Source organism: Lactobacillus sp. UMNPBX15 (genome assembly GCF_002553785.1).
In the GTDB taxonomy this organism is placed as follows: Bacteria; Bacillota; Bacilli; order Lactobacillales; family Lactobacillaceae; genus Lactobacillus; species Lactobacillus crispatus.
The window spans coordinates 1-57,671 of sequence record NZ_PCYV01000005.1 but is presented as its reverse complement, the minus strand read 5'-3'; the positions used below and the strand labels follow the sequence as shown (position 1 = coordinate 57,671).

Genomic DNA, 57,671 nt, shown 5'->3' with positions numbered 1-57,671 from the left:
TTATCAATTAGGACGAGACTTTAGTGTTTTACTTGATAATCAAATTGTTTATCAAGATCACAAAAGAAAGCTAGTTTTTGCTTTACGACCACAAGTTGAAGCCTATGATATTGCCGTTGCCTGCCAGGCGTTCTTTTTGTTGAAACTGCCTTTATCAAATGAAGAAGTTGAAACAGCGATTAATCAAACGATTATTCCAGGGCGCTATCAAATTTTACGAGAAAATCCGCTAATCATTTTAGATGGAGCACATAATATTCAGGCAATGAGTAATTTGCTGGCAGTCGTTCATCGTATGACCCAGCAAAAGCATGGCAAGCTTTATGCTTTAGTGACTATGATGAAAGATAAGGATCTTGAGCAGGTATTTAGCTTGTTTGATGATAAAGATGAAGTTTTACTGACAACTTTATCTTATCCGCGAGTAGCTAAAAAAGATGATTTTCCAATTGATGTACAAAAAAGATATAATTATGAAAAAGATTATCGAGCTGCTTTTACCCAGCTGCGAGATCACTTGGGAGCTAATGATATTTTAATTGTTAGTGGATCCTTTTATTTGGTTAGTGCTATTTTAAATTGGAAAGGAAAACGTGATGCGCGTACAAGGGCTAGATGATGATATTCAAGGCATTATCTTTGATATGGACGGTTTGCTAGTTAATTCAGAGAAGCTGTATTGGGATGCTAATATTCAGGCGGCAGAAGAAGAGAATTTGGGTACGCCGCGGGATGCTTATCTCAAGTTAACTGGTGCTACAGTTAAAGAGATGCAGGATTTTTATCATAAATATTTTAAAACTGAAGCAGACCGTGATCGTTTTATTAAGCGAACTGATGACTTGGTGTGGCAATGGACTGATGAGGGAAAGTTAAAGCTGCAACCTGGTGTTCAAGAAGCATTAGACGAATTTGAAAAGCGTGGTTTGAAGATGGCGATTGCTTCAAGTAATTATGAAAATGTAGTTCAGCATGCTATGTGGGCGACTGGAATCAGAAATTATTTTGATTTTCATCTTAGTTATCTTGATGTACAAAGAGGTCACATTAAGGCTAAGCCGGCACCAGATATTTATCTAGAAGCAGCTAAGAAAATGAATTTACCTAAAGAAAATATTTTAGTTTTTGAAGATTCATCAACCGGTGTTCAAGCAGCTGCTAATGCAGGGTTAAAATGTGTGATGGTACCAGATTTGAAAGCACCATCTGTTAAAGATAAGCAGAATGCAACGATGATTTGTCAAAACTTTTTTGAATTTCTGAAAAAAATTTAGCTCTTTTTTGCGTAATAAGTAATGAGGGGGATTTTATGTTAAAAAGAAAACCAAATCATTACTTTGTCAAAACAGATTTAGAGCTATTGACACAATTATTTGAACAACTAGAAAATAAAGGAATTCATACGTTGCAGGACTTAAATGTTTTTCTGAAAAACGCAGGGTTAAATTCGTTTAATGATCTATTAAAGTTTATTACCAGTTCAGAATGCTCGGATGAACTTGCTATTACGGCTGAGGCAGTACTAGATCGTTTGCGCTGCGCTTCACCTAAGAGAAAGACAATTTTGACATCTAGCATTGAAGTAGGTACGTATTTAGCTGATAAGCTGATAGGGCACAAGCAGGAAGAATTGTGGGCATTGTATATTGACAATAGCAACCACATTATTGCTGAGAAGAAACTATTTCAAGGGACTTTGAATAGATCAATTGCTCATCCGCGGGAAATTTTTCGGTGGGCAGTTATTTATGGCTGCTCTGGAATTTTTATTGCTCATAATCATCCTAGTGGTAAATTAACGCCATCTGCAAGTGACTTGGAATTAACTGAAAGTTTACGTCAAGCTGCAAAAATGATGAAAATTGATTTCTTAGACCATTTTATCGTGGGAGAAGGTCAATATTTAAGTTTGCGTGAGAAAAATTGTTTTAAAGTTCTTTAAAATTTGTGTGAAAGGCGCCTTTAAAGTTATAGTATGCTATAATTATTCAAGATTTAGAGACCGCAACAATTAAGGAGAGATTTTTGTGTTTGGATTAGGTACAAAGAATATTGGTATCGATTTAGGTACAGCCAATACACTTGTTTACATGGAAGGAAAAGGAATTGTCTTAAGAGAACCTTCTGTAGTAGCAAAGAATACACAAACAGGCGAAGTAATCGCTGTTGGTTCAGAAGCTAAAGAAATGATTGGTAGAACGCCAGGTAGTATCGTAGCTATCCGTCCAATGAAGGATGGTGTGATTGCTGATTATGATACTACAGCAGCAATGCTTAAGTACTTTATGGAAAAAACTGTTGGTAATTCTAAGCCATCAGTAATGGTATGTGTTCCTTCAGGTGTTACTGAAGTTGAAAAACGTGCTGTAATTGATGCAGCTAGAGTTGCAGGTGCGCGTGAAGCATTTGTAATTGAAGAACCGTTCGCAGCTGCAATTGGTGCTGGCTTGCCAGTTATGGATCCTACTGGTTCAATGGTTGTTGATATCGGTGGTGGTACTACTGATGTTGCTACAATTTCATTAGGTGGAATCGTTTCATCAACTTCAATTCGTCAAGCCGGTGATAAGTTTAATAATGCGATTATTAACTATGTTCACTCAAACTTTAACTTATTAATCGGTGAAAGAACTGCAGAAGACATTAAAATTCAAATTGGTTCAGCTTCAGTTGAAAAGGCTAAAGAAATTGAATCAATGAATATTCGTGGTCGTGATTTAGTAACTGGTTTACCAAAATCTGTTGATATTGAAGCAGTTGATGTTGCCAAGGCTATTCAAGATGTAGTTCAAGACATTATCGTAGCTATTAAGGAGACTTTGGAACAAACTTCACCAGAAATTGCTGCCGATGTTATTGATCATGGTATTGTTTTAACTGGTGGTGGTGCACTCTTGAAGAATTTGCCAGAAGTTATTTCTGAAGCAACTAAGGTTCCTGTGTTTATTGCTCAAGATCCACTTGATTGTGTAGCAATTGGTACTGGTGAATCACTCAAGAATATTGAAGTAATGCGTAGAAGTCGCAAATAATAAAAAAGCCGGCTGTTGCCGGTTTTTCTATAGGATCAATTCTTAATGAAAAAATTTCTGCAAAATAAAAAGTTATTATCAGCATTTATTATAGTAGTTGTTATTTTAGCCGTTTTGGGTGGTAGTGTTAGCTTGCGCAATAGGCGCAATACACCTTTACTGATTCAAAGCTTGGGTAACGATGTCGTTGCTTTAGGTACTAGAATTGTTGATGTACCAGTAGGGCTCGTGTCAGGCGGATTAAATAGTGTTCATGATATTTTAAATACGCAAGAAGAAAACAATCATCTAAAGCGAGAAGTTACTAATTTAGGCCAGACGAAGGCTCGCAATTCAGCTCTTGAAAAAGAAAATAGGCAATTGAAGTCTGCATTGAAATTAAAAGATACGTTAAGTGGCTATACCATGGTCAACGCCTCTGTTATTTCTCGGTCGCCTGATACATGGTCAGATTTATTAGTGATTAATAAAGGAAGTTCAGCTGGAATTAAAAAGAATATGGCTGTCATGTGCGATGGCGGTGTTATTGGTCGAATTGTAGAAGCAAATGCTGCTTCTTCCAAGGTGGAATTACTTACTACTACTGATGAGTCGGCTAATCGCTTCTCTGTTCAAGCGGATGCTGCGAATGGAAAAACAGTACATGGTATTATTACAGTTACTTCCAATAATTATCTTGCCTTTACACAGGTGGTTGATGGTCGCAAACTGAAGGCCGGCACGAGAGTTTATACTAGTGGTATGGGCGGTAACTCACCAAAAGGCTTGTTAATTGGGACAGTTACTACGACAACTCGTGATTCATTTGGTCTATCTGATCAGATTAGAATTAAACCAGCAGGTGATATTAGTGATCCATCTGTTGTAACTGTAATTGAAAGACAGGTGGCTAATTAATGTCTACGTTTCGAAAATGGGTTTTGGCAATTGGCTTATTTATTGCATTGGTAGTAGACGGTGTATGTGCACTTTACTTACATCAGTTTATGACTTATGACAACTTTGCAGCGTCAAGCGTCATTTTGCCAATCAGTGTAATGTTGATTGGTCTGTTTGATGATACTAATGATAATGAAATTTGGTTAGCATTAGGTGCAGGAATTGTTGCTGATATCTATTTTTATGGCATTATCGGTGTTTATACAGTTTTCCTACCTGCAAGTTGCTGGATCTGTCAAAAAACAGCTCGTTTTTTACCGGAAATGTTATGGGCTAGATTAATTGTCGTTTTATTAGGAACTGCAGTTTTTGTTGCGTATAGTTGGCTCATTTTTAATATGGTGGGTATTAGTGCTGCATCAGCACACGTATTATTAATGAGCATTTTAGTCAGTTTAGGTTGGGCAGTTGTCTTCTTTTTTCTCTTGTATTGGATTTGGGGCAATTTAGCTCAGGATTATCCATTCTTAATTGATTTAAACGCTTATCGAGTTTAAAAAAGACGCGGAAGATTTTTTCTTTCGCGTCTTTTTAATCCTTAAAAACTTTGAAGTGAGATAGCAGCTTGAGCAATAACAGCTGCTAAAGTAATAATTGCCATGATCCAAGCCATTGCAATAGTTAATTTTTGAAAACCTGATTTCTTTTTCTTTTTTCGTGCCATAAACAGCCCTCCTATTTGAACAATATTTTATGCTTATTAACGGTTTTTTTCAAATCAATTATAGTTTAGAATAAAAAGAATGGAGGAATGCTTATGCTTTATATTTTCCTAATTCCAATTATTGGCTTAGTAGTTGCTTTTTTTATCAATAAAATTTTCCCTAAAGCACAGTTTAGAGGGTACGATGTTATGCCATTTTTCTTTCTTTCAGCTTGTGGATTAATTACTTTACATATGAATAAACCTTCTTTTTTACCTTATGGTTTTTTATGCTATTTTGTATTAGTGATTGTTGTGTCGCTGAACGATGCGATTAGAAATAAAAATATTTCTTTAGGAAAAACAGTTAGAAAATTATGGGATTATTTGACTGCCTGTACTGTTTTCTGGTATATCGGACTTTTATTGATGCTAGTGTTATAAAATAAAATTATTTGTATATGCTTAAGTCGCAAAATTTCAACATTTTGTGACTTTTTTTTATTTTGAAAAATCACAATAAAAAAGAAATTTAAAAATCTGTATTTTTTTCTTATGAATGTGGTAGAGAGTGGGGAATTGTGGTAAATTATTTAGTGGAAGGGGGCTAGACCATGTTCATGGGTGAATATCACCACAATCTTGATAGCAAGGGTCGCCTGATTATACCAGCGAAACTTCGCGATCAGATTGGCGACAAGATGATATTCACGCGAGGAATGGAAGGCTGCATTTTTGGCTACTCGATGGAGGAGTGGTCGAAGATTGAAGCTAAATTAGCAAAACTTCCGTTGACTAAGAGGAATACACGTAAATTTATGCGTTTATTCTACTCTGGTGCGATGGAATGTGAGTTTGATAAGCAAGGTCGCGTTAATCTGACAACAACGTTGAAAATGCATGCCAAACTCATTAAAGAATGTGTCATCATTGGTGTCTCTGATCGAATTGAAATTTGGTCAAAAGAACGTTGGACTAGTTTTGAAGAAGAAGCTAACGAAGACTATGATGATATTGCTGAAAATTTGGACGACATTGAACTATAAAAAATATGAAATTCAAACACACCAGTGTACTCTTACACGAAACTATCGACAATTTGAAACCAAAAAACGGTGGTCTTTATGTAGATGCAACTTTTGGCGGTGGTGGACACGCTAGATATTTGCTCAGCAAAATTGACACCGGTACGCTTGTAGGTTTTGACCAAGATGAATATGCGATAAAATCGGCGAAGTTGAACTTTGCGAATTTATTACAACCGGATAGTGAGCCAAGGTTAGAATTGGTACATGACAACTTTAGTAATCTGGAAAAGGACCTGGTAAAACTGGGTTACTCAGATGGAATAGATGGCATTTACTATGACCTAGGTGTATCTTCCCCTCAATTTGATCAAGCAGATCGCGGTTTTTCATATCGTTATGATGCGCGATTAGATATGAGGATGGATCAAAGTCAGGACTTAGATGCTTATCAGTTAGTTAATACTTTAAGTCAAAAAGAACTGGCAGATATTTTGTATCAATATGGCGATGAAAAGTTTTCTCGTCAAATTGCTCACAGAATCGTAGAAAGACGACGGGAAAAGCCAATTGCAACAACTTTTGAATTAGTTGATGTGATTAAAGATGCGATTCCTGCGTATGCACGAAGGACTGGAGGGCACCCGGCAAAGAAGAGTTTTCAAGCTTTGCGGGTCGCTGTTAATCACGAACTTGATGTTTTACAAGCTTCGCTAGAGGAAGCAATTAAGATATTGCGTCCAGGTGGTCGAATCAGTGTAATTACGTTTCAGTCTCATGAAGACAAGATCGTTAAAAGGATTTTTAAGAAGTATTCAGAAGTTGAAGTGCCAAGAGGAATGCCATTTATACCGGACGGTATGAAGCCAACGCTACGTTTGGTAAATCACAAACCAATTGTAGCCTCTACTTCTGAGTTAGAGAACAACAACCGCTCACACAGTGCAAAACTACGGGTTGCAGAGAAGTTATAAAGAGGAAAATGTTATGGCTGATAGCTCAGCAAGAAAAATTGAATATGAACCAAGTAGTAGAAATGGTTCGCAAAGACGACAACGAATTATCCTTGATCCGCGTAAAGTTCCTTATAGTGGCATAGAAAAAGCTTTGATGATTATTGGAAGCGTCATTACGTTGGGCATGATGATCTTTCTAGTTTCTTCTAGTATTTCTGCAACTTCGGCTCAACATGATTTGACTAGAACTCAACAAACAGTTGCTAAGGAACAGAATAAGATTACCGATTTACGTCAAGAGATTGGGGAGTTGACCTCTACTTCACGTTTAAATAAAATTGCACGTGAAAAAGGATTAACTCTAATTAACAAAAATATTAGGACGATTCGTTAATGAAAAAAAACAGTAATTTAAAATTACAAAAATCCAAAGCCCACGGCTACCGCTTTACGGTGGGGAGATTTCTCCAAATGGCCGTGGCTTTGGTTTTTCTTGTATTTACGGCTAGATTTTTATATATCGGAATATCCAAGACAGTTAATGGTCAAAATTTATCACAGCGTACCAAGCAGCTTTATAAGCGCAATCAGGTAATTAAGGCCACGCGAGGGACTATCTATGATCGAAATGGATTAACAATTGCGGAAGATTCGCATTTGTATACGGTTTATGCGATTTTAGATAAGACTTCGATCAACTATAAGAATAAACCTGAGTATGTAGTGAATAAAACCAAGACAGCTGAAAAGCTGGCACAGGTTTTACCATTGTCTGCGGAAAAAATTTACCAATATTTAACCCCAAAAAAGAAGGTCTTTCAGGTACAATTTGGGACAGGTGGTAGTGGACTGACATTGCGGCAAAAGAAAAAGATTGAAGCAATGAAATTACCAGGAATTAAGTTCTTGGAAACACCATCTAGATTGTATCCCAATGGTGTTTTTGCATCACATACTGTTGGATTGGCTCAACCAATTTGGAATAAAAAGACTAATGCACAAAACTTAGTCGGAACTATGGGAATTGAAGCCTATTTCAATAAGACTTTGACTGGGACAGATGGTTACCGGATTTCTTCGGTAGATGCATCTGAATATCAGCTTCCAAATAGTAATCAGGTTTATAAGCCTGCTAAAAATGGAAACAACTTGTATTTAACACTAGATTCTCAGTTGCAGAGTTTGCTTGAGACTCGCTTAAGTGAAGTACAGAAAACTTACCGACCAACATCAATTACTGCTACAGTTGAAGACATGAAGACTGGGAAAATTTTGGCAGCTTCTCAACGCCCTACTTTTAATCCTCAAACTATGAAGGGATTAACTAAGTCGTATCGGGATATCTTGGTGCAAGATACTTATGAACCAGGATCAGTTTTCAAGATTTTGTCATTCGCTGCAGTAGTCAACAGTGGCAATTACAACCCTAATGAGTATTACCGGTCTGGTTCTGTTAATATTGCTGGTTCGACTATCCATGACTGGCTGACTTCAGGTTGGGGCACAATTCCATTTTCTCAAGCTTTTGAACGTTCAAGTAACACTGGTTTTGTTAAGTTAGAACAAAAGATGGGTGCTAAGACTTGGAAGAAGTACTTGAAGAAGTTCAGAATTGGTGAAAAGACGGGAGTCAGTCTTCCAGGTGAGCAGCCGGGGATGATTTCGTTTAAAACACCAGTTGACCAAGCAATTACTGCTTTTGGTCAAGGCATTACTGTGAATGTAATGCAAATGATGCAAGCTTATAGTTCTTTGGCTAATAATGGTCAAATGGTAAAGCCACAGTTGGTTAATAAAATTACTGACTCTGATGGCAATACAATTCAAGGCTATCAGATTAAAAAGGTTGGTACTCCAGTATATAGTGCTAAAACCAGAAAAGTAATTGTGGCTAACATGAGAAAGGTACTTAATAAGCAATCAGGAACTGGTTCTGCTTATAAGATGGGAAACGCCGATATTGCTGTTAAGACGGGGACTGCGCAGATTGCTAACCCTAAAGGTGGAGGTTATCTAAAGGGTGATAGTAATTATATTTTCTCTGTTGTTGGTATTTATCCAGCAAGTAAACCACGTTACTGTATTTATTTGACAATTAAGCAACCACACTTAATTGGAGGCGGAGCTGAAAAGATTTTGGCTTCAATTTTCAAACCGATGATGCAGAGAATCATTTCGATTGCTAAAAATGATGATGTATCAACTACTGTAAAAGTACCAAACTTAAAAGCTAAAACCGTTGCACAAGCTGAAAGTCAAACTAAGCAATTAGGACTTAATTTGGTTAAAATTGGTAGCGGTGATCGGATTAGCAATCAAGGAGTTAAGAGTGGCGAAAAGTTAGAGTCTGGGTCTAAGATTTTTGTCAATACTTCAGGAAAAATCATTTGTCCTGATATGACGGGATGGACTTATAGTGATTTACACCAATTTGCTAGTTTGACAGATATTAAGTTAAGCATAAAAGGTACCGGCACTGTTGCGAGTCAAAGCGTGGCTAAAGGAACAGAATTAAAAGCTGGAAGAAAATTAAACATTAAGTTAAAGGAGTAACTCAGAATGAATATGATGTTGGCAAGTTGTATTGCCCTAGTTAGTTCACTGGTTTTGACAGTGATCTTTATTCCATTGTTGATTAAATTTATGCGGTCACATCACGAAGGACAAGAAATTCGTGATGAAGGTCCTAAATGGCATCAAAAAAAGTCTGGCACACCTACAATGGGTGGGACCGTTTTTGTAATTGCAGCAGTTATTTCTGTTATTTGGGTAGCTGCTATGCAGCACAGCTTGAATAAAGTTGTTTGGATTTTGGTAATCAGTCTCTTAGGCTACGGTATTATCGGTTTCCTTGATGATGGTATTAAGCTTTACTTCAAACGTAATTTAGGCTTGCGTGCATGGCAAAAATTAGCATTACAGATTATAATTGCAATTTTAATTGTCTTGATTGCTACAAGTGATCATTTTCAATTTGGGTTATATATTCCTTTTGCTGGGGTCGTCCATAGCTTAGTTTTATTTGTGGCATTTATTATTTTTTGGCTGGTTGGTTTTTCAAATGCTGTTAACTTGTCCGATGGTCTTGATGGTTTAGCAACAGGTTTATCAGTTGTAGCATATGGTACATATGCCTATATCGCATTCAAACAAAAGAATTTTGCTGTTTTGGCCTTTTGTATGAGTGTAATTGGTGGTTTAATTGCCTTCTTTATTTTTAACCATAAGCCGGCTAAAATTTTCATGGGTGATGCTGGTTCACTTGCTTTAGGTGGCGGTTTAGCAACAATCAGTATTATGCTTAACCGTCCCTGGTCATTATTGTTAGTTGGGATTGTTTTTGTTTGTGAAACTGCTAGTGTAATTTTACAAGTAATTTCTTTCCAAACTACGGGTAAGCGTATTTTTAAGATGACACCTATCCATCACCACTTTGAAATGTTGGGTTGGTCAGAATGGAAAGTAGATATTGTCTTCTGGTTAGTTGGATTAATTGGCAGTATTTTGTATTTAGTAATTTGGGGATAATCATAAAATGAAGGATATTAAAACTTATAATAATAAAAACATTTTGGTTCTAGGCTTGGGTAAAAGTGGTTTTGCTGTTAGCGAACTCCTTTTGCAATTAGGAGCAAATTTAACTTTAAATGATAAAGCTGATTTGGAGAAAAATGCTAAGGCACAAGAATTGAAAAGTCGCGGCGTACGCGTAATTGGCGGTCATCATCCAGTTGATTTGCTTGAAAAAGAACATTTTGATTATTTAGTTAAAAATCCAGGTATTCCCTATGAAAATCCGATGGTTCAAAAAGCTGAGGAGTTGAATATCCCGATTATTACTGAACCAGAAGTTGCCTTAAGTTGTAGTGATGCTCCCTATGTTTGTGTGACTGGTTCAAATGGAAAAACTACTACGGTAATGCTGACACAAAGAATTTTGGACCATCATTTGCAAAAATCTGGTCATCATGCTTATGCAGTTGGTAATATTGGCGTACCGATTTCTGAAGTTGTACCTAAGGCAACTAAGGATGATATTTTAGTAGTTGAAATTTCTAGTTTCCAGCTTTTGGGTGTAACTGATATTGATCCTAAAGTTGCAGCGATTGTTGATATTTACAACAACGTCCACTTAGATTATCACAAGACTTTTGAAAATTATGTCAATGCAAAGTTGAATGTAACTAGAACGCAAAACAGTAATGATTACTTTATTGCTAATTATGATCAAAAAGATATTTTGGCTAAGGAAAAAGAAGTTTCACTAGCTAAAATGCAAACTTTTTCTGAGACAGATCATAATGCTGATTATTTCATTGGCGATGAATATCTTGAAAGTCAAAACGAAAAGATTATGAAGATTTCTGATATTAAATTACCAGGTATTCATAATTTGCAAAATAGTTTAGTCGCTATTGCAATTTCTAAAATTATGGGCGCTGATAATGATGATATCGCCGCAGTATTGAGCACCTTTACTGGCGCTAAGCATCGTTTGCAATACGTAACAACACTTGATGGCTGCAAGGTTTATAATGATTCTAAGTCAACTAATATTGAAGCAGCAACTGTAGCTATTCCATCATTTAAGCAACCGGAAGTATTGATTGCTGGTGGGTTAGACCGTGGCTTCACTTTTGATGATTTGGTACCATTATTTAAAAAACATGTTAAGTCAATTGTTCTTTATGGTGAAACTAGATATTTGTTAGCTGACGCAGCTAGAAAAGCAGGAATTAAGGACATTGTAATTGTTAATACACTACAAGAGGCCGTTCCTCGTGCTTGGGAATTAGTTGAACCAGGCGATGTACTATTGTTCTCACCAGCATGTGCTTCTTGGGATCAATTTAGAACATTTGAAGAACGTGGCGATTACTTTGTTAGATTTGTTGAGGAATTAAAGACTAAATAAAATGAGAGTTATTTTTACAGGTGGCGGTACAGGCGGTCACATTTACCCAATTATGGCAATTATTGAACGTTTGAAAGAACGCGGTATTAGTAAAAACGATGAAATCTTATTTGTAGGTACACAAAAAGGATTGGAATCAAAAATTGTTCCAGCAGCCGGTGTTAACTTTAAAACAATTAAGATTCAAGGCTTTAACCGTAAACATCCGTTAAAAAACTTTGAGACTATCAAGCTATTTTTACAAGCTACTAAAAGCGCACGCCAAATTTTACGGGACTTTAAACCAGATGTCGTTTTAGGTACAGGTGGTTACGTTAGCGGTGCTATGGTTTATGAAGCAGCTAAAATGCATATTCCAACAATGATTCATGAATCTAATTCAGTGGTTGGATTAGCTAATAAATTTTTGGGTCATTATGTGGATAAAATTTGTTATACATTTGATGATGCTGCAAAGGAATTCTCAGAAAAGAAGAAACTAGTTAAGACAGGTAATCCACGGTCACAACAAGTTTTAAGCTTGCACGAAGAAAAAATTGATCTTGAAAAAACATGGGGATTAAATCCAAAAATGCCAACTGTTTTAGTATTTGGTGGGTCCCGTGGAGCATTAGCAATTAACAGAATTATGCTTAAGTCATTAATGACGCTAAAGCAAAAGCCATATCAAATTATTTGGGCAACAGGTACTTTTTATTTTGATAAGGTACAAGAAAAAATTAAGAACGTTGATATTGGTAATAATATTAAAGTTTTGCCATACATTAAAAACATGCCAGGTCTATTGCCAGAAATGACTTGTGTTGTTTCAAGATCTGGTGCAACAAGTATTGCAGAATTTACTGCATTAGGTGTACCCGTTATTTTGATTCCAAGCCCTAATGTAACTCATAATCATCAAATGAAGAATGCGCTTGATTTAGAAAAAGCTGGTGCAGCATTGGTTATTCCAGAAGATGATTTAAATCCAAATAATTTTGTCTCTTCAATTGACCATATTTTGCTCGATGAAAAGTATGCTACTGAAATGAGCAAAGCTTCTAAGGCATTAGGCGTACCTGATGCATCTGATCAAGTGATTAAGGTGATGGAAGAAATTTCACGCTAGGAGGTAGGTGAGGCAGATGGCCAAAAAGCCAGTAACTAAGATTGATCCAAGGAAAGAATTGTCTCCGTACTTGAATCATGAATTTAACCAACAAAGGAATAGTCGAAAATCGCAGACCAAGATTTCTGCCTCACTCTCAAATTTACAGGCAGAAAGACGACGATCATTACGACGTAGGCTAGGTCTGATAATGACGGTTTCAGTTTTGGCGATAGCTGGTTTAGGATACTATATTTCACCTTTAGCGAATATCAGTACTGTTAAAATAATTGGTGCAGAGCATTTACCTGCTAAAGAAATTGTTAAGGTATCCAAGATCAAGGCTAGCGATAAAGTTTTTGATTACTTGTTTCAACAAAAAGATTTGAGTCAAAGATTATCCCAAAAATATCCAGAAATTCAAAGTGCACAAGTTCATTTAGGTCATATTAATCAATTGATTTTACAAATTAATGAACGTAAAACCGTGGGCTACTTAAAAGATGGTGATTCTTACCGAAAGATTTTGGATAATGGAAAAATAGGTACGAGAGCTCTACCTTGGACAAAAGTGAACCAAGATAAACCTATTTTTGTTGGCTATAATAAATCAGATGAATTAAAAAATGATTTAAAGTTATTTAACAGTTTACCTAATTCATTTAAAAATCATGTAAAATTATTAAGTGGGAATACCAGACGAAATTCACAAATTATTTTAGTAATGAAGGACGGTAATGTAGTGATTGGCAATACTGCTACTTTGAATAGCAAACTAAAATATTATGATACTATTAGAATTAAAGCTGGTAAACATAGCCTTATTGATTTAGAAATAGGTGCATTTAGTAGACCATTAACTTCTAGTGAAAAGAAAGCTTATGGCATATCGTAGCTGTTTTGCAAGTTTATTTATGTTAGAATTTTTTCAAGGCAAATATTAATGGGGGCTTAATTTTGGAGAATTCAAATCTTTTAGTGGGTTTAGATATAGGAACCACAAGTGTAAAAGCCGTTGTTGCAGATTCTGGTAAGGTTATCGGTGCAGTTACAACGCCAAATTCAGGAATGCGACACGGTCAAATAGTAGATATTGATCAAACTGCTAGTGCAATTAGTCGTGCATTAAAAGGTGTAGCAGAAAAAACAAACGCCAAGATTTATAGTGTAGTTACAGGAATTCCGGTAGGGATGTTACAACTGGAAACTGCAACTGGTTTTGCTAATGTTGGTGAACAAGGGCAAGAAGTAAATAATGATGATGTAAAAAGAACGATTAGATCTGCGATTCATTCAGCAGCTAAGGATGATCGTGAAGCAATTACATTTTTGCCGAGTCGCTTTTTGATTGATGGTAAAACTGAAGTTGATGATCCAAGAAAAATGATTGCACGTTCCTTGGGTGTTAGTGGAATTTTATTAACTGCACCTACTAGTCCTTTGCACAATATCAAGAAGGCTATTGAAAGAGCCGGTTATCATAATAATTTCTTTGTGCCAACGCCTTTAGCAATTTCAAGTGTAGCATTGAATGAAAGTGAAAAAACTTTTGGTTCGGTAATTATCGATCTTGGTGGTGGCGTAAGTACGGCAACTGTTATTAAAAATGGCCAAATTAAGTATGCCAACATCGATTTAGAAGGCGGAAGCGATATTACTAATGATATCTCTGCTGTTTTAAGTATTTCGAAAAAGGACGCTGAACAAATTAAGTTGGACTATGGATTTGCGGATCCACAATTTGCCTCAAAAAACGATAAATTTGCTATTAATAGTGTTGGTGCAAATAGTCAGCAAATGGTTGACGAAGTATATCTTAGTGAAATTATTAATGCACGCTTAGAACAAATTTTGACTCGTTTAGGAAAAGGTTTAGTTAAGCATAATGCATTGAAGCAACCAGGTGGTATTGTGATTACAGGTGGTAGTAGCCTATTACAAGGAATTGATAGTCTGACTGCTAATGGGTTAAATGTTAAGGCCCGAATTTATGAACCAGATCAAATTGGTATGCGTAATCCGATTTATACAGCTGCTTATGGTATCGTCCACTATTCATATAAGATGTCTGAAGTTGACTATCTTGTTAATGGCGTAATCTATGGTTTTGGTGAACCCGCTATGGAAGACCCCGTTTCTCAGCCAAAAAGTACCAAGATTTCTAAAAGTACGACTTCTAATAGTGAAAGTGAAGCCAAAGAAGCTTATAATAGAAGCAAAATGTCTGCCAGAACAGAATCTGCGCCAGACGATGAAAATAATACTAAGCAAGAAAAAACTAATAGCTTGAAGAGTTTCTTTAAGAAATTCTTTGATTAAAGGTGGTTAATTTAATGGATTTTACATTCGATTCAGACGACAATAAGAATGCTGTCATCAAAGTAATTGGTGTTGGTGGTGCCGGCGGCAATGCTGTTAACCGAATGATTGACGATGGCGTACAAGGTGTTTCTTTTATTGCAGCAAACACTGATGTTCAGGCTTTGAACAGCAACAAAGCTGAAAACAAGATTCAACTAGGGCCTAAGTTGACCCGTGGGTTGGGTGCTGGTTCACATCCTGAAGTAGGACAAAAAGCTGCAGAAGAGAGTGAACAAACGATTGAAGATGCACTTAAGGGTGCAGATATGATCTTTATTACTGCTGGTATGGGTGGCGGTACCGGTACTGGTGCGGCTCCTGTAGTGGCAAAAATTGCGCGTGAGACGGGCGCATTAACTGTAGGCGTAGTTACACGTCCATTCAGTTTTGAAGGCCCTAAGCGCTCTAAAAACGCTGCAGAAGGTATTACTCAGCTAAAGCAATATGTTGATACTTTGGTTATTATAGCTAACAATCGTTTGCTTGAAATGGTTGACAAGAAGACTCCTATGATGGATGCCTTCAAGGAAGCTGATAATGTCTTGAAGCAAGGTGTTCAAGGTATTTCTGATTTGATTACTTCAACTGACTACGTAAACTTGGACTTTGCTGATGTGAAGACTGTAATGGAAAATCAAGGTGCAGCTTTAATGGGAATTGGCCGTGCTAGTGGTGAAAATAGAACAGTTGAAGCTACTAAGCTGGCGATTTCTTCACCATTATTAGAAGTTTCTATTGATGGTGCTAAGCAAGTGTTACTTAACATTACTGGTGGACCTGACCTTACATTATTTGAGGCTCAAGATGCTTCAGAGATTGTTTCTAAGGCTGCTGGTGACGATGTAAACATTATTTTCGGTACTTCAATTAATCCTAACTTGGGCGATGAGGTGGTAGTAACTGTAATCGCTACTGGAATTGATTCTAAGGTTGAAGAAGCTGCTTCTAAGCAATTACCAGGTCGTAGCCACCAAATTAAGGCTCAACCAGTTAAAGAAAAAGAAGAAGCTCCTAAGGCTGAAGAACCTAAGCAACTAGTTGATCGACCACAAACAGTTCAGCCCGCTGCTGAAAAACAAGAACCTGAGCAGCCTAAGCAAACGATGGTTGATCCAACCAGTGTTTGGGGACTAAATGATAGCGAAGACAATCAAAGAAGAAATACCCAACCTACTGAGCCTAAGAAAGATTATGAGGGTTTTGATACTTTTAGTGATGAAGACCAGGATAGTATTTCTCAAATTGAAACTAGCGCTCAGGACGATAGTGACGATAACAGTGATATTCCATTTTTTAAACATCGTAGTGAAAACTAGTTTTGGAGGTAGTATAAATGGCTTTTGATAAATTAGGAAGATTTTTCGGAATTTCTAATGATGATGAATTAGAAAATGACGAAGAATATGCCTCACAGACTAAAAATGAAAATGAAGACTTGCCTCTGAACTCAGTTAATCGCGATAATGTGGTTTCAATTAAATCAGGCTTGAATTCGGCTAAAAGCAAGATTGTTTTATATGAACCACGGGTATATTCCGATGCTAAGGATGTTGCACAAAATTTATTAAATAATAAAGCAGTAGTGATTAATTTTAGCAGAATGGAAGACAGTTCAGCACGTCGGATTGTTGATTTCATCACGGGTACTGTATATGCATTAAATGGTGAAATCCAACGTATTGGTGATAAAATCTTTTTAGCAACTCCACCAAAGTTTGTTACTGATGGCAAAATTAGTGATTTAGTGGATAAGAAAGACAATTTAAGCTAATGGTTAATATATTAAATTTAATCTACTTGGCACTTACGTGGATTTTATGGCTTTATAGTCTGCTGATCGTGATTGATGCAATTATGAGTTGGCTACCAATGCTAAGTAATTCTGTTGTTGGTCGCTTTTTAGACAAGGTTGTAAATCCATATTTAAATTTGTTTCGAAAAGGTCCATTTGCGAGATTAGCTTATTCAACTGGAATTGATGTCTCGCCAATTATTGCTTTATTTATCTTATATTTCATTCAAAACTATGTTTTAAGATGGATATTTGATATTTTATTGAGGATGATGGTGTAATGGAACGCAGACAGGCAAGTAAGTTTTACCCACATTTTAATCAAGAGGAAAGACCAGTAATTGACTATTTTACTGGTCTTTTTAATCAGCTGATTTTTAAGCATGAGCCAATTTTGACTGATTTTTTGGATCCGGGAAAACGAGCAATTTTAAGAACAATTGTTGGTAATGATGCATTTGTTCAAGAGTATGGTGGCTATTCTAATGCAGAGAAAAAGCGAGTTTATTTAAGTGAAGAATGGCTTAATCTGCGACCGAGTGATTATCAGATTCAGCCGTATGAAATTGAATATCCGCAAAAATTTACTAAAATAAATCATAGTGTTATTTTAGGTACCTTGGCGAATTCGGGTATTGATACAAGTATTTTTGGCGATATTATTACTGATAATCAAGGAAAATGGCAGTTTTTCACTAAAAAAGAAATGACGGAATTTTTTGAAGAGCAAATTGACCGCATTGGCAGAGCAAAAGTAAAGCTGAGACCGATTAGCTTCAAAGAAGTTTTGGTTCCTGAGGATGATTCGATTGAAAAAACGGAAATAGTTGCCTCAATGCGAATTGATGCTGTATTATCGGGTATTAGCAGACAAAGCCGCGGTCAAATTCAAAAGATGATTAATAGTCAGCTGGTTAAATTAAATTGGCATGAAATAGCAGATTCTAATATAATGATTAAAGAAGACGATGTCTTGAGTTTAAGACACTTTGGTCGGATTTTGATTGAGGATGTTTCGACTACAAGAAAAGGTAAATATAAGGTGGTGCTCAGACTTTGGCAGACAAAGAAACACAATTGACCCCGATGGATATTCACAACAAGGAATTTAAACGGCGTGGTCGTAATGGATATGATCGTCTTGAAGTAGATAGCTTCTTAGATCAGATTGTTGATGATTATGGTGATACACTTGATCGAGTGGTTGACTTGAAGAATGAAGTAGTTTCTTTAAATAAAAAGTTAACTGATTTACAAGAAAAAGTAGATGATTATCAAGATCAAGTTAATGAATATAACGAAAAAAAGCGTTCTTTAAATAAATCATTAATTTCGGCACAACAAACTGCTGATGAAATGAGAGAGAAAGCAGAAGCAGAGGCTAAGCAGATTATTGCGGATGCCAAAAAGCAAGCGGAAGATAATATTAACTTCCAAAAGCATCAACAAGATACTATTTCTACGGATTATATGCGTGTAAAAGAGCAAGTTAGTGAATTTCGTAGTAATATTCAAGAAATGCTACAGACTGAAATCGATAATTTGAATGATGAAAAGTGGCAACATGCATTGGATGATTACTTCAACTTAGAGCGTTATTATCCAGATGATGGTTCGGAGCCAGTAAGTGCTGATGATGAAGACGTTGAAGATGAAGATGTTGACAATGATGATGAAAATGACGTAAACTCTTCTCAAGGCCCTGATGATTTGGAGTTGGATCAACCGGATGATTCTGACGATGCAGATAATGAAGAAAATGCTGCACCTAAACCAATGACCGGGGACAGTCCAAGTCATGAAACAATTAATGTTAAGCCTGAAATGAAATCAGATCCTTTAGGCCCAACAATTGTTTTTCCTGACGACTATAAAAAATAAGCATATTAGATTGACAGTAAAGCTTGAAGGCAATTCAGCGAGCTAGTGATGGTGGAAGACTAGCATAAGAGCCTAAGAGCTGATCAGCTGCCTAATTAATCTAAACGGTATTTGCACGTTACGCAAAGTTAAGTGGAACTTATAATAAGTTCAATTTAGGTGGTACCACGGTTAGCCTCGTCCTAATTTTAGGATGAGGCTTTCTTTTTTAGAAAGGAATTTTGTTAATGAGAATCAAAGATACTCTTAATTTAGGTAAAACTAAATTTAAGATGCGCGGTAATCTACCTGTTCGTGAAGCTGAATGGCAAAAAGAATGGGAAGATAACAAGTTATATGAACAAAGATTAAAGTTAAACGAAGGTAAGCCTCGTTTTGATTTACATGATGGCCCTCCATTTGCTAATGGTAATATTCATATGGGACATGCGTTGAACAAGATTTCTAAAGACATCATTGTTCGCTACAAGAATATGAACGGTTATTATGCACCATACGTACCAGGTTGGGATACTCATGGTCTTCCAGTTGAACAACAATTAGCTAAGCAAGGCGTTGACCGTAAGACAATGGATCGTGCTAAGTATCGCGAGCTTTGTCGACAATATGCTGAAGAACAAGTTCAAAAGCAAATGGCCGATTTTAAGCGTCTAGGCGTTATGGCAGATTGGGATAATCCATATATTACCTTGCAACATGACTTTGAAGCACAAGAAATTCGCGTCTTTGGAGAAATGTATAAAAAAGGTTATATTTATAAGGGCTTGAAGCCAGTTTACTGGTCATGGTCAAGTGAATCCACTTTAGCTGAAGCTGAAGTAGAATACCATGATATTAAATCACCTAGAATTTATGTTGCTTTTCCAATTAAAGATGGTAAAGGTATCTTAGATTCAGATGTTTCATTAGTAATTTGGACTACTACTCCTTGGACTATTCCAAGTAACGTGGGTATTACCGTTAATCCAAGATTTGACTACTCCTTAGTAGAAGTTGACGGTAAGAAGTATGTAATTGGTTCAGATCGTTTGCCAGTCGTTGCAGAAGACTTAGGCTGGAAGGACTACAAAGTACTTAAACAATTAAAAGGTACTGATTTTGATGGGATGACTTATAAGCATCCCCTTTATGGTAAGACCGGTGTAGGCCAATATGGTTTGGTAATGAATGACACCTATGTTACTGATGATGACGGTACCGGCTTAGTTCACAACGCTACTGGTTTTGGTGAAGATGACTACCGTGTTGGTCAAAAGTATGGTATCCCGGTCTTCAGTCCAATGGACGCACAAGGTCGCTTTACTAAAGATATTCCAGATCCAGATCTTGTAGGAATGTTCTATGATGATGCTAACAAGGTGGTAGCAGATAAGCTTAAAAAGGCTGGCGCTTTGCTCAAGTTAAGCTTCTTTACTCACTCATACCCACATGATTGGCGTACTAAGAAGCCCGTTGTCTTCAGAGCAACTACTCAATGGTTTGCTTCAATTTCTAAGTTTAGAGATCAAATTCTGGATCAAATTGAACAAGCTAACTTTATTCCTTCATGGGGGAAGACTCGTCTTTACAACATGATTAAAGATCGTGGCGACTGGGTAATTTCTCGTCAGCGTGCTTGGGGTGTACCATTGCCGATCTTCTATGCAGAAGACGGTACCCCAATTGTTACTCCAGAAACGATTGACCATATTGCCAAGATCTTTGAAAAAGAAGGTTCAAATGCTTGGTACACTCATACAGCTAAGGAACTGTTGCCAGAAGGCTTTACTTCAGAACATTCACCAAATGGCGAGTTTACTAAAGAAAAAGATATTCTTGATGTTTGGTTCGACTCTGGTTCATCTTGGTCAGGCGTAATGGAAAAACGTGATGGTTTACACTATCCAGCTGATCTTTATCTTGAAGGTAGTGACCAATACCGTGGTTGGTTCAATTCGAGTTTGATTACGTCTGTTGCAGTAACTGGTAAGGCACCTTATAAAGAAGTATTATCACAAGGCTTTGTGCTTGATGATAAGGGACACAAGATGTCTAAGTCACTTGGCAATGTAATTTCACCAAACGATGTAATTAAGAAGATGGGTGCTGAAATTATTCGTCTTTGGGTAGCTCAAGCTGATACTACTTCTGATGTTGCAGTCTCAATGGGAATTTTGCAGCAGTCTGCAGAAAGTTACCGTAAGATCAGAAATACCTTCCGTTACATGTTGGCCAACACTAGTGATTTTGATCCAAAAGAAAATCGCGTTGCTTATGTTGATCTTCGTTCAGTTGATCAATACATGGAAGTGAAATTAAATGACTTAGTTAAAGACTGTCTTGCTGCTTACGACAAGTTTGATTTTACTACTGTCTTCAAGAAGGTCTTCAACTTTGTTTCTAATGATCTTTCTGCATTTTATCTTGATTTTGCTAAGGATGTACTTTACATTGATGGTGAAAACAGCCATGATCGTCGCTCAATGCAAACTGTTATTTACGACGCTGCTGTTAAATTGGCTAAGATCTTAACACCAATTTTGCCACACACTATGGAAGAAATCTGGGGCTTCTTGAAAGAACCTGAAGATTACGTTCAACTTGCTAATATGCCAGAAGTTGAAGAATATGCTAACCATGATGATTTGCTTGAAAATTGGGGTAAATTCATGAAGTTGCGTGATGACGTCTTGAAGGCTCTAGAAGATGCAAGAAATAAGAAGTTAATTGGTAAATCGTTTGAAGCAACAGTAACTATTTACCCAGATAAGGAAACTAAGGCAATGCTCCAAGACTTGGATGCTGATTTCAGACAAATTCTAATTGTATCTAAGTTAACTATTGCTGATGGTGAAGCACCTGATAATGCAGAGCAATTGAATAATGCTAGTGTAGTAGTTGAACATGCTGAAGGCGAAGTATGTCCTCGTTGTCGGATGATTAGAACTGATATTGGCGTAGATCCAAAGTTGCCAATGCTTTGTGGTCGTTGTGCTAAAATCGTTGAAGCAGATTACCCAGAAGCTGTTCAAGAAGGATTTGAAAACTAATGCGGTTAGGTACTGTAAAACAATTTGATGAAGGCAGTAGCTATGGCTTTATTGAAGATGATCGTAATCATAAGTCATATTTTGTCTTCTATAAAGCAATTAAAGAGGAAGGCTATAAAACTTTGCAAGTAGGTCAAAGAGTTAAATATCAGTTAGCTCAAGGTAAAAATGGTCTGCAATGTGTAAATGTTTATTTAGCCTAAAAAGGAGCTGGGATTTTGGATTTAAAGGAAACAGAAATCTCGTCACAGCAGATTTTTCAAGGACGTATTTTAGATCTGGCTGTTCGCACAATTAAGCTTCCTAATGGTGAAACTGCAACTAGAGAAGTTATTAAGCATAAGCCTGCATCGGCTGTTATTGCAATTAATGATGAACAAAAGATGTTGTTAGTAAAGCAATGGCGGGAACCAATTAAGCAGATTACTTTGGAAATTCCAGCTGGTTTGGTTGATTCCACTGATGCAAGTCCGCTTGATGCAATGAAGCGTGAGCTGAATGAAGAAGGTGGCTATCGCGCAGATTACTGGGAAAAGGTCAGTGAATTCTATTCTTCTCCTGGTTTTTGTGATGAAAAGATGTATCTTTTCTATTGTGATACCTTAACTAAATTGACTGATAAGCGGGCACTGGATGCAGATGAATTTTTAACTTCTAGTTGGTATAGCTTAGATGAATTAAAAACTTTATTGGCTGAAGGAAAAATTGTTGATGCAAAGACAATTTATGCAATTACTGTTTGGGAAAATATGATGTTGCGTAATGCTCAGACCGATAATAAGGATTAGTTATGGTAGAAAAACGCTCTGATTATCGTAAAAGGCAGAAAAAAAGCCTACTTAGTAAGCTAAAATCTTCCTTTTCTGATAATGATTCAGAAGAAGTAGATGTAAATCCTGACTTTAAGCGGGATGGCTCTGAAGAAGAACCTAGAAGACGCCCTCTGGCTGGGGATGGACAAGAATTTTATCAGCATAATCAATCGAGTGATAAGGAAACGATTCGCCAAGAGAAGTCTTTAAGACTGAAAAAAAGATTGAATCGTGCTATCCTGATAGTGATTGTTTTAATTATATTGGTGCTATTAGCACTATTTCATTTATAGTGGAACTGAGGAAATAAATTGAAGATTGCGATTATCGTCCCAATGGCGGAAGAAGCTGAATTTTATCGTGATCATTTCCATGCAGAAACAAAAGAAATGTTCGGATCAACAGAATTCGAACATTTTTCTGTTAATGGCAATGATGTATATTTAGGTTTAAGTGGTATCGGAAAGGTACAAGCTGCAATGAACTTAGCCAGTTTGTTGAGTTGTGTTGATATTGATGTCATTTTTATGACTGGTTCAGCAGGTACTCTGGCACCAGATGTTCATCAAGAAGATCTAGTTCTGCCAAATACATTTGCTTATTATGATGCACATAATACTGCAGCTGGAGATTACGTTGAAGGTCAAATCCCTCAACAACCAGCCCAATTTGTACTTGATTCACCACAAAGAACTGCCTTTGCAGAATATTTGAAAGAGGCAGGTGTTTCTTTCCGTGAAGGATTGGTAGTAACGGGTGATTCATTTGTCGCTTCATCTAAACAAAAAGATGAAATTCGTCAAAATTTTCCAACAGCTTTAGCCTGTGAAATGGAAGGTGCCGCTTTTGCACAAGTTGCTCATGCATTTAAGAAGCCTTTAGTTGCCATGCGTGCAATTTCTGATAATGGAGATGGTAGTGCAGAAGAGGATTTCGAAACCTTTGTTAAAAAAGTTGGCGCTAAAGCAGCGAAGTTAATTAGTGATTATGTAGAAAAGATGAATTAGACGTGCGTGAAATTTATTTAGATAATGCTGCCACCACTCCAATGTCACCTAAGGTAATAGATATTATTACTAATGAAATGAAAAATGATTTTGGTAATGCTTCTAGTACTTATGAATTAGGTCGTCAGGCAAGAAAAGCAATTGATCGAGCTCGACATCAAATTGCCCAAGATATTAATGCTCAAGATGGAGAAATTATTTTTACTTCAGGTGGTTCAGAAAGTAATAATACTGCAATTTTTGGAACTGCTTATAGTCGTAAAAATATTGGTAAAAAGATTATTACTACACCAATTGAACATCCATCTGTGCTAAATCCTATGAAACGGTTAGAAGATGAGGGCTATGATGTTGTCTACTTAAAGGTAGATCAAACCGGTCATATTTCTTTAGATCAATTAAAAAAAGAATTAACTCCAGATACAATTTTAGTTTCAATTATGGCGGTTAATAATGAAGTTGGTACGATCATGCCGCTAAAAGAAATTGGAGCTTTAGTCAAAGAGTCAAACGCCTACTTCCATGTTGACAATGTTCAGGGAATGGGCACAATTAAAATTGATGTTAAGGACATGAACATTGATTTTCTGTCTGTTTCTGCACATAAAATTAATGGACCTAAGTTTTTAGGCTTTTTATATGAAAATGCGGATATCGATATTCCAAATTTGATTTTAGGCGGTGAGCAGGAAACCAAACGTCGAGCTGGAACAGAGAACGTACCAGGAATTGCCGGCTTTGGCGAAGCTGTCCGTGAAGTATCCGAGATTGGTCGTGATGCTTTGCAAAAGAAATATGCTCATTATCAAGACATTATTTTAAAGGAATTAGACGATCATCAAATTAATTATGAAATTAATGGTGGGTATGGTCCGGGTTACTCACATCATGTGCTTAATCTGCATCTCAATGGTGTATCTACTACTTCTTTACAAACAAATCTTGATTTGAATGGATTTGCCGTGTCAGGCGGTTCAGCATGTACTGCTGGTTCTTTGGAGCCATCACATGTTTTAATTGCTTGTTTTGGAGAAAATTCACCAAGAATAAATGAGTCGATCCGAATTTCATTTGGGCGTTATAATACGGATGAAGAAATTGAGCAATTCGCTCAAGAATTAGTAAAAATTGTACAAAGAATTCAATCTAAAAATAAATAGTTGCTTTCAAAAAGAAAGTATCTTATTATAAATAAGTGAGGGAAATTATGGCAAATACAGTTGTGATTAATGGTGATAAACGTAAGTTTACTTTGAATCCTGAGTTGAAGCTTTATGCTTTGATTGATGCTGGCTTTGTGAAGACAGCTAAGGGTAATTTTAATTATGAACATCCCCTTTACAATGATTCACCTTATAACGCGCCTACTAAGTTAAAGATGACCATTAATAAGGACTTGTCGCATTTAACTATGGTTATTACTGATCGCAACGGTTTGCAGAAGGTTAATATTTTTAAAAATAAGCAATTAGCTCCTACTGTAGAACTTTTAGATTATATTTTAAAGGATCTTGAGGAGCGTAAGATTTTGCTTGAAGTAAAGGATTGATTGAATAATGGTTGACAATAGCAAGACTAGAGTAGTTGTAGGTATGAGTGGTGGCGTTGACTCGTCTGTTTCAGCACTTTTACTTAAACAACAAGGCTACGATGTTGTTGGTGTCTTTATGAAGAATTGGGATGATACCGATGATTCAGGCGTCTGTACAGCTACTGAAGACTATGAAGATGTAAAAAAGGTTGCCGATAAGATTGGTATTCCATATTATTCAATTAATTTTGAAAAAGAGTATTGGCACCGCGTTTTTGAATATTTCTTGGATGAATACAAGAAGGGAAGAACCCCTAATCCTGATGTAATGTGCAATAGTCAGATTAAGTTCAAGTCGTTCTTGGAATTTGCGATGGACTTGGATGCTGACTACATTGCAATGGGGCACTATGCTAAGACTGTTAAGGATGCCAATGGTGTTACTCATATGATGCGTCCTAAGGATGGTAACAAGGACCAGACGTACTTTTTGAGCCAATTGAGTCAAGAGCAGATTAGTAAGGTTATTTTCCCTCTAGCTAACCTAACTAAGCCACAAGTTAGAGAGATTGCTTTGGCTAATGGTTTAGCTACCGCGAAGAAAAAAGATTCTACAGGTATCTGCTTTATTGGTGAGAGAAACTTTAGAAAGTTTTTAAGTGAATTCTTACCAGCTAAATCAGGTAAGATGGTCACTCCTGATGGTAAGGTAGTTGGTGAGCATGCTGGTTTAATGTACTACACCATTGGTCAAAGACAGGGCTTGGGCTTGGGCTCAACTAAGGAATCAACTGATCCATGGTTCGTGGTCGGCAAGGATCTTAAGAAGAATGAATTAATTGTAGAGCAGGGCTATGATAGTCCACTTCTATATGCTAGTCGCTTGAAGGCAAGTGATATGTCATTCTTTACTGGTAAGCCAGATCATGATTTTGAGATGCACTGTACTGCAAAGTTCCGTTATCGTCAATGTGATATCGGCGTGACTGTTAAGTATCATGCCGCAGACAATACTGCTGATGTTTACTTTGATGAGCCAGCTCGTGCAGTTACACCAGGTCAAGCACTTGTTTTATACAAGGGTGAAGAATGTTTAGGCGGCGGTAATATTGATGCTGCTTACCAAGAAGAAAAGCAATTACAATTAGTTTAAAAAATATGCAAAAAGAGCGTTCGATTTTTCGAACGCCTTTTTCTTTGTGCTAAACTATTCTTATTGATTAGACAATTAGGGGGATTTAAGCAATGCAAATTTATTTTGTTCGTCATGGCAAAACTGAGTGGAATTTAGCTAGTCGCTTCCAAGGAGGACATGGAGATTCACCACTTTTGCCACAAAGCTTAGAAGATATAAAAAAATTAGGTCATCACTTGCAAGGAACTAAATTTAGAGGAATTTTTGCCAGTCCGCTTGATCGGGCCTTTAATACCGCTCAGGGCATCGATGATGCAATGAACGCTAACTTACCTGTTGTGATCGATGAACGACTCAGAGAGTTTAATTTGGGCGATATGGAGGGAATGAAGTTTGGGGATGCAGAGAAAAAATTCCCTAAACAAATGGATAATTTTTGGCACCATCCAGATAAATATGATCCGACTGAACTTCATGGTGAGGATTATCCACATGTTATTGCTCGTGGAAAAGCATTTGCTCAAGAAATGGCACAAAGATTTCCTGACGATGATGATAAGATTCTAGCAGTTAGTCATGGTGCGGCATTATCAGCTATTATGGGTGGACTTTTAGGCTATCCATTGAAAGATATTCGCAAAAATGGCGGCCTTAGCAATACCTCTTTAACTGTCTTAGAAACACTAGATGGCGGAAAGACTTTTAAACCGGTAGTGTGGAATGAAACTAGTTATTTAGGACGTAAATTATCGAAGACGGACTCGTTATAATGGATCAAAAAATAGCGCAACTTTATGATGAAGGTAAAGTAGAACAAGCCATTCATCTTTTAATCAAAAAAATCGATCAGCATCCACAACAAGTTGCTAATTATTTGCAGCTATCGACGTATTTAATTGAGCAAGGAAGCTTGGATCAAGCACAGAAGCTATTGGAGCAGGCCCAGCATCTGGTTAAAGAGCCACAAGAATTAAATTATAATCTGGCAGTGTGTTATTACATGCAAGGCGATTTTGATAAGGCACTGGCTTTATTAGATCAGATACCTAATGATGACTTAACTCTTTATCAAAAGGCACTAACTTACTTAAAATTAGGGCAAGGCCAAAAAGCTTTAGCTTATGCTTTGACGATCAAAAAAATTGATGAGCGAATTCAGGAATTGCTAGGCGATATTTGGTTAAGTTTGGGTGAGAATCAACAGGCTCAGCAAATGTATTTGGCAATTCCTGATAATAAGAAAAATGCGAAAGTTTATTTTTTACTAGGTGTCACTACATTAGAAAAAGATCGTGACCAGGCTCAGAAATATTTTGCTCAAGCTAAGCAGATGGATGCTAAGTATTATCAGCAAGCAATGAATCAGTATGCTTCAATTATGAAGATGCTAAATGACAAGGAAAAGAAAAATTATGAATGAATTTACCGGTAAGGTTAACGGGATTGTTTTTGAAAATAGTAAAGACTTGTATAAAATTCTTGACGTTGAAATTATCGGCACTTTATCCGATTATTCTCGTCCCGATATTAAGGTGACAGGGAATTTTGGCGATATTCAAATTAATAGCAGCTATCGCTTCGAGGGTAAACTAGTAATGCATGAAAAATTTGGCTTGCAGTTTAGAGCAAATAACTATAAGCAAGTCTTGCCACATGAAGAGGGATCTTTAACTAAGTATTTGAGTTCGAATAAGTTCCCTGGAATTGGTAAAAAGGCTGCGACTACGATTATTGATGAATTAGGGCTAAATGCCTTAGATGTATTGAAGGAAAGTCCAGCTAAGATTGATAAGCTTTCTTTAACTAGAAAGCAAAAGGACAGTCTTTTGGCAGGACTAAATGCGATGGATTCTTATTCAGAAGTAATTTTAAAATTGGCTAAATACGGCATTAATAAGCGTATTGCAGGACGGGTTTACCAGCTTTATCATGGTGAAGCATTAGCAAAACTAGAGAAAGATCCTTATGCAGCAGTTAATGATATTTCGGGTTTTGCATTTAAAACCGCGGATATGATGGGAAGCCAATTAGATATTGCTAGTGATGATCCACGTAGAATTAAAGGTGCTGTTTATCAAGTATTACTCGATGCTTTAAATGGTGAGGGAGATACTTATGTAGGCTTAGCTGAGTTATTAACAGAAGCAAGTAAATTGCTTCAAATCAATCAATTCGACCCAATTGCTAGCTGTATTAATAGTTTACAAGAAGCTGGCAAAGTAATAGTTGATGGTGAGAATGCTGCTCTACAAAATATTTATCAAACAGAAGTTGATATTGCTCGCTTGATGAAAAACTTGGTAGAAAAAAAAGAAGATAAAAAAAGAGAACAATATGATGATAAAAAGGTAGAGCAAGCAATCAAGGATGCTGAAAAGGAACTTAAGATTCACTACGACGATACACAGAAGTTGGCCATCAAAAACGCAGTTAACCAACCGATTTCTATTTTGACAGGTGGACCAGGTACAGGTAAAACTACTATCATTAATGGAATTTTATTAGTATTACGCAAGCTGGCTGAGATTCCTTCCTCCGCTCTTTACAGTGAAGATCCTCCGTTTTTACTAGCAGCACCGACTGGACGTGCAGCTAAAAGAATGGGTGAAATTACCGGAATCAGTGCTAAAACAATTCACCGAATGTTGGGGTTAGGTATTGGTGATACTAACACTCAGGACTTGAATGAGTTAAATGGTGAAATCTTAATTGTTGATGAAATGTCGATGGTTGACATGTTCCTTTTTAAACAACTTTTGGCAAGTATTCATGATACGCGGCATATTGTTTTCGTTGGTGATAAGGATCAGTTACCTTCGGTTGGAGCTGGCAATGTCTTCAGTGACCTGATTAAATCGCAAGCGTTTCCAACTACTATTTTGAAGCAGATTCATAGACAGGGTGATGATTCAACGATTATTACTTTGGCGCATGATGTTAATGAGGGTAAAGATCAGCAAGCCTTGTTTAAGAAAACAAAGAATTATTCTTTTATTAGCTGTCGTCCCGAATTAGTAGGGGATGCAGTTGGACAAATTGTTAAACTTGCTTTAAAACGTGGATTTGCAAAAGATGATATTCAAGTGCTTAGCGCGATGTATCTTGGCAATGGTGGTGTAACTAACCTTAATAATGTTATTCAGGCAATTTTAAACCCATCTCAGCCTAAAAGTAAGGTATTAGAAGCACATAATGAAGTTTTCCGAATTGGCGATCGTATTCTGCAATTGCAAAATAATCCTGAAAAAGATATTTATAATGGACAAATTGGTAAGATCATTAGCATTGATGAAGATGATGCCAAGGAATGCATGATTGCAGATTTTGATGGAAGAGAAGTTGCCTTTTCTAGAAAAGATTTAAATGATCTGACCCGGGCTTATGCAATCACTATTCATAAATCACAAGGTTCAGAATTTCCATTGGTAATCTTGAATCTAACCATGCAGAATTTTGTGATGCTAAAACGAAATCTTTTGTATACTGCAATAACGCGAGCTGAGAAAAACTTAGTGTTAGTTGGTGATCCACGGGCATTTGTGGCAGCTTTTAAGACGCCGGGAAATGATCGTAAGACTGGCTTAGCAGCGAAGATTTGTCAGCAATTGGGTATTAAAAAATCATTGGATAAATCTGATCAAAGCAAGCAGCACGAAAAAGCTCAAGAAATGGAGAATGAAACCGATAAAGCAGAAGTAGCAGAAGATTTTGTTCTAACCCCGGAAAAAATATATTCTGGTGAAATTGATCCAATGATTGGAATGGAAAATATCAAATTATAAGGATAAAAGCCCCTTGAATTGTTAAAACAAGGGGCTTTTTCATTATACAAAATCATGGTATAATTATTGCTGTCTAAACATACGTTCCAAAATATGGATAATTAACATGGATATTACAATAATTACACTAACAGTAGGCATATTAACCTATTATTTTTTTCAAAAGCGAAAAAAGAAGAAAATGAAAAAAATAGAATTATCTGTAACAGATAAGAAAGAAATAACTAAAATTGAAAAAATTGCAGGCAAAAGATTACCATACCGTTTTCCTAATCATAAGAACTTGACCTTTCAGATCATTGAATTAATGCGACCAGGTTATATTAAGCGACGCATTTTTGACAATAAAGGCCATTGTCATTATTTGATTAAGTACTATTTAGATCGTTCAGTGGCGGAATTAGTTGAATTTGGTAAGACGGATGGTCATTATTGGCGTAAGACTAGTTGGAATGGAGAAACTAAGGTAACTTACCATTATGGCAAACATGAATTCAATGAGTTAGACGAAATTACAAAAAATTTGCGCTATTATGGCTCAATAGTCAAAGAAGGTAGAAACAAAATTTTGCCTTTGGAAAATGACTTAAATCAGTATGTGAATGAGTTAGAAAATCATGCTAGCTATCAAAAAGCTTGGATTACACATAAAAAAGTAACTGATTCACAGACTGTTCATGATGCTATGATAGTTGAAAAAACTTTGTTGAATAATAAACGTGATTTGAAACGAGCTTTGGCTCTGCAAAATGTTTTACGAATTCGGGCAATTAATTCTGGCTATAAGGTTTACAATCAAAAAGTAAACGCATTTCAAAAAAGAATGACTGAACTACATTTGAATCAAATAAAACATTTGCGACCTATGAATATTTTATCTCAACGTGATTTGCGCCATCTTAGCAATCTCTTGGCAGGCGCTGCCGCAGAAGAATTAGTGAATTCTCGTTTACGTGAAGTGCAGACAGGAAAAGAAATAATTCATAATTTACTGTTACCATATCCCTATGAAAAAAAGAATAGTTTAGGGAGTAACCAAATTGATCATGTGATAATTACGACTAGCGGGATTTTTTGCTTGGAAACCAAAGCACGAACAAGTAAAAATGGACAGTATAATGTGCAGGTCGATTATGATCAGATAGCTGATCAAGTGGCCAAGCATAAAGAAAGTATTAAATATGTCCTAGAAAAAAGCAACAACCCAGTGATTATTAATTTATTGAGACGCTTGCCAAATATAGATCAATTAATCAGAAACGTGGTTGTATTTGTAAGTAGAACAGATGATGAGTTCACATTGACTGATTCGAACCGTTATCAAAAAATGGGAATAGATGTTGTGCAATTGGCAGATATTCAGTCGTTATTAGTCAAAGCTAAAACTGGAATTGGATTACAGCCAGACGAAATTGCAGCTATCAAAGAAGAAATGGATAATAGTAAACAATTGCAAGAAGAAAAAAATTATCAAGAAAATGTTCTATTTTTTGAAGATCAGGAGTCAACGTTAACTCAAAAGCAGGTGGAAGAGCAATTGTATCATGCTAATCAGGTGATTAAACATATCGATCAGATTAATGGACTTCTTGGTAATTACTTGCAGGAAGCACGGGAGTGGCAAAAGCAGTATCAAAAATACCGTTATTGGAAGAAATTTTATGATCAAGTACATGATTTCATTGATCAGGACCAATATTATCAAAATCATAATTCGAAAAGAGAAATTTTAGATAAGATATAAAAAAGGAAGAATTTGGAATTCTTCCTTATTTTAATAAATTAAAATGATCAACTTTAAATGTTACTTTGAAGGGCTGCTTTTCAATATCTTCACCATCAATTTGAGCATATTCACTTTTATTGGTTTGAACTAGGATTTCTTTAGCTTCAATATAATGAAATTCTGGTGCATTAACGTGTGAACCATCTTTGATCAGCTTACCAAAAAGCCAGAGAAACTTGCGTAAACTTGGTTTTTCAACAATTACTGTATCAAGATGGTGACTGTAAATGTCCGCTTTTGGCAAAATAGCAAAACCACCGCCAAAGTAGGGATGGTTAGTAGTAGTGACAAAGTATGCATCTCCGTAACGAAGAGTTTCGTTTTTAGTTTTAACAGTCACTGTAAAGGTATCCTGCTTAATTAGTGCCTTGATTATATTTAGGCCATAAATCATATTTCCAGAATTGAGGTGATTGAGGTGTTTTTTTAATTGCTCATGATTACTCTGATGAACAACAAAGGCATCAAAACCAATACCGAAATTATTAACAAAGTAACCCTTAGGAATTTGTTTAATATTTGATATGAAAAAACCACAATCAACTTGTTCCGGTTCAGGATCTCGGAGCAAATTGTTGATTAATTGCCTGGGATCTGCGGTTAATCCAGCACCACGGGCAAAATCGTTGCCTGTTCCTGCAGGCAAATAAGTAATAGCTGTCTCAGGATAATTAGAAGTCTTTATTCCATTTAAAACTTCATTAAAGGAGCCATCTCCACCAACTACGATTAAAACATGTTCAGAAGAGAGATGTAAATTAGCGTAATTTTGTGCTAGAACGACTAATTCTCCAGGATAATGACTTTTTTGTCGCTTAAAAGGAATATTCATTTCTTTTAGTATATCTTGTAATTCTTTATCAGCTTTAATAGCATTGCCATTCCCAGCGACCTCATTAACTAATAACTGAACTTTAATTTTTTTATGCATATTGTTTATTTTCTAAAATAAAAGACTCCCTAAGGAGTCCTTTTTACTATTTCTTTTCGATAATGATTGGTAAAATCATAGGCCGTCGTTCAGTCTTGGAATACAAGAAGTCTGAAAGATTTTCGGTGATCGCCTTTTTAATGTCACTTTCTTTTGGTCTATTTGATTTAGCCATTTCATTTCTAAGCACATGATAAACATGCTTTTGCGCTTGACTAATTAACTCAGTTGATTCACGCATGTAGACAAATCCGCGACTGAGAATGTCAGGACCAGCTAAGACTCGCTTGTGCTTATAATCAACTGTAGCAACTGCAACAACTAAACCTTCTTCAGAAAGAATTTGACGATCATGAACAACAACGTTGCCAACATCTGCAGTACCAGAAGTATCAACGTAAACGTCACCTGCAGGAATATGTCCTGCGATTCTAGCGCCATCAGGGCCAAAGCAGACAACTTCACCATTAGATAAAACAAAAGTGTTTTCAGCGGGTACACCGGCTTGTTGAGCAAGCTGGGTGTGAATAACCTGCATTCTGTACTCACCATGAACAGGAATCATGTACTTAGGCTTAACTAAGCGAACCATCATCTTTAACTCTTCTTGGCCGCCGTGTCCGGAAGTATGAACGTTATTTACTCTTCCGTGAATAACATCGGCTCCGCCTTCCATTAACTTATTAATTAAGTGGTTAACACTTAATGTGTTACCTGGAATTGGGTTAGAGGAGAAGATGACTGTATCACCAGGTTGTAAGCTGATTTGACGGTGAGTACCATTAGCAATTCGCGATAAAGCGGCTAATGGTTCACCTTGAGAACCAGTACATAAAATCATTACTTTTTCAGGTGGTAGTTTGTTGATCTCATCTGCGTCAACAATTAGATCCTTAGGCAAATTTAAGTAGCCCAAGTCGACCCCATTATCAACGCCATTTTCCATACTACGTCCAAAAATTGCAACCTTTCTACCGGTATCAATTGCAGCTTGAATAGCAGTTGATACACGATAAAGATTAGATGCAAAAGTGGCAAAAATAATTCTACCGTGGATTCCAGTGATGATATTATGTAGTGACTTAGCTACAAATCGTTCAGACTTAGTAAATTGTGTTACTTCAGCATTAGTTGAATCTGAGAGAAGAGCAAGTACACCTTCATTGCCTAATTGAGCCATCTTTTGAAAATCTGGTGCAGGTTGATCCATTACTGGTGTTAAGTCAAACTTAAAGTCACCAGTAAAGACAACGGCACCGAGTGGTGTATGAACGGCAATACCTAAAGTATCAGGAATAGAGTGAGTAGTTCTAAAGAAAGAAACGGAAAGTTTCTTAAACTTCAAAACAGTATCCTCATGCTCTTCGTGTAGTTCAGTTGTCTTTAAAATTCCGTGTTCTTCCAATTTGCCTCTAATTAATGAAAGGGCAAATGGTGTCGCATAGACAGGAATTTCAGGAATTTTTTCTAACAAAAATGGAATACCACCGATATGGTCTTCATGTCCGTGACTAACCACAAGAGCTTTGATTTTCTTACGATTCTTGATTAGGTAAGAATAGTCTGAAATAACGTAATTAATACCTAATAGGTTATCTTCGGGGAATTTAATACCACAGTCCATGATGATAATTTCATCCTGATACTGAACACAATACATATTTTTGCCGATTTCATGCAAACCCCCGATTGCATAAACGGCTACTTCATTATTTTTAATTCGCACTCTTTATTACTTCTTGTCGAACGTTGTTAACTTAAAGTCAGCATGTTCTTTTTCGTAAGTTAACGAATTACCAGTTAATTCTTGGATGAGTTCAATGTTATAGGGGGTATTGTCCTCAACCATACTTCTTGCTTCGACCATGTTGTCTGCTTCCATGTAAAGAGTTTGTGTAGTTTCTCTACGAGGATTGACAATCTTGTTTTTTTGATACAAAACTTTGTAGATCATAAATGATTCTCCTTATTAATGTATAAACGTTCAATGTAGAGTAAAAATTACTCAATAGCTATAAAAATTTTATCATAATTATAAAGTTAAGTATATAATTATGTTTTTTTGATTTTTACCGATTAAATTTGGTCAATGTTATTGACGTAAAATAACATCAGTTGTACGATAATCATGTAGTAAATGATTAATAAATTCATTTGCTCGTTATAAGAAGTCTCTTCAATCTTCTTAATTCCCAATGTATGAGTCACTGGCCTAGTTAACCAGTGACTTTTTTATACAAAAAAGCCTGCAGATGCAGGCTTTTGTTTTGGTTAAATAACAATTAAGAAATTACGACTGTATCTTCTTTAAGTGCGAATGGATCCTGCTTATTAATGCGGTCATAGAACAAGTGACCATTTAAGTGATCAATTTCATGAGAAGAAACAATTGCTGGGTAATCCTTTAAGCGAATGGTTTTTTCTTCACCGTCAACGGTGTAGTAATGAATGGTTAATTTATCAGGGCGGGGAACGTAACCATTAATAACTTCATCAACACTAAGGCAACCCTCACCTTCGCTAAGACAAGCTTGACGAACAGATTCAGAGACAATCTCTGGGTTAACATAAACTTCTTTAAAGATAATTTTGCCTTGATCATCAGGAACTAAAAGTGCAGCCATTTGTACACCTTCACCTACTTGAGGTGCGGCTAGGCCAACGCCTGCTCTTAATTGGTGCTTTTCAGCAATCTTAGGATCTTGTGAATCAATTAAGTATTGCATCATATCATCAGCTAATTTTTTATAGTGATCACTAAGTGGAAATGTTAAAGGCTTGGCAACTTGACGTAAGACGGGATCACCGTCACGTACGATATCTTTCATTAAGATCAAAATAATTACTCCTTTTTAAAAATTATTATCTACATTATATTTTTACCATAGTTTAATAGTTTTTGCTTGTTTTTGCATAAAAAAATCCAGGGTTAACTTGATTGTTAAGCGTTGACCCGTATGCAGTTAGGTGGTAAAATTCACTAACGTAACTATACAGATTTAAGAAAAGCACTTCGATAAGGCGCTAATGCGTTACCGAAACTGTGACAGAGTCACAGTTTTTTTATTGAAGAGTGGGGAGGAATACTTTTGTCAGAAAAAAGAAGAGACGATCTAAGAAACATTGCGATCATTGCCCACGTTGACCACGGTAAGACTACCTTGGTTAACCAATTATTGAAGCAATCTGATACTTTGCCAGAACACATGAATCTGGAAGATCGTGCTATGGACTCAAATGCCATTGAACGTGAACGCGGTATTACTATTTTGTCTAAGAACACTGCTGTTAAGTATAAGGATACTACTATCAACATCTTGGATACACCAGGTCACGCTGACTTTGGTGGGGAAGTAGAACGTGTTATGCACATGGTTGACGGTGCATTGCTTTTGGTTGATGCCTATGAAGGTCCAATGCCACAGACTCGTTTCGTTTTAAAGAAAGCTTTGGAAGCTGGCGTAAAACCTATCGTTGTTTTAAACAAGATTGACCGTCCAGGCGCTCGTCCTAAGAAGGTTTTGGATGATGTACTTGAACTTTTCATCGAATTAGGTGCCAACGATGAACAGCTTGACTTCCCAGTTGTTTATGCATCAGCTTTGAATGGTACTTCATCATATGATCCAGATCCAAGTACTCAAAAGGAAACTATGGATCCAATCTTTGATACCATTATTAAGAATATTCCTGCTCCAGTAGACAACTCTGATGAGCCATTACAATTCCAAATCACCATGCTTGATTGGGATGACTATGTTGGTCGTATCGGTGTTGGTAGAATTTACCGTGGTAAGGTTAAAGTTAGTGACAACATCACTGTTATGAAGCGTGATGGTTCAACTCAAAACTTCCGTGTTACTAAGTTATTTGGTTACTTTGGCTTGAAACGTAACGAAATTAAGGAAGCTAAGGCTGGAGATATTATTGCCATTAGTGGTATTAATGATATCTACGTGGGTGAAACTATTGCATCAGCTGAACATCCAGAAGCATTGCCACTTCTTAAGATTGATCCACCAACTCTTCAAATGGACTTTGTTGCCAACGATTCACCATTTGCAGGTCGTGAAGGTGATCAAGTAACTCCTAAGAAGCTTGAAGATCGTTTGATTCGTCAAACTCGTACCGATGTTTCTTTGAAGGTTGAACCAACTGATCAATTGAACGCTTGGACTGTTTCAGGTCGTGGTGAACTTCACCTTTCAATTTTGGTTGAAGAACTTCGTCGTGAAGGCTTCGAATTACAACTTTCACGTCCTAAGGTTATTTACCGTGAAATTGATGGTACTATGTGCGAACCATTTGAATCAGTACAAATCGATACTCCAGATGAATATGTTGGTTCTGTTATTGACTCACTTTCACAAAGAAAAGGTGAGATGAAGAATATGGAATCAACTGGTAATGGTCAAACTCGTCTTGAATTTTTAGTTCCATCACGTGGTTTGATTGGTTACAATAATGAATTCATGTCACAAACTGGTGGATATGGTATCATGAACCACACCTTTGAAGCATATAAGCCAGTAGTAAAGAACTGGAACCCAGGTCGTCGTAATGGTGCATTGGTATCCATTAACCAAGGTCAATCAACTACTTACTCACTTCAATCAGTAGAACAACGTGGTGAGTTATTCATCGGTGCTGGTGTTGAAGTTTACGAAGGTATGATTGTTGGACAATCATCACGTGAACGTGATATTGCTGTTAACGTAACTAAGGGTAAGAACTTAACTAACACTCGTGCTGCCGGTAAGGACCACGCTGCTGCTATTAAGACTCCTAGAACGTTGACTCTTGAAGAAGCTATCGAATTCTTAAATGATGATGAATATTGTGAAGTAACTCCCGAATCTATTCGTTTACGTAAGAAGATTTTGAACACTTCAGAACGTCAAAAGGCTGATAAGAAGCGTAACCGTGCTAACTAAGATAGTTTAATAAATTTTAAAAGGTCGTCACTTGATAGAAGTGATGATCTTTTTGTTTTATAATGAAAAAAGTATTATTTAGATAAAGGGGCAACGCTTGTGCGTCGAAAATTACGTTATCTTAATTACCAGATTTTTATTCCCTATCTTATTTTAGTAGTGGTTGGGATAATTTTGGTATATTCAGCTAGTTCAGATATTTTATTAGTTAATGGATTTAAGCCAAATGTCTATGGGATACGGCAAGCAATCTATGCTATAGTAGCTTTCTTTTTGTTTGGGATTCCGTTTTTTGCATTAAGAATCAAAGTATTTAAAAATCCAAAATTTGTAGGGGGATTTTTATTAATTTGTATACTTATGCTAGGATGGCTAGTATTTCTACGTTTTGCTCATGGCAGTAGTGCGGCAGTTAATGGTGCTGTAGGTTGGATTAACTTGGGCTTTATCAATTTGCAGCCACTAGAAGTTACTAAATTGGCTCTGGTCATTTATTTGGCATATGTACTAGACAGAAGAGATGGAAAATTAGTCAAGGGTAAGATCAAACATAATTTGTCACACCCAGCAATTTTGGCGGCTTTTTTAATGTGCTTGGTTATTGTTGAACCTGATTTTGGTGGGACAGCAATTTTATTTATGATCACTTTGGTAATGTTTTCAGTATCAGGGGTTCCAACTAAATTAGCTTTAACTTGGTTAGCTGGGATTGTGATCTTAGTGGCAGCTGTATTTCTTATTGTAGTTGCCTGGAATCCTGGATTTTTACAAAGAAGTTATCAATTCCAACGACTAATGTCGTTCTTGCATCCCTTTGAATTAGAGCAAAAAGGTGGGGCCCAGCTAGTTAACTCCTATTATGCAATCCACAATGGGGGATTATTTGGCGTAGGACTAGGTAATAGTATGCAAAAGCGAGGTTACTTACCAGAGCCGTATACCGACTTTATTTTATCCATTACAGCAGAAGAAGTAGGTGTGATTCTGACAATTTTATTGGTTGGATTACTCTTTTATTTGATGTGGCAGATTATGGAAGTTGGGGTTCACGCGGTTTCTCAATTCGACGCATTAATTTGTTTTGGCGTGACGACTATTATTTTTACAGAAGCATTCTTTAATATCGGTGCAGTACTAGGATTGTTGCCGATTACGGGGGTTACGCTGCCATTTATTTCATATGGTGGTTCATCAATGATTGTCTTGACTGCTGCGATTGGTTTAGTACTGAACGTTTCAGCAAATGAAAAAATGTTACAGGAAAAGGATGAAACAGTTGCATGAGTATCAATAAAGAAATTGAAAGTACCCACTTAATTAAAAGGGTAGCATTGATTATTTATTTAAAATCAGTTAGTGATCAATATAAGTTGCGCCATTTTGGTGACATTGTTTATTTTTCTAAAAAAATGAAATATTGTGTTCTTTATGTTAATCGCAACGAATGCAATGAAATCAAAGGACAAATTGCTCATTTGGATTTTGTTAATCATGTCGAAATTTCAGCTGAAGAAGAAGTAAATTTGGATAGCCAACATATTGAAAATCAATTAGCTGAGATGGCCCAAAAAGCAGAAAAGAAATTGCAACTTGAACAAGAAAAAAGTGAGAATCAACTAAAATGAGAATTATTTCAGGGAAATATGCTAAAAGAAATTTATTTACTTTGAAAAGTAATCGGACAAGACCAACCAGTGATAAGGTGAAAGAATCCCTTTTTAATTCATTGGGACAATTTTTTCAGGGTGGTAATGTTTTAGACTTATATGCTGGTAGTGGTGCCTTAGGAATTGAAGCTGTTTCAAGGGGCTGTGACCATGCGAGTCTGGTTGATATTAATCATGCTGCTTGTACAATTATTAAGAAAAATGTTGCTTTAACTAAGGAAGAGCAGCGTTTTAATGTTTATAATATGCGCAGCTCTGCAGCATTAAAATTATTTTCTGAGGATGATGAAAAGTTTGATCTAGTTTTTCTTGATCCGCCCTATGCCAAAGAAAAAATCGCTAAGGACATGTTGCAGATGGTAAAGTCGAACCTACTTAATGATCATGCAATTGTGGTGGCAGAAACTGATGATCATACAGAACTGGGTGAAATTACTGGTTTTTCATTGATCAAAGAACACCATTTAGGAAAAACAATTGTGAGGATTTATCGAAAGGACTAATAATGACAATCGCTTTATTTCCAGGGAGTTTTGATCCGATTACTAATGGGCATGTGGAGACCGCTAAAAAGGCTGCTGAAATTTTTGATAAAGTATATGTAGTTGCGATGACCAATACAGCTAAGAAATACTTGTTTACGCCTGAAGAACGTGCTGATCTAATCAGGGATGCACTAAGGGAAATACCTAATATTGAAGTGCTAGAAAGACCGGAAGAAGTAACCGTAAATTTAGCACATGAATTGCATGCTAAAGTTATGGTGCGCGGTGTACGCAACAGTGCTGATTTCCGCTATGAACAGGAGATTGCTGGGATTAATAAAAAATTGGCTCCAGATGTGAATACAGTTTTGCTTTTTACGAGTCCAGAAAATTCTTTTGTAGCTTCAAGCATGATTAAGGAATTAGCTCGTTTTGATGAAGATGTTAGTCTGTTTTTACCTAAAAAAGCAGCGATTGCATTGAGAGAGAAGCTAAAACATGAATAATAAGAAAAACAATCAATCGAAAAAGCACTTGCGTAATTGGCTCTTGGCACTAATTGCGCTTGTTTTATTAGTGGTACTTGCTGTTTGGCCGACCGATTATTATATTGAATATCCTGGTGAGGCAATGCCCGTGGGCCAGTTTATTAAGTCATCAAATAAACGTCCGAATAATTTTTATTTGGTGACAGTTAGCGTAACTAGTCGGCCAGCTCCGGTTTTGCAATATCTATGGAGTTTTACTCGTCCCTATGATGAGCGTGTATCAAGCAAGGAGCTGCTAGGAGGTCAAACTAGTGCTCAATATAATGAGTTGCAAAACTGGTATATGGAAACAAGTCAGCAGAATGCAATTTATTATGCAGCTAAAAAAGCAGGTAAACAGCATAGCTTAAAATATCTAGGCGTTTATGTAATGGAAGTCCAGAAAAATTCTAGTTTTAAAAATAAGCTCCAAATTGGTGATACCGTTTTAGGCGCAAACGGGCATCGTTTCAGGTCAACTGAAGAGATGATGAATTATTTGCGTAAACAAAAAATTGGTGTACGAGTAACAATCTCAGTTTTGCGTGGTAAGCAAGAGAAACACTTTACTGGCAAAATTGTTAAGGTAAAGGGTACTAATAAGCCAGGAATTGGGATTCAATTAGTTGAGCATGTAGTTGTGAAAACTAAGCCTAAGTTAAAAATTAATGCTGGCGAAATCGGTGGCCCCTCAGCCGGATTGATGTTTACACTTGAAAGCTATGAGGTCTTTACCAAGCAGAACTTAAGTAAGGGACATAAGATTGCGGGAACAGGTACGATTTCACCTACCGGAAAAGTAGGAATCATTGGTGGTGTTGATAAAAAAGTGGTAGCTGCTAGCAGAGAAGGTGCAGAGGTCTTCTTTGCGCCGACTGATTCAACCAGTGTGAAGAAAAGTGAGACTAATTATGCGGTTGCTAAGAGAACCGCAAAGAAAATTCACACCAAAATGAAAATTGTCCCTGTGAGCACTTTTGATGATGCATTAAACTATCTAAAGACACACTACTAAAAAATTCAAAAAAATTTGAAGTCCAGAAAAAATTCTGGGCTTTTTTTGCGTAATAAATAGTAGAGGTGATTTTTATGAATTTTGAAAAAGTAAAAGAATTTGTGCTTGAGAAAAAAGTATATCTCATTGGTGCAATAATTCTTGTAGTTGGATTTTATGGATTAAAGAAAGGGGATCATCAAGAAAATGCTGCTGCAGTGCAGGATCAAGTTATGCAGTCTAGCATTAGTAGTTCAGGTGCAACCACTAATACTAATGCAGTGACTAGCAGTAGTTCAACAACCGTTTCTAAGACTGTAACTTGTGATATTTCCGGTGCGGTGAAGCATCAGGGAGTATATACATTGAAAAATGGTGCTCGTCTGCAGGAGTTAATTGAGGCGGCTGGAGGTACTACTGCTAGAGCACAATTAAAAGCTATTAACCGCGCTACTTTGCTTAAGGATCAAGATAAAATTCATATTCCTTACAAGGGTGAAAAGGTTGAAAATGTGGCAACTGCAGGATCAGCTGATAACAGTCAAAATAGTGGGAGTACTAGTAGCAGTAGCCCAAGTAATCAAGGGGATGGCACTAAGATCAACTTAAATACTGCTAATGTAGCGGAACTACAAAAGTTAACTGGAATTGGTCAAAAAAAGGCAGAACAGATTATTGCTTATCGTGAACAAAATGGTTCTTTTAAAAAGATAGAAGATTTAATGCAGGTATCAGGAATAGGAGAAAAGACTTTTGCGAGCCTTAAAGATCAATTGGCTGTTTAAAAATGAAGTTGGCTTTTACTTAATAACCGCTTTGTTGCTAATTACAATCTCTTTTTTGGCTTTTTCTTGTACAACAATGGTGCAAAAAATAGTAGCTTTATTTTTTCTGGGTTACTTTTTGCTACTGTTAGTACAAAAATATCGAGTTAGTTTAAAAATAGTTAGTCTAATAGTTGGGGCATTTCTATTACTAATTTTTTTAAGTAAATCAAAAACCAATTTTGTTTTAACCAAGCAGAGCCAATTAAGAATTTACCCTGATCAGGTAAGAATTAAAGACGACTACTTAACAGGTGTGGGTAATTTTGCTCAAGGTAAAATTTTAATTAGTGGCAAGGTAACAGATGCTCAAAAAGAACTGCTTAAGCATGGGAACCCTATTTTAGTGACAGAAATTAATGGGGAATGCAATTCAATTGAGCCAGCAACTAATATTGGTGAGTTTAATTTTCAGAATTATTATCAGGCAAAACAGATTTACCAAAAATTGAAATACAGTAGTTGTCAAATGAAGCTATTACCGATTACTGATTTTGGGGATCAATTGCATCAATTACGTTTTGAATTGCAGAACTATTTTGCCAAGATGCCACAGTTGTTAGGCTTTTTCGCTAGTGAATTAATCTTGGGTGAAAATAATGCTCAAGAAAATCAAGAAATACTAAATAATTATCGAGATTTGGGTGTTATTCACTTGTTAAGCATTTCAGGCTTACATGTTGGAATCTATGTCTTATTAATTAGCGTATTTTGTTTTAACTTGAAACTGACAGATGAAGAAACTTTTGTCTGCTGTACATTGGTTTTATTGCTAGGTATTTTTCTAAGCAATGGTCAAGCCGGCTTTGTAAGAGCGAGTTTAACCTACTTTTTAGGCAAAATTTGTAAGTTTAAGAAATATCATGTTGCGTCGATAGATCTGCTGGGATTGACCTGCATTTTACATCTTTTAGTAGTACCGCGTTTATTTCTGGCAACTGGAGCCTTATTGAGCTATATTTTGGCATTGGGTTTACAGTTAACTGATAAGTTTGGCAGTTTTAAACAAGCAATTTTGTTAAATATTTTATTAACGCCATTACTATTGCTTTTCTTTTATCAGATCAATTTTTTAACTGTAATTTTTAATATGTTAGTAGTGCCATATTTCAATTGGATAGTTTTACCAATTGCTTTTTTCAATATTGTGACGTTTGGTCTGACTAAAGATTTTGCTCCGGTATTAGAAAAAGTGCTTGAATTAGGTGAGAAAATCATTGGGCAATTATCTGCTACTAAGTTGGGACTACTAACTTTTGGGCAAATTAATTGGTGGCAGTGTCTGTTGCTATTAATAGTAACGATTATTTTAATTGTTTCTTTAAGAGAAAAAGTTAACTGGCGCTTTAATAGTAAGAAAATTATGGTGGGCTTGTTGAGCTTGTATGTAATTTTCTTCAGCATGATTCATTTTCCTTTGCGAGGGCAAGTAACCTTCATTGATGTGGGCCAAGGAGATAGTATTCTAGTGACTACGCCATTTCCTCGCAAGGTATATTTAATTGATACTGGTGGAAAACTAAACTTTAGTGGCAAAAAGCAGACACCTCAGATTGATCGAATTACTATTCCATTTTTGAAAAGTCAGGGAATTAATACAATTGACGGAGTCTTTGTTTCGCATCAAGATGCCGATCACGTTGGTGATTTAGGACCATTACTAGAGCAGGTTAATGTTAAGAAATTATTTATGGCCGAAGGACTAATTAAGAATCCATCTTTTCAAAAGAGATTAGATGGTCGTGTAAAAGATACCAAATTAGTGGAGTTACTTGCAGGAATGCGGGTGAAAGAACCGCAGATTACATTTAATGTGGTTTATCCATATCAAGCAGGAGAAGGAAAGAATGAAGATTCCCTGAGTTTGCTTTTTAGAGTAGCGAATAAGAATTGGTTGTTTACAGGAGATTTAGGTCAAGATGGTGAAAAGGAAATTATGCAGAGGATGAAACTTCAGGTAGATTATTTTAAATTGGGTCATCATGACAGTAAAACATCATCCAATCCAGACTTTTTACGTGCAATCCATCCTAAGCAAGTTTTTATTTCTGCTGGTCGAAAAAATAGGTTCGGGCACCCCCATCAAGAGACGCTAACGACACTAACTCAACAGCAAATACCATGGGTTTCAACGCAAGACTGTGGTATGATTAGCTGGTATTATGGCGGACTGCAAAGTCCTAGATTTAGTTACTTTTTAAAGCGGGATAAAAAATGACCTTACTTTCTTTATTTAAAAATACAAATAACAATAATCCACATACCTTAATTTGGGGTGCAGATGACTTTCTCAATGATTACTTGGTGAGATCATATGCCAAGGAAGATCGCTTTAAAGATTTGGAGCACGTGACTGTCGATTGCGAAAGCGATGGCTTAGATGAATTGATTGCGAGCTTAACTGAATCCAGTTTATTTAGTGAACAGAAATTTATTGTAGTCAAAAATCCTTTCTTTTTAACAGCTAAGGTATCTAAAAAATTACAGAAACAAATTGATGACTTACAAAAAATTTTTGAAAACTTAGCTGATTTAGAAGATGTAGTAGTAATTGTTGCTTCTTATGAAAAAATTGATAGGCGTAAAAAACTGACTAAAACTGTTCTAAAGCAATTCAATGTGGTTGAGCCACAAATTAGGCCCTATGAAGTTGCTTCAACGACTAAAGCCTTGATCAAAGATGAGGGATATATAATCACACAGTCAGCTTTACAGCTGCTAATTGAGCGGAGTGATCAGGTAATTGACACTATTTTAAGCAATTATCAAAAGCTAAAAATGGTAGCTACCGATAACAAAATTACTGAAAAATCAGTAATGCAAAATGTAGATTTGTCCCTAGCACAAAATATTTTCGCTATTTTGGAGTCGGCTTTAGATAAGAATTACCGTGAAGCAGTTGAGCGCTTAGATAATCAATTACGTGAAGGGACTAATCCAATTCAATTATTAGCGGTCTTTGAAAATCAATTAGAATTGATTTTGGTCGTTAAGATCTTAGCACAAAGAGGTCGTAGCGAACCACAAATTGTAAAAGAATTAGGCGTTCATCCCTATAGGGTTAAGTTAGCCCTACGTAATCGGTTGAAGATAGACAAGCTAGAAAATTTATTAAGGGATGCAATCGACTTAGAATTTAAATATAAAAATGGAACTTACCGAGAAGATAATTTTTTGAAATTATTTATCTTAAATGTCTAAGAGTATACAAAAAGAGGAGATCGCTGCAGATCTCCTCTTTTTATTATTAGTAATAAGTAAGATTTACTTGTTTGCTAACTTGTTTAAACGACTCTTGTCACGAGCAGCCTTGTTCTTGTGGATTAAGCCTTTTGAAGCAGCCTTATCCAAAGCACGTTCAGCTTCTAAATGCAACTTGGAGACGTCTTCCTTACTATCACTTTCAACAGCGTTCTTAAACTTCTTGATAGCAGTTCTTAACTTGCTTAATTCAGAAGCGCGGCGTTCGTTAGTAGCGTTTTGAGTCTTAACACGTTTGATAGCTGATTTGATTTGTGGCATGAAATTCACCTCCAATGATTTAGAAATTTACTTCATCCATTATACTTAAGAAATATCACGGATGCAAGGTAATTTCCGCTTGCTTTTTTAAAAAATATTGTGTATGATTATGACTGTTGTGAACCGCTAACGCTGTTTATTTGTTCACGCCGACGATAAACGTTGTTAACGGCAATTATTTAATGAAAGGTGAATTTAACTATGGCAATTTCAAAGACTGAAAAAGAAAAGATTATGAAGGAATACGCAACTCACGAAGGTGACACTGGTTCTGTTGAAGTTCAAGTTGCTCTTTTGACTGCTGATATCAACAACTTGACTGATCACATGAAGAGTCACAAGCATGACCACCACTCATACGTTGGTTTGCTTAAGAAGATCGGTCACCGTCGTAACTTGCTTCGTTACCTTGAAAACAACGACATTAACCGTTACCGTGAATTGATCAAGAAGTTAGGTCTTCGTCGTTAATTTTTACATAATATTGAATAATGAAGCTAGCCGAAAAGGCTGGCTTTTTTTGTCTCTGTCATAATTTTATTCTTTATGCTAAAATTGAAACAGATTATTTTTACGTTGAGATCGATAGATCCATAAGAATTAAAAATTAGATAGAAAAGGAAATATAATGGCTGATCAAATCAAAATTATGATCTTGAGCGGTGTGCGTGAACAGGGTAAAGACATGTTTGCTGTTCAAGTTAATGATGAAATTTTTGTTCTTGATGCCGGATTAAAGTACCCTGATAGTTCTTTATTTGGTATCGATGTAGTAATTCCTGACCTTGATTTCTTTGAACAATACGGAGATCGAGTAGCAGGTATCTTTTTAACACATGGGCATGCTGATTCAATTGGTGCATTGCCATACATTTTGCGTAAATACGATATTCCAGTATTTGGTTCACAATTGAGTATCGAACTTGCTAAAATTGAAGTACAACGCGAAAACAAACGCCGTAAGAATAGTTTGTTCCACGTAATCGATGCAGATACTGAAATTGATTTTAAGAATGCAAGTATTTCATTCTTCCATACGACACACTCAATTCCTGATTCACTTGGAATAGATGTACATACACCAGCAGGTGAAATTGTTTATACTGGTGACTTTAAATTTGATCCAACAGCTGCGTTAAATTATCGGACTGATATGGATCGCTTAGCTGAAATTGAACAAAAGGGCGTTTTAGCGCTTTTAAGTGATTCATCTAATGCAGAAGCATCTTTCCCTAATGCATCTGAACAAGATATTGGTAAATTTGTGACTAATGTCTTCAGAAATGCTAAAGGCAGAATTATCGTAGCTGCTAAAGCCTCTAACTTGAATCGTGTTCAAGAAGTTTTAAATGCTGCAGCAGCAACAGGGAAACGCGTCTTATTAACTGGCCGCGATCTAGCTAAGATTGTTAGAACTTCAATGAAATTAGGCTATTTAGATGTGCCTGAAGGCTTGTTGATGCGAGTTAAGGATCTGAAGACTGTGCCAGATGAGCAGACAGTTATATTAGAGACTGGGCGTATGGGTGAACCACTTAACTCATTACAAAAAATGGCTAAGAAGCGTCATAGTATGATTACGATTCATAAGGGCGATTTGGTCTTTATTGCAACTACTCCGTCACATGCGGTTGAAACGATGGTAGCTGAAACCAGTGATTTGGTATATAAGGCTGGCGGTACGGTTATCCAGTTAGGCAGAAATATACATACTAGTGGGCATGCAACTGGTCGTGATCTGCAACTTTTGATTACAACCTTGAAGCCAAAATTCTTAATTCCAGTAATTGGTGAATATCGTTTACTTGAAGTAGTACGTGATTTGGCTATTAAAGCTGGAATGAATCCTAAAGATATATATATTACCAAGAATGGTGACTGTCTTGAATATGACTTTAAGCAGAAGCGTTTCTTCTTAACTGACCCAGTACCAGGTGAAGATACCATGATCGACGGTTCTGGTGTTGGTGATGTTGGTAATATTGTGCTACGTGATCGTGAGGTCCTATCAGATGACGGAATCTTTATTGCGGTTGTTACAATTGACCGTAAGAAGAAAAAGATTATTGCAGAGCCAAAAGTCACTAGTCGTGGTTTCGTCTATATTAAGGCTAATCGCCAGTTGATGAGTGATTCAATTGATGTAATTAAAAAAGCAATTCAGGCCAATTTTGAACACAAAAAGTTTGATTGGACTGAATTGAAGCAAGATATCCGTGGTGATTTGGAGAAGTTTTTATACAAGAAAACTAACCGTCGTCCAGTGATCTTGCCCGTGGTCATGGAAGTAAATCAAAACCGTCATCGTGCTATGCAGAAACGCAATGAAAAAGCACAAAATGACAATAAGAACCATGCCAAAGACGAAAATAAAAAAACAAAAATAAATAAGAAAAAAGAAAGTAATAAGAAAGACTAAAAATGACATCAGTAAGCCAACAAAATTTATTGAAACTTGCTGAAGAAGATGAGCGTAAGGGAGATCTCGAAGCAGCTATTCAAAATCTAGAAGAAGCATTACGTGGAGAGCATTCATTGGACGTTATTTTGAAACTCTGCAAACTCTATTGCGCTAATAAACAAGAAGATCAGGCATATGCTTTAATTAAAGAGGAGCCTGATCTTTTTTCTGATCAGCGAGTATTTAAAAGTTACTGTCAAATTCTAGCTAAAAATAATTTTTTTATTGAAGCTCTACAACTAAAAAATCTTGTTGGAGTGGACTTATCAGAAAAGGTAAAACCAGCTTCTGAAGAAAAACAGCGGCAGATTATGCAAAACTTTAAACAACGAGAACAGGTTACTCAGTTGGATTATGAAAGTTTACATAAGTTAAACCTGCCTAATTTTAAAGCTTTTGCACGAAGCGTCTTATTAGATCCAACGCCAGATTTTGCTGTTAGGTTGTCACTTTGTGAAGATCTAGTTCGCTTGGGACTTGAAGAAAAGTTTGAAATTTGGGTAATAGGCCAGATGGAGAGCTTTATTCCGGCGAATACACTGCTTCTAGAAAAAGAACCTAAGTACCGTGAAATTATTTCTAGCATTGGAAGCAAATTTCACAATAGTCCAAGTCAGTTGCCATTAATGCTGGGAGAAGTGAATTTGGTATTAGGCAGTCTTTACCCTAAAATTAACCAATATATTGATGAGCCTGACAGTTTTGCTAGTGATTTAGTTTCATTTTTACAAAGAAAAGATGGCCGTAGTCATCAAAAATTACTAGAAAAAATATATAAATACTTACCGCAATAAAAAATAAGTAAAAAAGGTTTACATTTTCAAACTATTTAGTATAATTAGCAAAGGATATTTTCGTTAGGCAATTTCGCTTAAGCTTTTTTACTAGGCATTTGCCGAAGAAAGTAGTACAATATTCAACAGAGAATTATCCGTTAACTTATCTCAACGGACTTCTTGCAAATTTACAGGAGGGTCATTTTAATGGCAGAAAAAGAACATTACGTTAGAACTAAGCCACACGTAAACATTGGTACTATCGGTCACGTTGACCACGGTAAGACCACTTTAACTGCGGCTATTACTACTGTTTTGGCTGACAAGGGTTTGGCTAAGGCTGAAGATTACTCACAAATCGATGCTGCACCAGAAGAAAAGGAACGTGGTATTACTATTAATACCGCCCACGTAGAATACGAAACTGAAAATCGTCACTACGCTCACATGGACGCTCCAGGCCACGCCGACTACATCAAGAACATGATTACCGGTGCTGCACAAATGGATGGTGCTATCTTAGTTGTTGCTGCAACTGATGGTCCTATGCCACAAACTCGTGAACACATTTTGCTTGCTCGTCAAGTTGGTGTTAACTACATCGTTGTTTTCTTAAACAAGTGTGATTTAGTTGACGACCCAGAATTGATCGACTTAGTTGAAATGGAAGTTCGTGACTTGTTGACTGAATACGATTACCCTGGTGACGATATTCCAGTTGTTCGTGGTTCAGCTTTGAAGGCTTTACAAGGCGACAAGGAAGCTCAAGAACAAATTCTTAAGTTGATGGACGTCGTTGACGAATACATCCCAACTCCAGAACGTCAAACTGACAAGCCATTCTTAATGCCAGTTGAAGACGTATTTACTATCACTGGTCGTGGTACTGTTGCTTCAGGTCGTATTGACCGTGGTACTGTTAAGGTCGGTGACGAAGTTGAAATCGTTGGTTTGGTAGACAAGGTTCTTAAGTCAGTTGTTACTGGTTTGGAAATGTTCCACAAGACTCTTGACTTAGGTGAAGCCGGCGATAACGTTGGTGTATTGCTTCGTGGTATTGACCGTGACCAAGTTGTTCGTGGTCAAGTATTGGCTGCTCCAGGCTCAATTCAAACCCACAAGGAATTCAAGGGTCAAGTTTATATCTTGAAGAAGGAAGAAGGCGGCCGTCACACCCCATTCTTCTCAGACTACCGTCCACAATTCTACTTCCACACCACTGATATTACTGGTGAAATTGAATTGCCAGAAGGTACTGAAATGGTTATGCCTGGTGATAACACTGAATTTACTGTTAAGTTAATCAAGCCAGCTGCCATCGAAAAGGGTACTAAGTTCACCATCCGTGAAGGTGGTCGTACCGTTGGTGCCGGTCAGGTTACTGAAATCCTTGACTAATTTCTAACGATATAGTTAAAAAAGATGCACTTCTTCACAGGAGCGCATCTTTTTTCTTTTAAATTTGTTTTTTGCGGCCTTTTAAGGTAAGATAACTTAGTATGCAAGAAGCAAACTCAAATTTGACATTGGAGGTATTTAATTAATGTCTGTTAAATGGGAAAAGACCGGTAAGACAACCGGTGATCTTACTTTTGATATTTCACAAGATGAAATTAAATTAGGTTTAGACCAAGCTTTTAGAAGAGTAAAGAAAAACTTGCGTGTTCCTGGCTTTAGAAAGGGTCACGTATCACGTGTGATCTTTGATCAATATTACGGTGAAGAAGCATTATATGAAGATGCCTTAAATATTGTATTACCAAATGCATATTCTGCTGCTGTTAAAGAAGCAGGTATTAAGGCAGTTGGCCAACCACAAATTGTTCCTGTATCAATGGATAAGGACAAGGATTGGACTATGAAGGCTACTGTTACTGTAGAACCAGAAGTTAAGTTAGGTGACTACAAGGGTATCGAAGTTCCTAAGCAAAACACTCGTGTTTACCAAAAGGACATTGATGCTGAACTTGACAAGCGCCGTGAACAAAATGCAGAACTTGTTCTTAAGAAGGGTAAGGCTGAAAAGGGCGATACTGTTACTATCGATTACAAGGGTACTATCGACGACAAGCCATTCGAAGGCGGCTCAGCTGAAAACTACTCACTTGAATTAGGTTCAGGTGCATTTATTCCTGGCTTTGAAGATCAACTTGAAGGCCATGAAGCCGGCGATGATGTTGATGTAGTTGTAACTTTCCCTGAAGATTACGGTGCAAAGGATTTAGCTGGTAAAGAAGCACACTTTGCAACTAAGATTCACGAAGTTAAGTCAAAGCAACTTCCTAAGTTAGACGATGAATTTGCTAAGGACGTTGATGACTCTGTAGACACCCTTGATGACTTAAAGGAAAAGATCAAGAAGGACTTGAAGGAACAAAAGGAACAACAAGCAAACGACGCTATTCAAGAAGCTGCGATTGAAGGTGCTGTAAGCAACGCTACTATCGATGAAATTCCTGATGCTATGATTCAAGAAGATGTTGATACTCAATTGAACCAATACTTGGGTAATATGCAACGTCAAGGTATTGACCCACAAACTTACTACAAGTTGACTAATACCAACGAACAACAATTGCGTTCACAATTTGAAAAGAATGCAGCTGAAAGAGTTAAAACTAACTTAGTTCTTGAAGCTATTGTTGCTGCTGAAGACCTTAAGGCAACTAAGGAAGAAATTGATAAAGAAATCAAGGATCTTGCTTCAGAATACAACATGGATGAAAAGATGGTACGTAACACCTTATCAGATGACATGTTAGGCCACGACATTACTGTACGTAAGGCTATGGATCTTATTACTGATAATGCTAAGCAAGTTGCTAAGTCAAAGCTTGAAAACAAAGAAGACGATGACAAGAAGGAAAGCAAGTAATAGTAATATTTGCTAATTTCTCAAAAAGAGCGGCTATAGGCCGCTTTTTTTGCTGTTCGAGCTTAATATTTATCAATATTAGTTAATTTATGATAATCTGATTTTTGGTAGATATAGGAGGAAAAATAATGGCAAATCAGTTTACAGATCAAGAAGAGATTAAATGCGCTTTTTGTGGCAAAACTCAAGACCAAGTTAAGAAAATGATTGCCGGTAACGGTGTATATATTTGTAATGAATGTGTTGACTTGGCTAAAAAAATTATTGACGATGAATTACGAGCAGATTCACTTAAAGCAGCTCGTGAATTACCTAAGCCTGTTGAAATAAAAAAGGAACTTGATCAATATGTTATTGGTCAAGACCGTGCTAAAAAAGTCTTATCAGTTGCTGTATATAATCACTATAAGAGAATTAGCCAAATGGATGTTGATTCTTCAACTGAATTACAAAAATCAAATATTGCAATGATCGGACCAACTGGATCAGGTAAGACATATCTTGCTCAGACTTTGGCTCGTATTTTAAATGTCCCATTTGCAATTGCCGATGCAACTACCTTGACTGAAGCAGGGTATGTTGGTGAAGACGTTGAAAATATTTTGCTTAAGTTACTACAAAATGCTGATTATGATTTGGAACGTGCACAGCGTGGCATTATTTATATTGATGAAATTGATAAAATTTCTAAAAAATCTGAGAATGTCTCAATTACGCGTGATGTTTCAGGTGAAGGTGTACAGCAATCATTATTAAAGATCTTGGAAGGTACAATTGCCTCTGTTCCACCTCAAGGTGGGCGTAAACACCCTCAACAAGAAATGATTAAGATGGACACGACTAACATTCTATTTATTGTTGGTGGGGCATTCGACGGAATTGAACAAATCGTTAAAAATCGTTTAGGTAAAAAGACCATTGGCTTTGGTGCTGAAAATGAGGCAGATAAAATTAATGCAGATGATTGGACACACCATTTGACTACAGCTGACTTAGTTAAATTTGGAATGATTCCTGAATTCATTGGTAGAATTCCAATTATTACTACGCTTGATAAATTGAGTAGTAAGGATTTGGTCAGAGTGCTAACTGAACCAAAGAATGCTTTAGTTAAGCAGTATAAGAAATTATTATCACTTGACGATGTTAATTTGAAGTTTACTGATGGTGCTCTGAAGGCAATTGCTGACTTAGCAATCCAAAGAAATATGGGTGCACGTGGACTTAGAACAATTATCGAAAATTCAATTATGGATATTATGTATGAAACTCCTAGTGAAGAGGATATTGAGACCGTTGAAGTAACTAAGGACGTAATTACTAATCACGCTAAGCCAAAGGTAATCCGCAAAAATACTGATAATAAAGAACAGGTAAGTGTCAATGATCATTAAAAGCAGTAGTTATGCAGTTAGTGCTGTTAGAGAAGATCAATATCCTAAAGATAACTTGCCTGAGATTGCATTAGCAGGCCGCTCAAACGTGGGAAAGTCCAGCTTGATAAATACCCTATTAAAGCGTAAAAACTTAGCTAGGACCTCGTCACAGCCTGGAAAGACACAAACTTTGAATTTCTACAAAGTCAATGAAAAATTTTATTTGGTTGATGTACCAGGTTATGGCTATGCCAAAGTTTCACAGAAGAAGCGGCAAGAATTTGGCGAAATGATTCAAGATTATTTAGAAACTAGACCCAACCTAAAGGGACTAATTATTTTAGTAGATAGTCGTCATGAACCAACCAAAGATGATATTGCTATGTATGATTATGCTCAATATCTAAATATCCCAATTTTGGTAGTTTGTACCAAGATGGATAAAATAAAAAAGAGTCAAACTAATAAGGTGATGTCAGGCTTAAAGAAAAAGTTGAATCTCAACTATGATCATGTCACCGTTTTGACTTTTAGTTCGGTCACTAAATTACATGTAACTGAATTAAGTAATTGGATTGAAAAAAGAATTAATGAATAAAAATGAAGGGCTACTAGTGAATAACTAGTAGTTTTTTCTTATGAGCCTAAAATTAGAATAAATTTATTCAAGATAAACGATGCTAAAATGGAAAGTATAAATAGAAAGTAGAGGCTTTATCTGGGATGATGAAAATTCACAAACTAAAAAATCATTGACGACTATGAGCCTTGTGTTGATGATTATCACAACGGTTTATGGTTTTGGCAATGTTTCTGTTTCTTATGAGCAAATGACATATGCTGGGATCATTTGGTTTATTTTGGCTGGCGTCTATTTCTTTTTCCCAGCTGGCTTAATGATGGCATAATATGGGTCTGCTTTTCATGATGCTCAAGGTGGTATTTATTCATGGTTAGCTGGCTCAATTGGACAAAAATAGGCCTTTATTGGGACTTTTGTATGGCTGGCTAACTGGGTGCTGTGGCTGGTTGCAGGCGCCTCAAGGCTTTGAATTTCAATCTCTGCCCTTATTTTTGGCAAAGATACAACTCAAGAATGGAATATTTTGGGCTTGCATGGTACTCAATTGATAGGTGTACTAGCAATTTTATTCATGATTGTATCAACGTACCTGTCTTCCAGAGGGATAACTGGAATTAAAATTATGTCATCAATCGGTGGTTGGTTCATGATTGTAATGAATGCAGTCTTTATTCTAGCTAGTTTAACGGTCTTGATTATGAATCATGGACAATTGGCTCAGCCGATTACTGGGTGGCAAAGTTTTATTATTTCGCCTAATAAAAGTTTTCAAACGCCAATTACGATTATTTCTTTCGTAGTTTATGCAGTCTTTGCATATGGTGGGATGGAAACCGTCGGTGGTGTGATTGACAGTATGAAACACCCAGAAAAAGAATTCCCTAAAGGCTTAATTATTGGGTCATTGTTCACTATTATTTCTTATGTTTTGATGATTTTTATGACCGGTTTTTCAGTTAATTATCAAAAAGATATTTTAGCAGCCAATGCCAATACTGGAAATATTACGTATACCGTATATGGCACACTTGGCAAAGCCTTTGGAACCGCACTTCATTTGGATCCTAACACGAGTTTATTGATTTGTAAATTCTTTACTAGAGCAATTGCTTTATCTGGTTTGATGGGAATGACAGGTGCTTTATTTGTTTTGCTTTATTCACCAATTAAATCCTTCATCATGGGATCTGATCCACGTTTATGGCCTAAGGCAGCGACTAAATTAAATAAACACGGTATTCCTGCTAATGCGATGTGGGCTCAAACTGTCTTCGTTTGCCTATTGATTGCGGTGGTCTCATTCGGTGGTAGCGCAGTGACTAGCTTTTATCAAATTCTGACGGATATGGGTAACGTAGCCGCTACTGCACCTTATATTTTTTATCGCGTTTCCAAGAAAAAGCATGGCTTGAAAGACTTAGATTAATAATTAAAAAGTAAAAATGGCTTGCGTGTTGCAAGCCATTTTTTTACGCTAAAGTTGTAATGTCATTGAACTTTGGCAGATTAGCAATAAATTTTTCATAAGCACTTTGTTCAGCAGTCTTTTGGATCTGGACATTGGAAAAATCACCTTTCCTTAAGTCAGCTTCAGAAAGCTTAATTCGATGAGTAAAAGTAGCGTTACCAATAAGCTCGATCCAATAACTATTTTTTTCATAATGCACGATAGTTTTAACCATACCGCCAGGATTATAAACTGATATTGGTGTATTTAAGTTGCCTATTTCGGGGTGGGTTAAAGTAAGAGCAAGAGAAGTCGCGGACATTCCAGTACCACAGGCATTGGTAAAACCAACGCCCCGTTCGTAAGTGCGGACAAAAAGTTTATTTTTATCTAAAATTTGCGCGAAATTAACATTGACGCCATCTGTAAAGTAGGGATTATTGCTATTTAATTTTTTACCAACAATGCCTAAGATCGGGCCGGTAATTTCTGCTTGATTAACAAAAGAAATCAAATGTGGGTTAGGTACGGCAATTGAAGTAAAACGTAATCCAGGATAAATTTCTGGCAACCAAGCATCAATAATCCGTTCTTGTCCTAAATTATCAAAAGGGAGTGCCTCTTTATTAAAGCGTACAGGAGAGATCTCAACTGCAAATGCTGGCACGTTAGAAGCAAAATCTTTTTCTCTTCTAACACGTAAGCTGGCATTCATTGTGTCAACTAGGAAATTATCTTTTCCCGTTTTTTCACTTAGGTAACGAGCAACGGTGCGTAGACCGTTGCCACACATTGATGCTTCACTTCCATCAGCATTGATTACACGCATCTGGCCAAGTGAGTTAGAATGCACGGGATGATTAACTACTAAAACGCCATCTGCTCCGTGAAGCAGTCCAGTTTGTGGATTGGTAATCTTTTGCGTAAAATTTTTTAGCTCAGCGTCACTTAATTCGTGTTCGAATTGTGTTTGATCAAGAATAAAGAAATGATTTTGCGAACCGTGAACTTTGAATAAATTAATCATAATGCCCCCTAATTAAAAAACTTTTGATAAATAATTTTTACTGCTTCATCAGCCTTTTCTTTTTTAGTACCGATCATGATTGAAATTTGAGAAGCTCCCTGATTGATCATTTGTGGTGAAATATCATGATCGCCTAAAGAATCGATAATTTGACGGCTGATGGTATGTTTTTGTCGCATTCCTTCGCCGACAACCATAATAATTGCATAATCTTCAATCCATTCGAGTTGATCTGGATTAATTGTAGCTTGAATTTCATTACAAATTTGATCAATTAACTGATCGTTTAGAAAATCATTGTTAAAAATAATGGTAATATCGTCAATCCCAGATGGCATATGCTCATATGGAATATTATGTTGGTATAAAATTTGTAATATACGTAAGGTGAAACCAGCTTCTTTATTGAGCAAATATTTATGCAAATATAATGCGGAAAAATGTTTTTGGCTGGTTACGCCGGTTATTGCATTATCTGGGACAAAATCCTTTTCTGGGACAATCATAGTGCCAGGATTGCTAGGATCATGAGTATTTTTCACATTGATAGGAATCTGTCCTTGAATAGCAGGAATCAATGCTTCATCGTGAAAAACAGAAAAGCCAGCATATGACAACTCTCGCATTTCGCGATAAGTCATTTTCTTGATGGATTGGGGATGCTCAATAATATGAGGATTAGCGGCAAAAATCCCATTGACATCTGTAAAATTTTCATAGAGATCAGTATGAAAGCCGCGAGCTAGAATAGCCCCGGTAATGTCTGACCCGCCACGGGAAAAAGTGGCGATATTACCAGACGGAGTCATGCCAAAAAAGCCAGGAAATACGATACGTTCATCAGCCTTAATTTTAATTTGGTCAAGATTTAAGTAGCTCTCTGGATTGACAATGGCATCATTGGGCTCGCCAGTCACGATTAAACCGGCTTCAGCCGGATCAAGAAAACGACTATTAATTCCTTGATGGCGTAAAATTAAAGTAATTAAACGAGCATTAAGCCGTTCACCATGTGCCTTAAATGCAGCTAAAAGATATTTTTCGTTAGGATAACCCTGATTGGGCAACTCTAATAAAATTTGTTTAATAATACTTAATTCCGCATCAGCTAAGCCAAAATAATGACCAATTTCTTGATAGCGACTAAAAATTTTATTCACGATTTCAACACAATTCTTGTGCTTTAAGGCTAAATCTGCGTACTTGATTAACAGATCAGTAACTTTGATATCTGTTGTATTCCTTTTGCCTGGGGCAGAGACAACCATTACTTGTCGTTGAGGATCGCTGAGAATAATTTGAATTGCTTGTGCAACACTTTCACCGGTAGCTAAAGAAGAGCCACCAAACTTTACGATTTTCATTTCAAAACTCCTTTTGTTTTCAGAAATCATTAATTTAAATAAAAAAGTCAGACTAAATTTAATTGAATTCTAACATTCTTTTTTAATCTTGCAAGTGATGACTGTAATTTAGAGACTGTCAAGAAGTTTGTGTAAATAATCTCTCTCGTTGATTGACTTTTTTAT

General features: G+C 36.5%; 57 protein-coding genes and 1 pseudogene (1 of these 58 running past the window's edge). 50 read left to right on the top strand and 8 right to left on the bottom strand.

The window, feature by feature from the left end; translation table 11 throughout:
- The 6 genes from CP366_RS02670 to mreD all read left to right on the top strand — a co-directional run.
- Nucleotides 1-619 carry the final stretch of a folylpolyglutamate synthase/dihydrofolate synthase family protein gene (locus CP366_RS02670; protein WP_089143172.1) on the top strand. The gene continues 665 nt to the left of window position 1, outside the view, so only the last 619 of its 1,284 coding nucleotides appear in the window; the start codon falls outside the window, past its left edge; the stop codon is at nt 617-619.
- Nucleotides 597-1,274 (top strand): HAD family phosphatase, encoded by a 678-nt coding sequence (locus CP366_RS02665; RefSeq protein ID WP_023488111.1) that lies wholly within the window; start codon nt 597-599, stop codon nt 1,272-1,274. Before CP366_RS02670 ends, CP366_RS02665 begins: the two co-directional genes overlap by 23 nt.
- Before the next feature lie 35 nt (nt 1,275-1,309).
- Complete coding sequence (locus CP366_RS02660) at nt 1,310-1,942, top strand: RadC family protein (RefSeq protein ID WP_013086147.1); 633 nt, start codon at nt 1,310-1,312, stop codon at nt 1,940-1,942.
- Between the two features lie 85 nt (nt 1,943-2,027).
- Nucleotides 2,028-3,032, top strand: coding sequence for a rod shape-determining protein (locus CP366_RS02655; protein WP_013086148.1), 1,005 nt, complete (start codon nt 2,028-2,030; stop codon nt 3,030-3,032).
- Between the two features lie 45 nt (nt 3,033-3,077).
- The gene (mreC, locus tag CP366_RS02650; RefSeq protein ID WP_023488114.1) at nt 3,078-3,929 is read left to right on the top strand and encodes a rod shape-determining protein MreC; all 852 of its coding nucleotides are present in this window, start codon (nt 3,078-3,080) and stop codon (nt 3,927-3,929) included.
- Nucleotides 3,929-4,468, top strand: coding sequence for a rod shape-determining protein MreD (mreD, locus tag CP366_RS02645; RefSeq protein ID WP_005718830.1), 540 nt, complete (start codon nt 3,929-3,931; stop codon nt 4,466-4,468). Before mreC ends, mreD begins: the two co-directional genes overlap by 1 nt.
- Nucleotides 4,469-4,509: 41 nt before the next feature.
- Here mreD and CP366_RS02640 read toward each other — a convergent pair whose 3' ends face one another.
- Complete coding sequence (locus tag CP366_RS02640; protein ID WP_005718831.1) at nt 4,510-4,635, bottom strand: DUF4044 domain-containing protein; 126 nt, start codon at nt 4,633-4,635, stop codon at nt 4,510-4,512.
- A gap of 93 nt (nt 4,636-4,728) precedes the next feature.
- Here CP366_RS02640 and CP366_RS02635 point away from each other — a divergent pair, with 93 nt between their 5' ends.
- From CP366_RS02635 to CP366_RS02505, 27 genes are all read left to right on the top strand, one after another.
- A complete protein-coding gene (locus CP366_RS02635; protein WP_005718832.1) occupies nt 4,729-5,058 on the top strand; it encodes a DUF3397 domain-containing protein in 330 nt (109 codons plus the stop codon).
- 170 nt (nt 5,059-5,228) lie between these two features.
- A complete protein-coding gene (mraZ, locus tag CP366_RS02630; RefSeq protein WP_005718833.1) occupies nt 5,229-5,660 on the top strand; it encodes a division/cell wall cluster transcriptional repressor MraZ in 432 nt (143 codons plus the stop codon).
- Nucleotides 5,661-5,665: 5 nt separating this feature from the next.
- A complete protein-coding gene (gene rsmH, locus CP366_RS02625; protein WP_013086151.1) occupies nt 5,666-6,613 on the top strand; it encodes a 16S rRNA (cytosine(1402)-N(4))-methyltransferase RsmH in 948 nt (315 codons plus the stop codon).
- Between the two features lie 13 nt (nt 6,614-6,626).
- Nucleotides 6,627-6,989, top strand: coding sequence for a cell division protein FtsL (gene ftsL, locus CP366_RS02620; protein ID WP_023488118.1), 363 nt, complete (start codon nt 6,627-6,629; stop codon nt 6,987-6,989).
- Entirely contained in the window at nt 6,989-9,148 is a 2,160-nt protein-coding gene (locus CP366_RS02615; protein ID WP_089147658.1) for a penicillin-binding transpeptidase domain-containing protein, read from the top strand. Before ftsL ends, CP366_RS02615 begins: the two co-directional genes overlap by 1 nt.
- A gap of 6 nt (nt 9,149-9,154) precedes the next feature.
- The gene (mraY, locus tag CP366_RS02610) at nt 9,155-10,123 is read left to right on the top strand and encodes a phospho-N-acetylmuramoyl-pentapeptide-transferase (RefSeq protein ID WP_005718838.1); all 969 of its coding nucleotides are present in this window, start codon (nt 9,155-9,157) and stop codon (nt 10,121-10,123) included.
- 7 nt (nt 10,124-10,130) lie between these two features.
- Nucleotides 10,131-11,510: a UDP-N-acetylmuramoyl-L-alanine--D-glutamate ligase gene (murD, locus tag CP366_RS02605; protein ID WP_023488120.1), complete on the top strand. Its 1,380-nt coding sequence runs from the start codon at nt 10,131-10,133 to the stop codon at nt 11,508-11,510.
- Between the two features lies 1 nt (nt 11,511).
- Nucleotides 11,512-12,618: an undecaprenyldiphospho-muramoylpentapeptide beta-N-acetylglucosaminyltransferase gene (gene murG, locus CP366_RS02600; RefSeq protein WP_023488121.1), complete on the top strand. Its 1,107-nt coding sequence runs from the start codon at nt 11,512-11,514 to the stop codon at nt 12,616-12,618.
- A gap of 16 nt (nt 12,619-12,634) precedes the next feature.
- Complete coding sequence (locus tag CP366_RS02595; RefSeq protein ID WP_089143176.1) at nt 12,635-13,492, top strand: cell division protein FtsQ/DivIB; 858 nt, start codon at nt 12,635-12,637, stop codon at nt 13,490-13,492.
- A 62-nt stretch (nt 13,493-13,554) separates the two neighbouring features.
- Nucleotides 13,555-14,916, top strand: coding sequence for a cell division protein FtsA (gene ftsA / locus CP366_RS02590; protein ID WP_089147657.1), 1,362 nt, complete (start codon nt 13,555-13,557; stop codon nt 14,914-14,916).
- A gap of 14 nt (nt 14,917-14,930) precedes the next feature.
- Complete coding sequence (ftsZ, locus tag CP366_RS02585) at nt 14,931-16,274, top strand: cell division protein FtsZ (protein ID WP_013086158.1); 1,344 nt, start codon at nt 14,931-14,933, stop codon at nt 16,272-16,274.
- Between the two features lie 17 nt (nt 16,275-16,291).
- Nucleotides 16,292-16,729, top strand: a complete 438-nt coding sequence (locus CP366_RS02580) for a cell division protein SepF (protein WP_005718844.1) — start codon at nt 16,292-16,294, stop codon at nt 16,727-16,729.
- Complete coding sequence (locus CP366_RS02575) at nt 16,729-17,031, top strand: YggT family protein (RefSeq protein WP_005718845.1); 303 nt, start codon at nt 16,729-16,731, stop codon at nt 17,029-17,031. The genes CP366_RS02580 and CP366_RS02575 overlap by 1 nt, the downstream gene beginning before the upstream one ends.
- On the top strand, nt 17,031-17,831 hold the full coding sequence (locus tag CP366_RS02570; RefSeq protein WP_065990433.1) for an RNA-binding protein: 801 nt from the start codon (nt 17,031-17,033) through the stop codon (nt 17,829-17,831). The genes CP366_RS02575 and CP366_RS02570 overlap by 1 nt, the downstream gene beginning before the upstream one ends.
- Entirely contained in the window at nt 17,807-18,631 is an 825-nt protein-coding gene (locus tag CP366_RS02565) for a DivIVA domain-containing protein (protein WP_089143177.1), read from the top strand. The genes CP366_RS02570 and CP366_RS02565 overlap by 25 nt, the downstream gene beginning before the upstream one ends.
- A gap of 227 nt (nt 18,632-18,858) precedes the next feature.
- Entirely contained in the window at nt 18,859-21,660 is a 2,802-nt protein-coding gene (gene ileS, locus CP366_RS02560; protein ID WP_089147656.1) for an isoleucine--tRNA ligase, read from the top strand.
- A complete protein-coding gene (locus CP366_RS02555; RefSeq protein ID WP_005721332.1) occupies nt 21,660-21,863 on the top strand; it encodes a cold-shock protein in 204 nt (67 codons plus the stop codon). The genes ileS and CP366_RS02555 overlap by 1 nt, the downstream gene beginning before the upstream one ends.
- 15 nt (nt 21,864-21,878) lie before the next feature.
- A complete protein-coding gene (locus CP366_RS02550; protein ID WP_005724551.1) occupies nt 21,879-22,448 on the top strand; it encodes an NUDIX hydrolase in 570 nt (189 codons plus the stop codon).
- 2 nt (nt 22,449-22,450) lie between these two features.
- On the top strand, nt 22,451-22,765 hold the full coding sequence (locus tag CP366_RS02545; RefSeq protein ID WP_013086162.1) for a hypothetical protein: 315 nt from the start codon (nt 22,451-22,453) through the stop codon (nt 22,763-22,765).
- An 18-nt stretch (nt 22,766-22,783) separates the two neighbouring features.
- Complete coding sequence (locus CP366_RS02540) at nt 22,784-23,479, top strand: 5'-methylthioadenosine/adenosylhomocysteine nucleosidase (protein ID WP_089147655.1); 696 nt, start codon at nt 22,784-22,786, stop codon at nt 23,477-23,479.
- A gap of 2 nt (nt 23,480-23,481) precedes the next feature.
- Complete coding sequence (locus CP366_RS02535; RefSeq protein WP_089147654.1) at nt 23,482-24,639, top strand: cysteine desulfurase family protein; 1,158 nt, start codon at nt 23,482-23,484, stop codon at nt 24,637-24,639.
- A 47-nt stretch (nt 24,640-24,686) separates the two neighbouring features.
- Entirely contained in the window at nt 24,687-25,028 is a 342-nt protein-coding gene (locus CP366_RS02530; RefSeq protein ID WP_013086163.1) for a DUF1831 domain-containing protein, read from the top strand.
- Between the two features lie 7 nt (nt 25,029-25,035).
- Entirely contained in the window at nt 25,036-26,163 is a 1,128-nt protein-coding gene (gene mnmA, locus CP366_RS02525) for a tRNA 2-thiouridine(34) synthase MnmA (protein ID WP_013086164.1), read from the top strand.
- A gap of 92 nt (nt 26,164-26,255) precedes the next feature.
- Nucleotides 26,256-26,915, top strand: a complete 660-nt coding sequence (locus CP366_RS02520) for a histidine phosphatase family protein (RefSeq protein ID WP_005718864.1) — start codon at nt 26,256-26,258, stop codon at nt 26,913-26,915.
- Nucleotides 26,915-27,565 carry a lipopolysaccharide assembly protein LapB gene (locus CP366_RS02515; RefSeq protein WP_005718865.1) on the top strand — a complete coding sequence of 217 codons (651 nt, stop codon included), beginning with the start codon at nt 26,915-26,917 and terminating at the stop codon, nt 27,563-27,565. Before CP366_RS02520 ends, CP366_RS02515 begins: the two co-directional genes overlap by 1 nt.
- A complete protein-coding gene (locus CP366_RS02510; protein WP_089146705.1) occupies nt 27,558-29,927 on the top strand; it encodes an ATP-dependent RecD-like DNA helicase in 2,370 nt (789 codons plus the stop codon). The genes CP366_RS02515 and CP366_RS02510 overlap by 8 nt, the downstream gene beginning before the upstream one ends.
- A 106-nt stretch (nt 29,928-30,033) precedes the next feature.
- Nucleotides 30,034-31,671 (top strand): nuclease-related domain-containing protein, encoded by a 1,638-nt coding sequence (locus CP366_RS02505; RefSeq protein ID WP_089147653.1) that lies wholly within the window; start codon nt 30,034-30,036, stop codon nt 31,669-31,671.
- Between the two features lie 25 nt (nt 31,672-31,696).
- Here CP366_RS02505 and CP366_RS02500 read toward each other — a convergent pair whose 3' ends face one another.
- The 4 genes from CP366_RS02500 to def all read right to left on the bottom strand — a co-directional run bounded on the left by CP366_RS02500 (nt 31,697) and on the right by def (nt 35,481).
- Nucleotides 31,697-32,644 carry a diacylglycerol kinase family protein gene (locus CP366_RS02500; protein ID WP_035443041.1) on the bottom strand — a complete coding sequence of 316 codons (948 nt, stop codon included), beginning with the start codon at nt 32,642-32,644 and terminating at the stop codon, nt 31,697-31,699.
- Between the two features lie 46 nt (nt 32,645-32,690).
- Nucleotides 32,691-34,370 (bottom strand): ribonuclease J1, encoded by a 1,680-nt coding sequence (gene rnjA, locus CP366_RS02495; protein ID WP_057726411.1) that lies wholly within the window; start codon nt 34,368-34,370, stop codon nt 32,691-32,693.
- A 6-nt stretch (nt 34,371-34,376) separates the two neighbouring features.
- Nucleotides 34,377-34,598 (bottom strand): DNA-dependent RNA polymerase subunit epsilon, encoded by a 222-nt coding sequence (locus CP366_RS02490; RefSeq protein ID WP_013086168.1) that lies wholly within the window; start codon nt 34,596-34,598, stop codon nt 34,377-34,379.
- 328 nt (nt 34,599-34,926) lie between these two features.
- Nucleotides 34,927-35,481 (bottom strand): peptide deformylase, encoded by a 555-nt coding sequence (gene def, locus CP366_RS02485; RefSeq protein ID WP_005718875.1) that lies wholly within the window; start codon nt 35,479-35,481, stop codon nt 34,927-34,929.
- 252 nt (nt 35,482-35,733) lie between these two features.
- Between def and typA the strand changes: the two genes are divergently transcribed.
- The 9 genes from typA to holA all read left to right on the top strand — a co-directional run bounded on the left by typA (nt 35,734) and on the right by holA (nt 45,276).
- Entirely contained in the window at nt 35,734-37,578 is a 1,845-nt protein-coding gene (gene typA / locus CP366_RS02480; RefSeq protein ID WP_005718876.1) for a translational GTPase TypA, read from the top strand.
- Between the two features lie 99 nt (nt 37,579-37,677).
- A complete protein-coding gene (locus CP366_RS02475) occupies nt 37,678-38,862 on the top strand; it encodes an FtsW/RodA/SpoVE family cell cycle protein (protein ID WP_013086170.1) in 1,185 nt (394 codons plus the stop codon).
- A complete protein-coding gene (locus CP366_RS02470) occupies nt 38,859-39,203 on the top strand; it encodes a YlbG family protein (protein ID WP_005718878.1) in 345 nt (114 codons plus the stop codon). Before CP366_RS02475 ends, CP366_RS02470 begins: the two co-directional genes overlap by 4 nt.
- A complete protein-coding gene (rsmD, locus tag CP366_RS02465) occupies nt 39,200-39,748 on the top strand; it encodes a 16S rRNA (guanine(966)-N(2))-methyltransferase RsmD (protein WP_065990422.1) in 549 nt (182 codons plus the stop codon). Before CP366_RS02470 ends, rsmD begins: the two co-directional genes overlap by 4 nt.
- A 2-nt stretch (nt 39,749-39,750) precedes the next feature.
- Nucleotides 39,751-40,236, top strand: a complete 486-nt coding sequence (coaD, locus tag CP366_RS02460; protein ID WP_005722811.1) for a pantetheine-phosphate adenylyltransferase — start codon at nt 39,751-39,753, stop codon at nt 40,234-40,236.
- Nucleotides 40,229-41,272 carry a SepM family pheromone-processing serine protease gene (locus CP366_RS02455; protein ID WP_089147652.1) on the top strand — a complete coding sequence of 348 codons (1,044 nt, stop codon included), beginning with the start codon at nt 40,229-40,231 and terminating at the stop codon, nt 41,270-41,272. Before coaD ends, CP366_RS02455 begins: the two co-directional genes overlap by 8 nt.
- 74 nt (nt 41,273-41,346) lie before the next feature.
- On the top strand, nt 41,347-42,036 hold the full coding sequence (locus CP366_RS02450; RefSeq protein ID WP_089147651.1) for a helix-hairpin-helix domain-containing protein: 690 nt from the start codon (nt 41,347-41,349) through the stop codon (nt 42,034-42,036).
- The gene (locus tag CP366_RS02445; protein WP_098043575.1) at nt 42,005-44,293 is read left to right on the top strand and encodes a DNA internalization-related competence protein ComEC/Rec2; all 2,289 of its coding nucleotides are present in this window, start codon (nt 42,005-42,007) and stop codon (nt 44,291-44,293) included. The genes CP366_RS02450 and CP366_RS02445 overlap by 32 nt, the downstream gene beginning before the upstream one ends.
- Nucleotides 44,290-45,276, top strand: a complete 987-nt coding sequence (gene holA, locus CP366_RS02440) for a DNA polymerase III subunit delta (RefSeq protein ID WP_005718884.1) — start codon at nt 44,290-44,292, stop codon at nt 45,274-45,276. Before CP366_RS02445 ends, holA begins: the two co-directional genes overlap by 4 nt.
- A 63-nt stretch (nt 45,277-45,339) precedes the next feature.
- Here the strand turns inward: holA and rpsT are convergent, their stop codons facing one another.
- Nucleotides 45,340-45,597 (bottom strand): 30S ribosomal protein S20, encoded by a 258-nt coding sequence (gene rpsT / locus CP366_RS02435; protein ID WP_005718885.1) that lies wholly within the window; start codon nt 45,595-45,597, stop codon nt 45,340-45,342.
- A 201-nt stretch (nt 45,598-45,798) separates the two neighbouring features.
- Between rpsT and rpsO the strand changes: the two genes are divergently transcribed.
- From rpsO to yjeM, 8 genes and pseudogenes are all read left to right on the top strand, one after another.
- Complete coding sequence (gene rpsO, locus CP366_RS02430; protein ID WP_005718887.1) at nt 45,799-46,068, top strand: 30S ribosomal protein S15; 270 nt, start codon at nt 45,799-45,801, stop codon at nt 46,066-46,068.
- Between the two features lie 157 nt (nt 46,069-46,225).
- Nucleotides 46,226-48,016: a ribonuclease J gene (locus CP366_RS02425; protein ID WP_023488142.1), complete on the top strand. Its 1,791-nt coding sequence runs from the start codon at nt 46,226-46,228 to the stop codon at nt 48,014-48,016.
- A gap of 2 nt (nt 48,017-48,018) precedes the next feature.
- Nucleotides 48,019-48,852, top strand: a complete 834-nt coding sequence (locus tag CP366_RS02420) for a tetratricopeptide repeat protein (protein ID WP_023488143.1) — start codon at nt 48,019-48,021, stop codon at nt 48,850-48,852.
- 189 nt (nt 48,853-49,041) lie between these two features.
- Nucleotides 49,042-50,232 carry an elongation factor Tu gene (gene tuf, locus CP366_RS02415; protein WP_013086177.1) on the top strand — a complete coding sequence of 397 codons (1,191 nt, stop codon included), beginning with the start codon at nt 49,042-49,044 and terminating at the stop codon, nt 50,230-50,232.
- 145 nt (nt 50,233-50,377) lie between these two features.
- Complete coding sequence (tig, locus tag CP366_RS02410; RefSeq protein WP_005718891.1) at nt 50,378-51,709, top strand: trigger factor; 1,332 nt, start codon at nt 50,378-50,380, stop codon at nt 51,707-51,709.
- Nucleotides 51,710-51,837: 128 nt separating this feature from the next.
- The gene (gene clpX / locus CP366_RS02405; RefSeq protein WP_089147649.1) at nt 51,838-53,103 is read left to right on the top strand and encodes an ATP-dependent Clp protease ATP-binding subunit ClpX; all 1,266 of its coding nucleotides are present in this window, start codon (nt 51,838-51,840) and stop codon (nt 53,101-53,103) included.
- Nucleotides 53,093-53,683 (top strand): ribosome biogenesis GTP-binding protein YihA/YsxC, encoded by a 591-nt coding sequence (yihA, locus tag CP366_RS02400; RefSeq protein ID WP_013086179.1) that lies wholly within the window; start codon nt 53,093-53,095, stop codon nt 53,681-53,683. Before clpX ends, yihA begins: the two co-directional genes overlap by 11 nt.
- Before the next feature lie 163 nt (nt 53,684-53,846).
- Nucleotides 53,847-55,049 (top strand): annotated as a pseudogene (gene yjeM, locus CP366_RS02395) (glutamate/gamma-aminobutyrate family transporter YjeM); the annotation flags it as partial.
- 88 nt (nt 55,050-55,137) lie between these two features.
- Here yjeM and dapF read toward each other — a convergent pair.
- Both dapF and CP366_RS02385 read right to left on the bottom strand, forming a co-directional pair.
- On the bottom strand, nt 55,138-56,142 hold the full coding sequence (gene dapF, locus CP366_RS02390; RefSeq protein WP_005718898.1) for a diaminopimelate epimerase: 1,005 nt from the start codon (nt 56,140-56,142) through the stop codon (nt 55,138-55,140).
- 8 nt (nt 56,143-56,150) lie between these two features.
- A complete protein-coding gene (locus CP366_RS02385) occupies nt 56,151-57,506 on the bottom strand; it encodes an aspartate kinase (protein ID WP_089147648.1) in 1,356 nt (451 codons plus the stop codon).
- Between the last annotated feature and the right edge of the window lie 165 nt (nt 57,507-57,671).

Excerpts from the sequence above, each read along its gene's own strand:
- CP366_RS02665 (WP_023488111.1), top strand. The coding sequence starts at position 597 with ATGCGCGTACAAGGGCTAGATGATGATATTCAAGGCATTATCTTTGAT.
- CP366_RS02660 (WP_013086147.1), top strand. The coding sequence starts at position 1,310 with ATGTTAAAAAGAAAACCAAATCATTACTTTGTCAAAACAGATTTAGAG.
- mreC (WP_023488114.1), top strand. The coding sequence starts at position 3,078 with ATGAAAAAATTTCTGCAAAATAAAAAGTTATTATCAGCATTTATTATA.
- mreD (WP_005718830.1), top strand. The coding sequence starts at position 3,929 with ATGTCTACGTTTCGAAAATGGGTTTTGGCAATTGGCTTATTTATTGCA.
- CP366_RS02640 (WP_005718831.1), bottom strand. The coding sequence starts at position 4,635 with ATGGCACGAAAAAAGAAAAAGAAATCAGGTTTTCAAAAATTAACTATT.
- CP366_RS02635 (WP_005718832.1), top strand. The coding sequence starts at position 4,729 with ATGCTTTATATTTTCCTAATTCCAATTATTGGCTTAGTAGTTGCTTTT.
- mraZ (WP_005718833.1), top strand. The coding sequence starts at position 5,229 with ATGTTCATGGGTGAATATCACCACAATCTTGATAGCAAGGGTCGCCTG.
- rsmH (WP_013086151.1), top strand. The coding sequence starts at position 5,666 with ATGAAATTCAAACACACCAGTGTACTCTTACACGAAACTATCGACAAT.
- ftsL (WP_023488118.1), top strand. The coding sequence starts at position 6,627 with ATGGCTGATAGCTCAGCAAGAAAAATTGAATATGAACCAAGTAGTAGA.
- CP366_RS02615 (WP_089147658.1), top strand. The coding sequence starts at position 6,989 with ATGAAAAAAAACAGTAATTTAAAATTACAAAAATCCAAAGCCCACGGC.
- mraY (WP_005718838.1), top strand. The coding sequence starts at position 9,155 with ATGAATATGATGTTGGCAAGTTGTATTGCCCTAGTTAGTTCACTGGTT.
- murD (WP_023488120.1), top strand. The coding sequence starts at position 10,131 with ATGAAGGATATTAAAACTTATAATAATAAAAACATTTTGGTTCTAGGC.
- murG (WP_023488121.1), top strand. The coding sequence starts at position 11,512 with ATGAGAGTTATTTTTACAGGTGGCGGTACAGGCGGTCACATTTACCCA.
- CP366_RS02595 (WP_089143176.1), top strand. The coding sequence starts at position 12,635 with ATGGCCAAAAAGCCAGTAACTAAGATTGATCCAAGGAAAGAATTGTCT.
- ftsZ (WP_013086158.1), top strand. The coding sequence starts at position 14,931 with ATGGATTTTACATTCGATTCAGACGACAATAAGAATGCTGTCATCAAA.
- CP366_RS02580 (WP_005718844.1), top strand. The coding sequence starts at position 16,292 with ATGGCTTTTGATAAATTAGGAAGATTTTTCGGAATTTCTAATGATGAT.
- CP366_RS02575 (WP_005718845.1), top strand. The coding sequence starts at position 16,729 with ATGGTTAATATATTAAATTTAATCTACTTGGCACTTACGTGGATTTTA.
- CP366_RS02570 (WP_065990433.1), top strand. The coding sequence starts at position 17,031 with ATGGAACGCAGACAGGCAAGTAAGTTTTACCCACATTTTAATCAAGAG.
- ileS (WP_089147656.1), top strand. The coding sequence starts at position 18,859 with ATGAGAATCAAAGATACTCTTAATTTAGGTAAAACTAAATTTAAGATG.
- CP366_RS02555 (WP_005721332.1), top strand. The coding sequence starts at position 21,660 with ATGCGGTTAGGTACTGTAAAACAATTTGATGAAGGCAGTAGCTATGGC.
- CP366_RS02545 (WP_013086162.1), top strand. The coding sequence starts at position 22,451 with ATGGTAGAAAAACGCTCTGATTATCGTAAAAGGCAGAAAAAAAGCCTA.
- CP366_RS02530 (WP_013086163.1), top strand. The coding sequence starts at position 24,687 with ATGGCAAATACAGTTGTGATTAATGGTGATAAACGTAAGTTTACTTTG.
- mnmA (WP_013086164.1), top strand. The coding sequence starts at position 25,036 with ATGGTTGACAATAGCAAGACTAGAGTAGTTGTAGGTATGAGTGGTGGC.
- CP366_RS02520 (WP_005718864.1), top strand. The coding sequence starts at position 26,256 with ATGCAAATTTATTTTGTTCGTCATGGCAAAACTGAGTGGAATTTAGCT.
- CP366_RS02515 (WP_005718865.1), top strand. The coding sequence starts at position 26,915 with ATGGATCAAAAAATAGCGCAACTTTATGATGAAGGTAAAGTAGAACAA.
- CP366_RS02510 (WP_089146705.1), top strand. The coding sequence starts at position 27,558 with ATGAATGAATTTACCGGTAAGGTTAACGGGATTGTTTTTGAAAATAGT.
- CP366_RS02505 (WP_089147653.1), top strand. The coding sequence starts at position 30,034 with ATGGATATTACAATAATTACACTAACAGTAGGCATATTAACCTATTAT.
- CP366_RS02500 (WP_035443041.1), bottom strand. The coding sequence starts at position 32,644 with ATGCATAAAAAAATTAAAGTTCAGTTATTAGTTAATGAGGTCGCTGGG.
- CP366_RS02490 (WP_013086168.1), bottom strand. The coding sequence starts at position 34,598 with ATGATCTACAAAGTTTTGTATCAAAAAAACAAGATTGTCAATCCTCGT.
- CP366_RS02470 (WP_005718878.1), top strand. The coding sequence starts at position 38,859 with ATGAGTATCAATAAAGAAATTGAAAGTACCCACTTAATTAAAAGGGTA.
- rsmD (WP_065990422.1), top strand. The coding sequence starts at position 39,200 with ATGAGAATTATTTCAGGGAAATATGCTAAAAGAAATTTATTTACTTTG.
- coaD (WP_005722811.1), top strand. The coding sequence starts at position 39,751 with ATGACAATCGCTTTATTTCCAGGGAGTTTTGATCCGATTACTAATGGG.
- CP366_RS02455 (WP_089147652.1), top strand. The coding sequence starts at position 40,229 with ATGAATAATAAGAAAAACAATCAATCGAAAAAGCACTTGCGTAATTGG.
- CP366_RS02450 (WP_089147651.1), top strand. The coding sequence starts at position 41,347 with ATGAATTTTGAAAAAGTAAAAGAATTTGTGCTTGAGAAAAAAGTATAT.
- holA (WP_005718884.1), top strand. The coding sequence starts at position 44,290 with ATGACCTTACTTTCTTTATTTAAAAATACAAATAACAATAATCCACAT.
- rpsT (WP_005718885.1), bottom strand. The coding sequence starts at position 45,597 with ATGCCACAAATCAAATCAGCTATCAAACGTGTTAAGACTCAAAACGCT.
- rpsO (WP_005718887.1), top strand. The coding sequence starts at position 45,799 with ATGGCAATTTCAAAGACTGAAAAAGAAAAGATTATGAAGGAATACGCA.
- CP366_RS02425 (WP_023488142.1), top strand. The coding sequence starts at position 46,226 with ATGGCTGATCAAATCAAAATTATGATCTTGAGCGGTGTGCGTGAACAG.
- CP366_RS02420 (WP_023488143.1), top strand. The coding sequence starts at position 48,019 with ATGACATCAGTAAGCCAACAAAATTTATTGAAACTTGCTGAAGAAGAT.
- tuf (WP_013086177.1), top strand. The coding sequence starts at position 49,042 with ATGGCAGAAAAAGAACATTACGTTAGAACTAAGCCACACGTAAACATT.
- tig (WP_005718891.1), top strand. The coding sequence starts at position 50,378 with ATGTCTGTTAAATGGGAAAAGACCGGTAAGACAACCGGTGATCTTACT.
- clpX (WP_089147649.1), top strand. The coding sequence starts at position 51,838 with ATGGCAAATCAGTTTACAGATCAAGAAGAGATTAAATGCGCTTTTTGT.
- yihA (WP_013086179.1), top strand. The coding sequence starts at position 53,093 with ATGATCATTAAAAGCAGTAGTTATGCAGTTAGTGCTGTTAGAGAAGAT.
- dapF (WP_005718898.1), bottom strand. The coding sequence starts at position 56,142 with ATGATTAATTTATTCAAAGTTCACGGTTCGCAAAATCATTTCTTTATT.
- CP366_RS02385 (WP_089147648.1), bottom strand. The coding sequence starts at position 57,506 with ATGAAAATCGTAAAGTTTGGTGGCTCTTCTTTAGCTACCGGTGAAAGT.